The sequence below is a fragment of the Mongoliitalea sp. genome (assembly GCF_054166905.1).
In genome coordinates, this window is sequence record NZ_JBSZCK010000042.1 from 57,672 (window position 1) to 115,342 (window position 57,671).

At 39.7% G+C, this 57,671-nt stretch carries 52 protein-coding genes and 1 tRNA gene (2 of these 53 cut by a window edge); 22 read left to right on the top strand and 31 right to left on the bottom strand.

Annotation, left to right across the window (positions count from 1 at the left end; translation table 11 throughout):
• From ACXIUD_RS16990 to ACXIUD_RS17000, 3 genes are all read right to left on the bottom strand, one after another.
• A protein-coding gene (locus ACXIUD_RS16990; RefSeq protein ID WP_458053843.1) for a porin family protein crosses the window boundary here: on the bottom strand, positions 1 to 334 show its 5' portion. It extends 308 nt beyond the left edge of the window; only the first 334 of its 642 coding nucleotides appear in the window; it begins with the start codon at positions 332 to 334; the stop codon falls past the left edge of the window.
• 2 nt (positions 335 to 336) lie between these two features.
• On the bottom strand, positions 337 to 795 hold the full coding sequence (locus ACXIUD_RS16995) for a hypothetical protein (RefSeq protein ID WP_458053844.1): 459 nt from the start codon (positions 793 to 795) through the stop codon (positions 337 to 339).
• A gap of 143 nt (positions 796 to 938) precedes the next feature.
• A complete protein-coding gene (locus tag ACXIUD_RS17000; RefSeq protein ID WP_458053845.1) occupies positions 939 to 1,502 on the bottom strand; it encodes a helix-turn-helix domain-containing protein in 564 nt (187 codons plus the stop codon).
• Positions 1,503 to 2,072: 570 nt separating this feature from the next.
• Here ACXIUD_RS17000 and ACXIUD_RS17005 point away from each other — a divergent pair.
• The 6 genes from ACXIUD_RS17005 to ACXIUD_RS17030 all read left to right on the top strand — a co-directional run bounded on the left by ACXIUD_RS17005 (position 2,073) and on the right by ACXIUD_RS17030 (position 8,754).
• Positions 2,073 to 5,264, top strand: a complete 3,192-nt coding sequence (locus ACXIUD_RS17005; RefSeq protein ID WP_458053846.1) for a CheR family methyltransferase — start codon at positions 2,073 to 2,075, stop codon at positions 5,262 to 5,264.
• 194 nt (positions 5,265 to 5,458) lie between these two features.
• Positions 5,459 to 6,127 (top strand): hypothetical protein, encoded by a 669-nt coding sequence (locus ACXIUD_RS17010; RefSeq protein ID WP_458053847.1) that lies wholly within the window; start codon positions 5,459 to 5,461, stop codon positions 6,125 to 6,127.
• 40 nt (positions 6,128 to 6,167) lie between these two features.
• Positions 6,168 to 6,578, top strand: coding sequence for a hypothetical protein (locus tag ACXIUD_RS17015; protein WP_458053848.1), 411 nt, complete (start codon positions 6,168 to 6,170; stop codon positions 6,576 to 6,578).
• 2 nt (positions 6,579 to 6,580) lie between these two features.
• Positions 6,581 to 7,294: a hypothetical protein gene (locus ACXIUD_RS17020; RefSeq protein WP_458053849.1), complete on the top strand. Its 714-nt coding sequence runs from the start codon at positions 6,581 to 6,583 to the stop codon at positions 7,292 to 7,294.
• A gap of 29 nt (positions 7,295 to 7,323) precedes the next feature.
• Positions 7,324 to 8,088, top strand: coding sequence for a sensor histidine kinase (locus ACXIUD_RS17025; RefSeq protein ID WP_458053850.1), 765 nt, complete (start codon positions 7,324 to 7,326; stop codon positions 8,086 to 8,088).
• A 36-nt stretch (positions 8,089 to 8,124) separates the two neighbouring features.
• Positions 8,125 to 8,754: a response regulator gene (locus ACXIUD_RS17030; protein ID WP_458053851.1), complete on the top strand. Its 630-nt coding sequence runs from the start codon at positions 8,125 to 8,127 to the stop codon at positions 8,752 to 8,754.
• Here the strand turns inward: ACXIUD_RS17030 and dgt are convergent.
• Together dgt and ytxJ are read right to left on the bottom strand one after the other, a co-directional pair.
• Entirely contained in the window at positions 8,751 to 10,136 is a 1,386-nt protein-coding gene (gene dgt, locus ACXIUD_RS17035) for a dGTP triphosphohydrolase (RefSeq protein WP_458053852.1), read from the bottom strand. The genes ACXIUD_RS17030 and dgt overlap by 4 nt on opposite strands.
• A gap of 7 nt (positions 10,137 to 10,143) precedes the next feature.
• Positions 10,144 to 10,479 (bottom strand): bacillithiol system redox-active protein YtxJ, encoded by a 336-nt coding sequence (gene ytxJ, locus ACXIUD_RS17040; RefSeq protein WP_458053904.1) that lies wholly within the window; start codon positions 10,477 to 10,479, stop codon positions 10,144 to 10,146.
• A 74-nt stretch (positions 10,480 to 10,553) separates the two neighbouring features.
• On the opposite strand from ytxJ, the gene ACXIUD_RS17045 reads away from it, so the two are divergent.
• Complete coding sequence (locus tag ACXIUD_RS17045) at positions 10,554 to 12,002, top strand: DUF4403 family protein (RefSeq protein WP_458053853.1); 1,449 nt, start codon at positions 10,554 to 10,556, stop codon at positions 12,000 to 12,002.
• A 323-nt stretch (positions 12,003 to 12,325) separates the two neighbouring features.
• Here ACXIUD_RS17045 and ACXIUD_RS17050 read toward each other — a convergent pair whose 3' ends face one another.
• The 14 genes from ACXIUD_RS17050 to ACXIUD_RS17115 all read right to left on the bottom strand — a co-directional run bounded on the left by ACXIUD_RS17050 (position 12,326) and on the right by ACXIUD_RS17115 (position 28,629).
• The gene (locus tag ACXIUD_RS17050) at positions 12,326 to 12,934 is read right to left on the bottom strand and encodes a hypothetical protein (RefSeq protein WP_458053854.1); all 609 of its coding nucleotides are present in this window, start codon (positions 12,932 to 12,934) and stop codon (positions 12,326 to 12,328) included.
• A 364-nt stretch (positions 12,935 to 13,298) separates the two neighbouring features.
• A complete protein-coding gene (locus tag ACXIUD_RS17055; protein WP_458053855.1) occupies positions 13,299 to 13,973 on the bottom strand; it encodes a 3'-5' exonuclease in 675 nt (224 codons plus the stop codon).
• Between the two features lie 2 nt (positions 13,974 to 13,975).
• A complete protein-coding gene (locus ACXIUD_RS17060; protein WP_458053856.1) occupies positions 13,976 to 15,922 on the bottom strand; it encodes a DUF294 nucleotidyltransferase-like domain-containing protein in 1,947 nt (648 codons plus the stop codon).
• A 514-nt stretch (positions 15,923 to 16,436) separates the two neighbouring features.
• Complete coding sequence (gene acs / locus ACXIUD_RS17065; RefSeq protein WP_458053857.1) at positions 16,437 to 18,329, bottom strand: acetate--CoA ligase; 1,893 nt, start codon at positions 18,327 to 18,329, stop codon at positions 16,437 to 16,439.
• 31 nt (positions 18,330 to 18,360) lie between these two features.
• A complete protein-coding gene (locus tag ACXIUD_RS17070) occupies positions 18,361 to 18,717 on the bottom strand; it encodes a response regulator transcription factor (RefSeq protein ID WP_189579351.1) in 357 nt (118 codons plus the stop codon).
• On the bottom strand, positions 18,710 to 21,451 hold the full coding sequence (locus ACXIUD_RS17075; protein ID WP_458053858.1) for an ATP-binding protein: 2,742 nt from the start codon (positions 21,449 to 21,451) through the stop codon (positions 18,710 to 18,712). Before ACXIUD_RS17075 ends, ACXIUD_RS17070 begins: the two co-directional genes overlap by 8 nt.
• The gene (locus tag ACXIUD_RS17080) at positions 21,444 to 21,656 is read right to left on the bottom strand and encodes a hypothetical protein (RefSeq protein ID WP_458053859.1); all 213 of its coding nucleotides are present in this window, start codon (positions 21,654 to 21,656) and stop codon (positions 21,444 to 21,446) included. Before ACXIUD_RS17080 ends, ACXIUD_RS17075 begins: the two co-directional genes overlap by 8 nt.
• A 227-nt stretch (positions 21,657 to 21,883) precedes the next feature.
• Positions 21,884 to 23,569 carry a sodium:solute symporter family protein gene (locus tag ACXIUD_RS17085; RefSeq protein WP_458053860.1) on the bottom strand — a complete coding sequence of 562 codons (1,686 nt, stop codon included), beginning with the start codon at positions 23,567 to 23,569 and terminating at the stop codon, positions 21,884 to 21,886.
• A 20-nt stretch (positions 23,570 to 23,589) separates the two neighbouring features.
• On the bottom strand, positions 23,590 to 23,853 hold the full coding sequence (locus tag ACXIUD_RS17090) for a DUF4212 domain-containing protein (RefSeq protein ID WP_458053861.1): 264 nt from the start codon (positions 23,851 to 23,853) through the stop codon (positions 23,590 to 23,592).
• Between the two features lie 11 nt (positions 23,854 to 23,864).
• A complete protein-coding gene (locus ACXIUD_RS17095; protein ID WP_458053862.1) occupies positions 23,865 to 25,307 on the bottom strand; it encodes a porin in 1,443 nt (480 codons plus the stop codon).
• A gap of 143 nt (positions 25,308 to 25,450) precedes the next feature.
• Positions 25,451 to 25,873: an IS1/IS1595 family N-terminal zinc-binding domain-containing protein gene (locus tag ACXIUD_RS17100; RefSeq protein WP_189579357.1), complete on the bottom strand. Its 423-nt coding sequence runs from the start codon at positions 25,871 to 25,873 to the stop codon at positions 25,451 to 25,453.
• Positions 25,874 to 26,005: 132 nt separating this feature from the next.
• On the bottom strand, positions 26,006 to 26,806 hold the full coding sequence (locus tag ACXIUD_RS17105) for a ZIP family metal transporter (RefSeq protein ID WP_458053863.1): 801 nt from the start codon (positions 26,804 to 26,806) through the stop codon (positions 26,006 to 26,008).
• The gene (locus ACXIUD_RS17110) at positions 26,796 to 27,569 is read right to left on the bottom strand and encodes a class I SAM-dependent methyltransferase (protein ID WP_458053864.1); all 774 of its coding nucleotides are present in this window, start codon (positions 27,567 to 27,569) and stop codon (positions 26,796 to 26,798) included. Before ACXIUD_RS17110 ends, ACXIUD_RS17105 begins: the two co-directional genes overlap by 11 nt.
• Positions 27,562 to 28,629, bottom strand: a complete 1,068-nt coding sequence (locus ACXIUD_RS17115; protein WP_458053865.1) for an FAD:protein FMN transferase — start codon at positions 28,627 to 28,629, stop codon at positions 27,562 to 27,564. Before ACXIUD_RS17115 ends, ACXIUD_RS17110 begins: the two co-directional genes overlap by 8 nt.
• 152 nt (positions 28,630 to 28,781) lie before the next feature.
• On the opposite strand from ACXIUD_RS17115, the gene ruvB reads away from it, so the two are divergent.
• Positions 28,782 to 29,816 carry a Holliday junction branch migration DNA helicase RuvB gene (gene ruvB / locus ACXIUD_RS17120; protein ID WP_458053866.1) on the top strand — a complete coding sequence of 345 codons (1,035 nt, stop codon included), beginning with the start codon at positions 28,782 to 28,784 and terminating at the stop codon, positions 29,814 to 29,816.
• 386 nt (positions 29,817 to 30,202) lie between these two features.
• Here ruvB and ACXIUD_RS17125 read toward each other — a convergent pair whose 3' ends face one another.
• Together ACXIUD_RS17125 and ACXIUD_RS17130 are read right to left on the bottom strand one after the other, a co-directional pair.
• Positions 30,203 to 32,131 (bottom strand): OmpA family protein, encoded by a 1,929-nt coding sequence (locus tag ACXIUD_RS17125; RefSeq protein WP_458053867.1) that lies wholly within the window; start codon positions 32,129 to 32,131, stop codon positions 30,203 to 30,205.
• Positions 32,132 to 32,180: 49 nt separating this feature from the next.
• Positions 32,181 to 32,672 (bottom strand): hypothetical protein, encoded by a 492-nt coding sequence (locus ACXIUD_RS17130; RefSeq protein ID WP_458053868.1) that lies wholly within the window; start codon positions 32,670 to 32,672, stop codon positions 32,181 to 32,183.
• Positions 32,673 to 33,034: 362 nt separating this feature from the next.
• Between ACXIUD_RS17130 and ACXIUD_RS17135 the strand changes: the two genes are divergently transcribed.
• Positions 33,035 to 34,147, top strand: coding sequence for a diaminopropionate ammonia-lyase (locus ACXIUD_RS17135; RefSeq protein WP_458053869.1), 1,113 nt, complete (start codon positions 33,035 to 33,037; stop codon positions 34,145 to 34,147).
• On the opposite strand, the gene ACXIUD_RS17140 is transcribed toward ACXIUD_RS17135, so the two are convergent.
• The 3 genes from ACXIUD_RS17140 to ACXIUD_RS17150 all read right to left on the bottom strand — a co-directional run bounded on the left by ACXIUD_RS17140 (position 34,144) and on the right by ACXIUD_RS17150 (position 37,899).
• Positions 34,144 to 35,496: an ATP-binding protein gene (locus ACXIUD_RS17140; RefSeq protein ID WP_458053870.1), complete on the bottom strand. Its 1,353-nt coding sequence runs from the start codon at positions 35,494 to 35,496 to the stop codon at positions 34,144 to 34,146. The genes ACXIUD_RS17135 and ACXIUD_RS17140 overlap by 4 nt on opposite strands.
• Positions 35,497 to 35,698: 202 nt before the next feature.
• A complete protein-coding gene (locus tag ACXIUD_RS17145; RefSeq protein WP_458053871.1) occupies positions 35,699 to 36,490 on the bottom strand; it encodes a (Fe-S)-binding protein in 792 nt (263 codons plus the stop codon).
• A gap of 74 nt (positions 36,491 to 36,564) precedes the next feature.
• On the bottom strand, positions 36,565 to 37,899 hold the full coding sequence (locus ACXIUD_RS17150) for a 4Fe-4S dicluster domain-containing protein (protein WP_458053872.1): 1,335 nt from the start codon (positions 37,897 to 37,899) through the stop codon (positions 36,565 to 36,567).
• A 103-nt stretch (positions 37,900 to 38,002) separates the two neighbouring features.
• On the opposite strand from ACXIUD_RS17150, the gene ACXIUD_RS17155 reads away from it, so the two are divergent.
• From ACXIUD_RS17155 to ACXIUD_RS17185, 7 genes are all read left to right on the top strand, one after another.
• Positions 38,003 to 38,075: transfer RNA gene (locus tag ACXIUD_RS17155), tRNA-Phe, on the top strand.
• A 212-nt stretch (positions 38,076 to 38,287) separates the two neighbouring features.
• Positions 38,288 to 38,707 (top strand): RNA polymerase sigma factor, encoded by a 420-nt coding sequence (locus ACXIUD_RS17160; RefSeq protein WP_458053873.1) that lies wholly within the window; start codon positions 38,288 to 38,290, stop codon positions 38,705 to 38,707.
• 59 nt (positions 38,708 to 38,766) lie between these two features.
• Entirely contained in the window at positions 38,767 to 39,261 is a 495-nt protein-coding gene (locus tag ACXIUD_RS17165; RefSeq protein ID WP_458053874.1) for a hypothetical protein, read from the top strand.
• Positions 39,197 to 39,715 carry a DUF4252 domain-containing protein gene (locus tag ACXIUD_RS17170; protein ID WP_458053875.1) on the top strand — a complete coding sequence of 173 codons (519 nt, stop codon included), beginning with the start codon at positions 39,197 to 39,199 and terminating at the stop codon, positions 39,713 to 39,715. Before ACXIUD_RS17165 ends, ACXIUD_RS17170 begins: the two co-directional genes overlap by 65 nt.
• An 87-nt stretch (positions 39,716 to 39,802) precedes the next feature.
• Entirely contained in the window at positions 39,803 to 40,279 is a 477-nt protein-coding gene (locus tag ACXIUD_RS17175) for a DUF4252 domain-containing protein (protein WP_458053876.1), read from the top strand.
• A 486-nt stretch (positions 40,280 to 40,765) separates the two neighbouring features.
• The gene (locus tag ACXIUD_RS17180; RefSeq protein ID WP_458053877.1) at positions 40,766 to 41,353 is read left to right on the top strand and encodes a hypothetical protein; all 588 of its coding nucleotides are present in this window, start codon (positions 40,766 to 40,768) and stop codon (positions 41,351 to 41,353) included.
• 223 nt (positions 41,354 to 41,576) lie between these two features.
• Positions 41,577 to 41,936 (top strand): hypothetical protein, encoded by a 360-nt coding sequence (locus ACXIUD_RS17185; protein WP_458053878.1) that lies wholly within the window; start codon positions 41,577 to 41,579, stop codon positions 41,934 to 41,936.
• A gap of 138 nt (positions 41,937 to 42,074) precedes the next feature.
• Here ACXIUD_RS17185 and ACXIUD_RS17190 read toward each other — a convergent pair whose 3' ends face one another.
• The 7 genes from ACXIUD_RS17190 to accD all read right to left on the bottom strand — a co-directional run bounded on the left by ACXIUD_RS17190 (position 42,075) and on the right by accD (position 48,943).
• Entirely contained in the window at positions 42,075 to 43,457 is a 1,383-nt protein-coding gene (locus ACXIUD_RS17190) for a pseudouridine synthase (protein ID WP_458053879.1), read from the bottom strand.
• A 97-nt stretch (positions 43,458 to 43,554) separates the two neighbouring features.
• Positions 43,555 to 44,367 carry an N-acetylmuramic acid 6-phosphate etherase gene (gene murQ, locus ACXIUD_RS17195; RefSeq protein WP_458053880.1) on the bottom strand — a complete coding sequence of 271 codons (813 nt, stop codon included), beginning with the start codon at positions 44,365 to 44,367 and terminating at the stop codon, positions 43,555 to 43,557.
• Complete coding sequence (locus ACXIUD_RS17200; protein ID WP_458053881.1) at positions 44,364 to 45,206, bottom strand: N-acetylglucosamine kinase; 843 nt, start codon at positions 45,204 to 45,206, stop codon at positions 44,364 to 44,366. The genes murQ and ACXIUD_RS17200 overlap by 4 nt, the downstream gene beginning before the upstream one ends.
• Positions 45,203 to 45,430 carry a cytochrome b5 domain-containing protein gene (locus tag ACXIUD_RS17205; protein WP_458053882.1) on the bottom strand — a complete coding sequence of 76 codons (228 nt, stop codon included), beginning with the start codon at positions 45,428 to 45,430 and terminating at the stop codon, positions 45,203 to 45,205. The genes ACXIUD_RS17200 and ACXIUD_RS17205 overlap by 4 nt, the downstream gene beginning before the upstream one ends.
• Positions 45,430 to 46,581, bottom strand: coding sequence for a formimidoylglutamase (locus tag ACXIUD_RS17210; RefSeq protein WP_458053883.1), 1,152 nt, complete (start codon positions 46,579 to 46,581; stop codon positions 45,430 to 45,432). Before ACXIUD_RS17210 ends, ACXIUD_RS17205 begins: the two co-directional genes overlap by 1 nt.
• An 83-nt stretch (positions 46,582 to 46,664) precedes the next feature.
• A complete protein-coding gene (gene nqrF / locus ACXIUD_RS17215) occupies positions 46,665 to 47,960 on the bottom strand; it encodes an NADH:ubiquinone reductase (Na(+)-transporting) subunit F (RefSeq protein ID WP_458053884.1) in 1,296 nt (431 codons plus the stop codon).
• 140 nt (positions 47,961 to 48,100) lie between these two features.
• Positions 48,101 to 48,943, bottom strand: coding sequence for an acetyl-CoA carboxylase, carboxyltransferase subunit beta (accD, locus tag ACXIUD_RS17220; RefSeq protein WP_458053885.1), 843 nt, complete (start codon positions 48,941 to 48,943; stop codon positions 48,101 to 48,103).
• A gap of 236 nt (positions 48,944 to 49,179) precedes the next feature.
• On the opposite strand from accD, the gene ACXIUD_RS17225 reads away from it, so the two are divergent.
• From ACXIUD_RS17225 to ACXIUD_RS17250, 6 genes are all read left to right on the top strand, one after another.
• Positions 49,180 to 50,817 carry a carbon starvation CstA family protein gene (locus ACXIUD_RS17225; protein ID WP_458053886.1) on the top strand — a complete coding sequence of 546 codons (1,638 nt, stop codon included), beginning with the start codon at positions 49,180 to 49,182 and terminating at the stop codon, positions 50,815 to 50,817.
• Positions 50,818 to 50,912: 95 nt separating this feature from the next.
• Positions 50,913 to 54,146: a type I restriction-modification system endonuclease gene (gene hsdR, locus ACXIUD_RS17230; protein WP_458053887.1), complete on the top strand. Its 3,234-nt coding sequence runs from the start codon at positions 50,913 to 50,915 to the stop codon at positions 54,144 to 54,146.
• 9 nt (positions 54,147 to 54,155) lie between these two features.
• A complete protein-coding gene (locus ACXIUD_RS17235) occupies positions 54,156 to 55,619 on the top strand; it encodes an N-6 DNA methylase (RefSeq protein WP_458053888.1) in 1,464 nt (487 codons plus the stop codon).
• On the top strand, positions 55,616 to 56,983 hold the full coding sequence (locus tag ACXIUD_RS17240) for a restriction endonuclease subunit S (protein WP_458053889.1): 1,368 nt from the start codon (positions 55,616 to 55,618) through the stop codon (positions 56,981 to 56,983). The genes ACXIUD_RS17235 and ACXIUD_RS17240 overlap by 4 nt, the downstream gene beginning before the upstream one ends.
• 104 nt (positions 56,984 to 57,087) lie before the next feature.
• Complete coding sequence (locus ACXIUD_RS17245; protein WP_458053890.1) at positions 57,088 to 57,441, top strand: hypothetical protein; 354 nt, start codon at positions 57,088 to 57,090, stop codon at positions 57,439 to 57,441.
• On the top strand, positions 57,438 to 57,671 hold the 5' portion of the coding sequence (locus tag ACXIUD_RS17250) for a helix-turn-helix domain-containing protein (RefSeq protein WP_458053891.1). 204 nt of this gene lie beyond the right edge of the window; the window shows 234 of its 438 coding nt (coding positions 1-234); it begins with the start codon at positions 57,438 to 57,440; its stop codon lies off the right edge, out of view. The genes ACXIUD_RS17245 and ACXIUD_RS17250 overlap by 4 nt, the downstream gene beginning before the upstream one ends.

Genomic DNA, 57,671 nt, shown 5'->3' on the forward strand with positions numbered 1-57,671 from the left:
GTGGAATATCAATAAATGTAGAAGTTCTAGAGAAAGAATATTCTGTACCTAATAGTGTTCCGTTTCCTTTCAACCCTTTTTGAGAGATGAGGAACTCAGGTTGAAATCCAAAAATTTTATTTATCGGAATTCCTACAAAAACACCTCCAGCAAAACCAATTTTAGGATCAGCTCTAAAATCCTGCCCTTGCTCATCCCATACATTAGAACGATTTAACCCTACCTTTAACCCTGCCGTAACTCGTTCTCTCGAGTCAGTATTGTAAGATTGTCCTGATGACTCCATCAATAAGCAAGTCATGAAAATACTGAATAATAGAAGTGACTTTTTCATGATTACTGATAAGTTTTAGATGTTTTTAACAAATCATTTATTGTGTTCTCTAAATCATCAAAACTGCGACTAACTTCTGCTTTGAAATTCTCCCATTCATTTCGTTTGGAATAGTCAAAAGCATCAACACTCTTTTTTAATTCTTTATTTTGAGTTTCAACAAGTCTAATTTTCTTGGCAAAATCACTTAAACTAGATTTTCTCTCCTCCAGTATTTTTTGCCTTAAAAGTGAAATGGATTGAGTATTTTTTTCTACCCTGAGTTGAGTGTTTTCTTGGAAACTATCAAAATCAAGAACAAAATTTCTTTCCTCATCAAAAAGTGCAACTCTAGTCTTCATTTCTTCTTCCTTCTGCTGCTCTTTTTGCCGTTCACTACTTTGGACAGAAGTTGAGCAACTTACTATCAAAAAAAATAGAACAGCTAAGGAAGGTAACCTTTGAATTAGTGTATCATTCATGGCTTTCTTTATTTAATCAGCAAAGGTCTTGCTGACTATACAAAGGTGGCCAATATTATTTATTTGCCTGTTATACAATTATTTCCTAAAGTGTCATAGTTATCTTGCATTAGGAGTATTCTTCATTTACAGGCTATTCCTACTTAAATTTTTTCTAACTCTACGCGTTTTTTATGTTGCTTCAATTGTTTAAAGTAGCTTGGAGTTAGGCCAGTTAATTTTTTAAATTGACTGGATAGATGTGCAACGCTACTGTAATGCATCAAATACGTAATTTCCTTAATGCTTAATTCATTATAAAGTAATAACTCCTTTATTCTTTCCACTTTATGATGGATTACAAATTGCTCTATCGTAATTCCTTTTACTTCTGAAAAAAGACTGGATAAATACTTATAATCCATTCCTAGTTTTTCAGAAATCAAATTTGAAATATTTGATTTAGGAATCTCTTCAGAATAATGGACGATCTCAATAATCAAATTTTTAATTTTTTCAATTAACTGAGACTTTTTATCATCCATTAATTGTAATCCTGATCTGAGTAATGAAGCCGCAAATTTCTCTTTATCTACATCACTTATCTTTTCTAAAAATTCCACAACACCAAGATCAATTTCTACTTTATGAATACCAATATTTTTAAGCTCTTCTCTTACAAGCATTTTGCATCTCAAACTGACCATGTATTTAATATAAAGTTTCATATTCAGGTTTTTATTTTTTAACTACTCATATTTTTCACTTATTCTGGAGGTTGATTTTCTCATTTCAATTTGCACACATTTCAATAAGTGGTTTAAAACACATTGTGAACTGGTATTTGATAATTAAAAAATAGTCAATCGAGTTGCTTTTTTATTGAACACCCAAATCATGAAAAAATTAATCATAAAAAAAAATCATTGTGGCTCTATTGAATTATTTTAAGTCTTGCGCTCAATTTTTTAGTAACAAAAGAAAAAGCGATGAAATTCAGTTTTTCGATACAGTTTTGGAAGTTTGTGTCTTCGGAGCGCCTCTATGCAATTTTTGAAGATTCAACAAGACTCGACTTTTTTAATTCTCTAAAAATAAATGAGTTGAATGAAAAAATAAAAAGCGTACTTGCAAAAATTAACACTACATTTAGTAAAAAAACTTTCTAATTATGCTTTCTGACATTTCAGTATTTCAATGGGAATAGAGTTCTGATCAAGATGATTCATTCATGATTTTAGTACTTTTTCACTTGTTTCTTGAATCGTTATTAGTTCACAATTTTACTCTCCAAAGCTATGAAATTTGATGCCAGCTTACCAAACAATGATTTATTCATAATTGCAATTGGAGCATCTGCTGGTGGAATGGAGGCCATCCATTCTCTTTTTGACAATACTTCCGGTGATGGTGCAGCTTACATAATTATCCAACATCTTTCTCCCAATCATGAGAGCTTTATGGCAGAGACATTAACAAAGCATAGTAAGTTACAAATTTTCATAGCCGAAAATGATATGGCTGTACGTCCGAATTGTATCTACCTTATGCCAAAGGGGAAGAATATGACAATTAAGAATAGAAGATTGTTCCTTACCAATAGTTATTCAAAGCAGCCCAATACCGCAATCGACATATTTTTTGATTCGTTGGCAAATGATTGCGGAAACAAAAGTATAGCAGTTATACTTTCAGGTACCGGATCAGATGGCACCAAAGGAATCGTATCCATTAAGCGGAATGGAGGGCTTGTAATCGTACAAGATCCAGAAAGCGCAAAATTTGAGGGGATGCCTAAAAGTGCCATTGAGTCTGGGAATGTAGATATCATCCGTCCATCGGGCCTAATTCCAGAAGCTATCCTTTCCTACTTAAAACAGGCCGCCATAGAGGCAAACTTCAATCAAATTTCACAAAATAGTGAAGATGACTTGTACGAAATACTTAACCTCATTCAAGAAAATACCCCTTTCGATTTTTTTGAGTATAAGAAACCAACAATTTTAAGAAGAGTATTGGTAAGAATGGCAAAAAACAATATCACTACTTTAAAAGCTTACAAAGAGTATCTTGAGTCAAATTCTTCTGAAATTGATATTTTGGCGAAAGAGTTTTTAATCAGTGTTACTAAATTTTTTCGAGACAGTGAGGCTTTTGAAATTATCAAAGAACAGGTCCTAAAAAAAATAATTGAAGATAAACTACAAGTTGATACCCTGAAAGTATGGGTGGTAGGATGTGCCACTGGGGAGGAAGCCTATTCATTGGCAATTCTTATACTTGAATTGCTGACATCTCTTCAAAAAAATCTGGAAGTTAAAATTTTTGCCAGTGACATTGACAAGTTAGCACTTCAACATGCTTCAAAAGGAGTCTATTCGGAAAGCATTTCAAAGGATGTATCCATAGAAAGGCTTGAAAAATACTTTATAAAACAAGACAAAAAATTTAAGGTACGGGATAACGTCAGGAAAATGATAATTTTTGCTGAACATGACATCGTTAAGCAGCCTCCTTATGGGAAAATAGATTTAATAAGTTGTAGAAATTTATTGATTTACCTTAACCCAATATTACAAAGGAAAATTTTAGCGTCCCTCCACTTCTGCCTTAACAAAGGTGGTTATTTGTTCTTAGGACCGAGTGAGAGTCTGGGAGATATAAAAAAATCTTTTTTGGAATATGATAAGAAGTGGAAGATATTCAAAAGTTTAGAGGTAATTCAAAACATGAGAAATACAACTTACAGCACTCCCGGATTGGAACGACAAGTTACTAACTTAAATTTAAGTACCACACATCAAAAACCTTTCAAAGCAACCAATCTAACAGAACTCATCCACCAAACATTGCTAGTTGAGTTTGGATATGAAGCAGCAATTTGGATTGATACTAACTTTGAAATCCTGCACTCAACAGGTGATGTTGAAAAATATTTGCTTCCGAAAATCTTCAATTTCAATCTTCTTGAAATGCTTCCTCAAGAACTCTCCATGGCGACTTTCACAACAATAAAAAAAGCTATCAAAAGCAAAATTAAAACTAAGATAAATAAAGTAATCTCTAAAATTGAGGGTATCAATCAATCAGTAAACATCCTTGTCAAACCTTTTTTATCATCAGACCAATCTTCAATACATGTTGTATTAATTTTTTTCAGTACACAAAAAGAGCTGCCAGAGGAACAAATTGAGAGCTTTGATATAGAAGAGCATACAGCTCGCTATTTTGAAGATATGAAAAACGAATTAGCAGAAACTAAACAAAAGCTTCACAATGCATATGATGCGCTGGATCTTTCTAATGACAATATTTCTTCCTATAATGAAGAATTAATTTCCGGCAATGAAGAATTACAAAGTACAAATGAGGAACTGCAATCAGTAAATGAGGAACTGCAAACAGTCAACAATGAATATCAATTAAAAATAAGAGAACTTGCAGATTTGAATGATGATCTAAATAATTATTTCAAATCCACCATCAATGCACAGCTTTACGTAGACAGAGGCTTTGTTTTGAGGAAATTCTCTCCCTCTGCCATTTTGCAAATCAACCTCAAAGAGAGCGATCTGGGTAGATTAATCAGTGATTTATCCACCAATATCAAGTTTTCTACGCTCATGGATGATATTGCAAAAGTAATTTCTGAAGAGAAAAGAATAGAAAAGGAAGTTCAGACCAATGATGGAAGATGGTATCAGATGATGGTGATACCCTATATCAGATTAAAAGATAACAAAAATGATGGCGTAATTATTACCTTCAATGATATCACAGAATTAAAATTAGTTGAAAATAAACTTTCGAGGATAAATGAAGATCATGATACCTTTATCTATTCGGTCTCTCACGATTTGAAGGGGCCTCTTAACAATCTTAAATCATTGATAACAATCTTAGAAGAATCGTATGAAATTCACAATGAATCAGAAAAGGAGATTTTGGATTTGATTACCTTATCTATTCACAACCTTGGAGCAATCATCAATGAGCTTTCAGATATTGTCAAAATTGAAAATGAAATAGATATCACAGAAAATATTGACGTAGCTGATATGCTAAAAGAAATAGAGTTATCAATGGAAAATAAATTGCTCTTATCTAAGGCTATCATCGAACTAGACCTAAAAATTGCAGAAATTCCATTTTCAAGAAAAAATTTGAGGAGTATTCTAACAAATCTATTGAGCAATGCGATTAAATATTGTTCCCCTGATAGGGCACCTAAAATCAGATTTAGCACTGAATTAAGTGATAATTTTATAGTCTTGTCTGTCCATGATAATGGTCTAGGGATTCCTGAAAATAAAAAAAGAGAAATTTTCGCCAGATTCAAAAGAGCTCATGATCATATTGAAGGTAGCGGAGTAGGATTATTTTTGGTTAAAAAAATTATTAATCTTTCCGGGGGGGATATCGAAGTAGAAAGCGAATTAGGAAAAGGTTCTACATTTAAAGTTTTTTTCAAAAGTATGGTAGAAGCTTGAAAAGTCATAAGTCTTAATTGGTCTTCGAGAACTTTCTTTTGTACAGGTGATACTATTTTTTTTAAAAAGGCCAGATTTCTTACATATATTCATCCTTTTTTTGTGTATTTTAGGTAAAATACCCTGATCAAGGGATTTACCTGCTTTTATTTTAGTCTTACCTTGCAAAGAAAACTAATCTCATGTTTGGAAGCATGTATTTAAATACCATCGCAATTGGTTTGCTGGGATCGGTCGTTTACTTTTTTTTGAAAAAAAGAAGTTTGAGTACGACCAATTGGGTTCTGTTAGCAACCCTGGGAATAGTACTCATACTGGAGACTATTGGCTTTAATACTAGCAGACAAAAAATCAATAATTCCTTCTATTACAACATTGGCTTTATTCATTTAGAGTCACTGTTGTTGATTGCTTATTTTTACTTTTTGGCAAAATCTTCATCCATAAAAAAAACTATCCTACAAGTGACGGGTGTATTGATTGTATGGGGCATCTTTGTTTCCATTTTCCTCCAAGATATTCAATCTACCTTTCAGTTTTTTGCTTTTTTCCCCTATATAGTTTTTATTCTTTTTTTGGCTGTTCGTCTGCTCAATCAGTTGGTTAAACAACAGGTTTTTGAAAACACAAAGCTGGTATTAATTCCTCATTTTTGGATTGGATTATTTATTACCCTTTTTTACAGTGTAGCAATTTTTATATTCGGAACTTTTCAGTTCCATCCTGAATTTGTAACAACCCATAGCAAAGTAATATTTGGTTTTAACAGATTGCTCGCTGGTACCATGTATTTAGTATTTGGATTTGCTTTTTTTATTCCTTTGATTTGTATAAAGTCGCAAGATTCAAATTCATTGACTTAAAGCCTCATTTATCTTTTATCAAGTACCTAATGTTATTGTTATGACTAGAGAACAATTAGAAGCCTTTCGTAAAGCTTATGCCAATTCTGTAAAAAAATGTATCAAAGGAATCGATAAAAATGGTCAGGAAATTGACCAACAATCGGATTGGGTGTTTTTTGACAGAGCACTCCTTCAGTCTCTTTTGGATATGACAGATCCACAAACAGGAGGGTTGAAAATGTATTTTGGCCAATACGATAAAAGCACATTGGACTTACTACCCGAGGGACAACCTAACAGAGAAGATTATCTCGGCAGAATGTCCATCGCAATTGCAGCGGCCAATAAAACGGAAAAGGGAATCATTGATGTAGAAAACCCCAAAACTATAGCTTCTAAAACGACAGCTGATTTAGAAGAATCTTTAAAGAATGGGGGTGAACTTTGCCCACCTTCATGTAACCCATAATCATGGAATTAATTTATTGGTATACAGCGATGATTTTGCTAGGGCTATTGAGTAGTATCCCTTGCTTTTTTTTAGACTTGAAGTCCTACAAAAAAGCGCATCAAATCATTTTTTTTATCATAATAACAATTACAATAGTCGAATTCTTTGGCAGATATCTGGGACAACAAGGAATTACCAATCACTGGATTTACAATATCGGATTTCTATATGGAGAGACAGCACTGATCCTGTTTTATTTATCCGTGATCATTGAACATAAGCTAAGCAAAAAAATCCTCCACTATACTGCCGTAACCTTTATAGGTTGGGGAATAATTACAAGTTTATTTATTTCACCAATTACACAGTTTCACAATTATAATTATACACTTGCCGGGATTCTAATCATATTAGGCTGCTTTACATTTTTTTATCATTTGGTAACCAAAGAAACCTATACTCACATGCAACTTTGGAAGGTTCCTGACTTTTGGGTGGTCTCCTTCATACTATTGTTCTACAGTGCTTCTTTACTGTTTTTTTCTTTTTTGTTTCACGTACTTACGTTAGAGAGTTCTATGGTCCAATTTCTTAACTTTTTCGTTAAAATTCTTAGTGGCACTATGTATCTAAGTATGGGGCTCTTGTATTACTTAGCTTTGCTGAAAAATGAAAATAGATTGGATGCTACCGTTGACCTCAAATACTCTAATTCACGGAAACTTAGTATGTAAATAACCCAATTGAAGGAAAGTGAATTATCATGGAAAATGAAGGGTCAGGATTATTTGTCATCATTCTCATGGGTATCTTTTTGATGCTTTTGATGGTTTCTTTTATAGTTTTAATGCTTTTATATCACCGTCAAAAACAGATAAAAAATCAAGAAAAACTGAAAGCCATTCAGACGGAGTATGAAAAAACCATGTTGAACGTGGAGAAAGAAATCCGCGAAGAAACCCTAAGTTTTGTAGGACGGGAACTGCATGACAACATCGGTCAATTACTATCCTTGGCAAAAATGAACCTTTCTAGCGCTAAGCCTGAAAAAGTAGCCAATGGAAAGTTTATGATCAATGATATCATCCGGGAAGTAAGGGGGCTTTCCAAGGTATTAAACTTAGAGTGGCTAGAAGGATATTCCTTAGAAACCTTCATCCAAAAGGAATTGGATAAACTTACACATGCGGAGTTTTGTACCACCTCTTTTGAATCACTAGTTCCAGAACTAATGTTGACCAAGGATGAGAAATTGATCCTTATCCGCATCATACAAGAATGTATCAATAATGCCATCAAGCATGCCCGGCCTAAACATATATCCGTAAATATCTATGAACAAAAACCACACACATGTATACATTTGCGGGATGATGGGGTAGGTTTTGATATGCAGACAAAAGGAGATGGTTCGGGTCTGATCAATTTGAAAAAACGGATGGAAACGATTGGAGGTACTTTAAGAATTACCAGTAGCATAGGAAATGGTACTTCTATTGAACTATTTTTGCCAAATTCGGGTATATAGGCTATATTCGAACTTAATCCCCTCAGTAATTTTCCAATGATCCGTATAGCGATAGCTGATGACCACAAACTTTTTGCGAAAGGCATAGAGTCCTTATTGGAGGAGGAAGAAGGATTTAGCATCAAAGGTATATTTTTAAATGGCAATGATCTGGTTGATTTTGTGACCAAAAAAAATGTTGATATAGTTATTACTGACATGAACATGCCCGGCTTAGATGGAGTAGGTGTAATCAAGGCAGTAAAAGATATCAGCACAAAAATCAAAGTCATTGTATTGTCTATGTACGACGATCAACATATCTATGATAAATGCATCAAGTCAGGGGCAAGCGCTTACATGCTGAAAGACTCCGATCCCAATGAACTCATTTATACCATTCGCGAGGTATTCGAGGGTTCTTATATCGCCGATTACAGAAAAGTGCTCAACGAAATTGAAAACAGCAAATTTCCTGATTATTTCAGTGAAAAAATCAAACTCTCCAAGCGTGAAATCCAGATCATCAAAAAAATCTGCGATGGGAGTACCAATCGGGAAATAGCTGATCAATTGGCACTCTCCCAACATACGGTAGAAACCCATCGAAAAAAAATCCATCAAAAATTAGGCGTTTCTTCCGTTGCGGAACTCGTTTCAAAAGCTAAAGAAATGCGCCTTGACTAAGCTCCAGGCAAGGCTATTCCCTTTACCCTTCTGTATAGTGCCAAGGCATGTTTATCCGTCATACCTGAGATGAAATCAATTAGGGTTCTCAATAGTGCATAAGTATTGGCATGATTATCCCAATCTCCTGTAGAAAGCTCTTTGGGAAGTAGGCGCAGAATACTGCGGTCTTTTCCGGAAAATAGCTCTGTCTGGTAGAACTTATGATTGATAGCAGTAGAAAACACCTCCAACAAGCCTTCTATCACCTGAAAACCTGCTGCTTCTTTTTCTAATACAGGTTTGGATCGGTAAATCTGACGGATAGAAATATCCACAATCTTAGCTAAAGCCGATGCAGATGGGATGATATCTGTCAACGCTTGATCAAAATCACCTTGAAGGATGGCTTCTTCGTGCGTGATAAAGGCCTGTACCACCTCCTCCACTAAAATACTGATAGCCATGGCCCGTAAGACTGCGAGTTGTTGGGCTTCTTTTTGATATTTGAGTAATTTATCTGGCTGATATTTATCTTTCAGAATTCCAGCGAGCAGAGAGATCCCTTCCTCCCAGGTGACTAATCCCAAGGTGCAACCATCTTCCAAATCGATGATGGAATAGCAAATGTCATCCGCTGCCTCCACCAAAAAGGCTAAAGGATGACGCAACCAACATTTGCGATTCAATTTGCTGATACCAAGCTTCTCCGCCAAGTAGGCATAATCTCCAACCTGATCCGCATAAAAGCCATATTTCTTTTGAGACCTCCTACCTTTACTTTTTTCAAAAACCTGAGAAGGTCTGGGATATTTTGTAAAGGCCGCTAGTGTGGCCAAGGAAAGTTTTAATCCATTTTCTTTGGATACCAACATTCTGAATCCTTGTGCATTTCCTTCAAAGTTGATTAAATCCTCCCATTCTGCATGTTTGACATGTGACTGCCAGACGATACCATAAGGATGAAACTTGAAAAAATCTGAAATAGCATCTTCCCCTGCATGTCCAAAAGGGGGATTGCCAATATCATGGGTCAGAGCGGCGGCGGCTACGATAGCACCCACATCAGAAGATGAGATCCCCTCCTCGTGTAAGTTGGGATACTTCTGTAATAAATACTCGCCTACTGATTTTCCTAAGGAACGACCTACGCTCGATACTTCCAAACTATGTGTAAGTCTCGTATGTACAAAATCATGCTCTGGCAAGGGGAATACCTGTGTTTTGTCCTGTAGGTTTCGAAAAGGGGCTGAAAAGATAATGCGGTCATAATCCCGCTCAAACTCGGTACGAAAACGCTCATTGGAAGGGATTGCCCGATTTTCAGGATCAAATCTTCCAGCTGCCAGTAGTTTTTCCCATTGCATCATGCCCAAAAATACTTCAGATTGCGGAGATTCCATAAAGAATCTAAATCCGCTTCATGATATCGTTGTAATTGATTCCCATGTGGGAGGTATCGTACACGGCCTCTCCCTCTTTAATAAGGATGATTTGGGGAGATTCGTGGTATACTTCAAATTCTTTAGCAATCGTGTTAGAAATTTCCCTATAGCTGATCAGGTCCAAAAAATAGGGAGAAACCTTTTCGGAATCCTCAGATTTCCAGTTTCTTTTGAGCCTATCCCAAGCGATGCTACTTATCGAGCATCTGCTGCTGTGTTTGAATATCAGTACAGGCTTTTCCTGACTTTCTTTTTTGATGTGAGCTAGCTGTTCGAGTGATTCCAATTTTTTCCAATCCATGACTTCAAGTATTACTCCAAACCAATCATTTTGCATGGAAAATAGTTCCTTTTGCATGGTTTTTGGGACAATCCATGTTATACCCATATCTTTACAAAGGTATTTTCGTATCCACACCTGATTACACTAATTTGAATCCTATGCATTTCCGACCGTATTGGTTTTTGGTCTTCTTGATAGCAGCAGCCTGTTCCTCCATCAAGCCTCACAAGGCTCCAAGCATGGAAGCTGTGGAACTGCCTTCCACGACTTCCTACATCAATGTTCCCATTATTTTTCCACTTTCTTACTTAGAAGACAATCTCAATAAAGATTGGAGCAGCCAATTGTTTTCAGATAAGGGACTACCAGTGGGTAATGGAATGAAAGCTGATTTGGATGTGAAAAGAACGGGAAAAATCCAACTAAGTGCCGGACCAAACAATACCTTGAAAGTAAAAGCCCCCATGAATCTCAAGGGAGATTTTCAAATTGAGCGTAAAATTTTTGGACAAAACCTCTCCACCAATTTCCCCTTCAATGAAAACCTGATTCCTGAAATCAGCTTTATCCCCGAAATCGGCAGAAACTGGGACATTCAGGTAAAAAACCTTCAGATTGAGAGTTGGGGGAAATCCCTGAAATACAATTTTCTAGGCTTTGAAATTGATTTGGATAAAGTCGTGAAATCACAACTTCAAAAAGTCTTGGACAATCAGCTCTCAGCCTCTGGGTTGACACGTTTTGATTTCAAAAGCATGGCTCAAGAAACATGGGATGCCTTTTCTGAACCCTATAGCGTAGATCAAGAAGGCATGCTCGTGCATTTTTATGGGGTACCTTCCAAAATCAGAGTAAAGGAAGAAATCACAATGGATCAAAAGCTCAACTTATATTTGGGAATCGAAGGCAATATGTACTCCGTCATCGGCCAAAAACCCAATCCTCCAAAGGTTCCTCTACCTAATATTTACTACAATGAAGACAAATCTAACATCTTAGATCTTACCCTTCCATTGGTCTTACCATTCAAAGAGTTGGATATCTACCTGAATCAAGCCATGAGTGGAAAGCAAATCCGAACAGACAAGAATACCGTGGTCATTCCCTCCAACCTTCGCACGCAACAATACGGGGAAAAAATCCTATTGACCATGGATTTCAAGGCTATCAGAAAAGGTAAGAATGAAATCAAAGGGCAGTTTTTATTTGCAGGAAAGCCAGTCTTTGATGAATCATCGGAGAGCTTGATCTTAGAAAGCCCACAGTTTGACGTCAAAACCCCTAACCTACCTGCGAGACTAGCCATCAATTCCAAAAAGCCTAGCATCTTACGCCAAGTGAAGAAAATGGCTGCTTATCCTTTATCCGATTTCCTTAGAGATACCCGTCGGGAAATGCAGCAACAGGGCTATTTTGACACCGACTTTGCTAGCTTCCGAGTCCGCAATCCCAATTTGGATATTGAAGGAATTTATGTGACAGCAGAGGATGTAAAGGTGTTTTTGAGGACAAAGGGAGAGATGGAAGTGAGGTTGAAATGATGGGGGATATTGGTTGATATTGGATGGGAGGGAAATAAGGTGGAAATAAAGTTGAAATATACTTCGTGAAAAAATAGAGGATATTAGTTGATGATAGCTGGCAGAGATTTACAATCTCGGTCTTTAGATAATAAGGATCTGCAATCCTCTTCATAGACAATTTGGTAAAAGGGAAAAAAGAAATAATTAGCTATACGGTTAATGCCATTTTTCGATAGAAAAAATCCGTAAAGATTCGTGCACTTGCCTGATGCAATCAGGTTTGTGGCAAAATCCGTGGCGACCGTGACGTGAACTCTTTGCAGTCGTGGAGTGAACTCTTTTTACTTCAATTGATTATCAAACAAGGCAAGTAATTGTTGAATGTCTTTTTCAATGGCTTTTTTGTGGAAACGCCCGCGGGGATGGGAGGCTGTGGTGATAAGTTCTGCAACTTGCCGGTCCATTTTGGAGTCATAAAGGGTGTATTTGAGCGTTATCCAATACTGCTTGTCCAATCCCAAATCGCCTTGCATAATATAGGTTTTGTCTTCCTGAGCATTATAGGCATACTGCATCACAGGAAACTCCCAGTCATAATGCCGTCGGTCCCATGTTTGTACCCGCAGGAGATAGCGAATACCTGCATCTGTGAATAGTCGCTGATGATTCCGCTGGGTCGAAAAATCGTGTATGCCTGCCATTGTCAGCCTGGGGCGATCATACCTGCTGCACAGTACCTCCTGAAAATCCCGCTCTTCCAAAATCCCCAGCACAATGGCGCTGATTGTAGTCAGTTCCTTCTCCGTCAACTCCCGAGCAAACTCCACATACACTCGCTCCGAAGTATCCACCACCTTAAACGGCATTACCTGATAGCTCTGTACCCGGTATTCGCGCGTACCGACACATGAGGTAAAGAGGATAAGGAAAAACAAAGGGATGCATCTCATACTAAGCCAAAATCAGGGATCAACATTTTAAACGGATTTTGGAAGGATTTTGATTTTTTTAAGAGTAGAAAAAGATTGTTATTCAATCTTTTCCAACTTTTGGCTTAACCTTCGAAAGAATCTGCTAGCAGACATAAAAGCTTTTACTGGTGGAAAAAACATCACCGAAAGTCTAATTAAAGCGCTAAATGACTGGCTATACCTCAAGAGGATTGAAAAACTGAATGAACAATTATCTCAAAATCCAGTCACATTTGAGGACGGATATTCCGCGGAAAAAGTTAGAAATCTAAACAATAGATTTGAATGACATTAAATTTTCAACCAACTTTTCCGTGTTTTCCGCGCCTTCCGTGAGAACCCCTCATCGAATCAACCCCCCATAACTCCTAATCCCTTTCTTCTCTGCCAATTTCAATAACTTCATTAATAACTGCGCAGTCAAATAGGCATCCCCTGTTGCCGTATGCCGATCATCTAAGGATATCTGGTAACGTTCACACAAACTATCCAAGGAATACTCTCCCGGCTTGCCCATGCTGCTATCGTAATGTGGCCCTTTTTCCAGCCTCACAGCCAAGCTATGTGTGTCCAAGACAGGATTCAAAAATTTCCGAAAACCAAAAGGCTTCAATGCCTTGGTCAACATCTCCAAGTCAAACCCAACATGATGTCCGACCAGAATACTCGTGCCGATGTAATCTAACAACTGCTCCCCAAATACCTGCAAATCCATGAGTTCCCCTGGCTGCAAAATCTCATGAACCTCAATTGCCTCCCTGCTACGAGCGGGTGTGCGTAAATACCATTCCAAGGTTTCTTGCATGTTCAACTGAAAGCTCTTCAACTTAACTGCCCCGAAAGAAAGAATGTAATCTGTTTTAGGTTCCAAGCCAGTAGTCTCCGTATCAAGGACCACAAATGGCAAAAGACTCAATCCCCTAGATGAAGGGATTTTTTGACCAAAACCCGCCTCGTAAGCTGTAACAAACTCCGCTTTTTTCTGTGGAGATGGAAACAAAAAGTCAAAGAACCCCATAGTTACCCTGCAAAAAAGTCTGTCTGAAACCGCACCTTAATCATCTTTTGTAATTCATCGATGGGAGAAAAAGTGTTTTTCAACAATTGACGCTGCAATTTTCCCAAAGCTTCTGGGCTGATATACCGACCCGAACTATTATTCTTCAATCCTTCAATCGCACGCATCCGCATCAAAATCTCGTATGCCTTGCCCGCCTCTTGCATCAATTCTTGATGATTAGGCTCCAATGCAATCAATTTCTCAAAGCGTTTGTAGGTGTTATTCACCCCAATGACCCGATGACTCAACACCAGCAATCGAGCGATATCCGTCAAGGGCATCATCGCGCGTAGTTTGATGTCAAATTTATCTTTCTGCTCTCCAGATTTTTCTACAATGAAGTTGCGGAAAAAGCCCAATGGAGGAGGGTTGAGTAGTGCATTTTTTGCTAAGAAATTAAGGAAAATTTTCTTATCTCCAATCTCATCATAAATATGTTGACTCATCTCTTCAGCCAAGGATTTAGCACCATAAATCGGTCGAAAATCAAAAAAGATTGTCGCATGCAATACGGCCTTTTGACTCGGAGTAAGAATCCAATCCGAGAAATACTTTTTCCATTGAGTCAATGGCTGACACCATTGGATATTGTTGGCCATCATTTCCGCAGGGCAGGTATGGAAACCACAGGTGAGCAAGCCCTCCACAACTTCCTCCCCTAAGCGAAGAAAATAAGCTTGGGTTCGCTCCAATCGCTCCTTTGGTACATCCTCAAACACAATGGCATTATCCAAGTCTGTTCGAAGTAACTGTTCTTCCCTACCTTCACTTCCTAGGGAAAGAAAACAAAATTTCACCTGCTCCATTCCAGGATATTCATCCGCAAGTTTGCGTTGTGCTAGTTGGATGATGCGCTGTATGATGATATCATTGATCTCGGTGATGATATTGGCCACAAAGTCCATGGAAACCTCATTTTCCAAGTAATAAAACAGTAGCTTTTCTGCTCGATCTCTCAATTTCCCCATTTCAGCAACATCCCAAGTATTCATCAAGGCATGTATCAAAACTGCCGGACTATTCCCCTGAGATAAGAGAATGTCATGATCTGAAAGAATCCCCGCAATGGGACTTTGGTCAGTTCCATCTTCCGTGAAAATCAAGTGGTGCAGGCGGAACTTGATCATCGTGAGATACAACTCCGAAAAGAGTGCATCCTTCTTTTTAGTCAACACAGGGGAAGTCATGAGCTCCGTAACAGGAGTTTCGAAACTTTTGCCTTGTGCAACCAGGCGATTGCGGAGATCCTTATCGGTGATAATTCCAAGCGGATGCTTCTGCTCATTCACAATCACAATGGAACCCACCCCAGCCTCTGCCATTTTACTAGCTGCCTGTTGGATGGTCCAATCTTGGCTACAGGTCAGCACATCCCTAGAATAATTCAAATCTGACTGACCTGTAAAAATCAATAATCCGTTATCTTTCGATAGTTCTGAAAATTCCGTTCGCGCTTTTTGGGATTGAGACAGATCCGTCCGCACCACCACTTGGCCAGATGCAAAGCCTGCAGCAAAGTAGAGTGCTACACGGCTGTTTTCATTTAATATTTTCTCAAAAACTGCTACAGGAATTGCATAAAGCAGTGAGTCCTCCAAGGTTTTGGCAGTCAATCGATAAGGTCTTTTGCCCAACAATGCCAAGACCCCAAAAACATCCCCCTCATCACAGACTTCCACAATCTTCTCCTCCTGATCTATATTATCAATCAGCGAAATAGAGCCTTCTTTCAGCACAAAGAAATAGGGTTGTGCAGGGTCACCTTTGGAAAACAACAGCTCATCCTTCCCAAAATACCGGATCACCACCCCCTGAGAAACCTCCGCCAAAGCCTCCTCCGCCAAAAACGAAAACGGAGGAAATCGCTTCAGAAATTCTTTGACTCGGTTGATGATGACGTTGCTCATTAGCAGTGAACAGTTAGTAGTGAGAAGTTAACAGTTGTCGACGGTTGACGGTCCACGGTCGACGGTTTCGTTAGTGGTTGAAATACGATGCTCTTTTTTATTACCAGAATCCCTACTTGGTACTTGGTTCTTCGTACTTGGTACCGTACTAGTGATTAGTGGTCCACGGTCGACAGTCCACTGTCAACGGTTTAGTGAACAATGCTTGTACTGAGCTAAGTCGAAGTAAACAGAAAACGATTCGCATAAGAAATGCAAAACGCAAGTTCTATACACACCCTGAGTCTTGTGTCTTGCATCTTGTGTCTTGTTTCTTCTACCAGAATCCCTACTTGGTACTTTGTTAAAGGTACAATTTCAGTAGGACAGAAAACTTTTCCAAAGTTTAAAACTTTGGAAAAGTTCCGCCAAGACTAAGGATGCTCAATAATAGCTATCTTGACTCTTGTTTCTAATATCTAGTCTCTCGCTTCTCGTCTCTCTTTTCATCCTTCCTCCTTCATCCTTTTCACCCCTACTTTTTCCCAGCAATAATCTGATTCACCACTTCTGGATCCAAGAGGGTGGAAGTATCTCCCATATTGCTAGTATCACCCTCGGCAACCTTTCTTAGGATTCTACGCATGATTTTACCGGAACGAGTTTTTGGTAGGCCTGGTACAATCTGCAATTTATCTGGCTTGGCGATAGGACCGATGATTTTGGCGACCATATCTTTGATTTCACTGATTAGGTTATCCTCTGTTCTATGAGAAGTATCGCAAATAACATAGGCGTAGATACCCTGACCTTTGATTTCGTGTGGGTAACCCACTACAGCAGATTCGATCACCAATGGATGTTCGTTGATGGCATTTTCCACCTCAGCAGTGCCCATTCGGTGACCGGATACGTTGATGACATCATCCACACGACCCAAAATTCTATAATAACCATCATGGTCACGCTTCACTCCATCACCTGTAAAATACATACCCTTATAGGTAGAGAAATACGTTTGCTTGCAGCGCTCATGATCTCCCCAAGTGGTACGAATCATAGATGGCCATGGGAACTTCACACAAAGATTCCCCTCTACTGAGTTACCAGTCAACTCATTCCCCTCAGGATCTAGGATTGCCAACTGAATACCAGGAAGTGGTAAAGTAGCAAAAGCTGGCTTGGTAGGTGTAATCCCTGCAATCGGAGAAACCAAAATTCCACCTGTTTCTGTCTGCCACCAAGTATCTACAATCGGACAGCGAGATTTTCCAACATGTGTGTAATACCATTTCCAGGCTTCCTCGTTGATTGGCTCTCCAACAGAACCCAATACTTTTAAGGAGTCCAATTTGTAAGGCTCCAAAGGTTCTGTGCCGTAGGCTTGCAAGGCACGGATTGCCGTAGGAGCCGTATAGAATTGATTGACCTGATGCTTATCGATCACATCCCAAAATCTTCCCGGGTTCGGATAAGTAGGTACTCCTTCAAACATCAAGGTAGTGGCTCCTGCCAATAATGGCCCATAAACGATGTAGGAGTGGCCTGTAATCCAGCCGATATCCGCTGTACACCAATACACATCCCCCGGGGAATACTGGAAAACATTTTCAAAGGAATATTTGGTATAAACCATGTAGCCACCTGTAGTATGTACAACTCCCTTTGGTTTACCGGTAGAACCAGAAGTATAAAGAATAAATAATGGATCTTCTGAATCCATGATTTCCGCTTTGTTGGTAGTGGACACTCCCTCAATGACATTATGCCACCAGAAATCTCGCCCCTCCTGCATTTGAACATCCTGCCCCGTGCGCTTATAAACAATGACAGATTCCACGGAGGATTTTTCCAAGGCTTCATCTACAAGCGCTTTTACCGCTATCTTCTTATTACCACGGAAATTACCATCCGTAGTCAATATGGCTTTTGCCTGGCAGTCATTGATTCGGTCAGCCAAAGCTGTAGCCGAAAATCCTGCAAACACTATTGAGTGAATTGCGCCAATACGGGCACAGGCTAACATCGCAACTGCTGCCTCAGGAATCATTGGCATATAAATGATCACCCGATCTCCTTTTTGGATACCTTTGGCTAGTAATACATTAGCAAATTGACAAACTTGCTCGTACAATTCCTGATAGCTGATCCTTCGGCTATCTTCTCCAGGCTCACTTGGTTCCCAAATGATGGCCGTGCGGTCCCCGTATGCAAATAGGTTTTTCTCGAAAATATTTTCTGTGATATTCAGCTTGGCGTTGACAAACCACTGTACATTGGGTTCTTCAAAGTTCCACTTCACAACCTTGTCCCATCTCTTCTTCCAATGGAAGGAGTCTGCAATCCTTGCCCAGAAGTTTTCAGGCTCGGTTACTGATTTTTGATACTCGTAAAAATATCCGCTCAGCGTGTGGATTCTATCGCTCATAATAGTATTGTATTTTGGTTATTGAAATTGTTTAATTCAGAAGTGTTTTGACTTTTGTTACCAAATCTTTGGTAGAAAAGGGTTTGGTGAGATACATGTCCGCACCAAGATTTAAGCCTTTTTGCACATCTTGTTGCTTACTTTTTGCTGTCAGGAAAATCACCTTCATATTGGGATACTCCGATTTAACATGCTTGCAAACCTCATATCCATCCACCTTTGGCATCATGATGTCCAGGATAATCAGGGCAGGAACTTTATCTTCTATAATTCCCAATGCCTCTTCCCCATCTCGGGCAATGAATACCTTATAACCTTCCTTTTTGAAAAGAAACTCTAAGGAAAGTAAGATATTCGGCTCATCGTCTACAATCAGTATATTACTCATACATTTTTAGGATATCAGGTTCAACATTTTTTTCTTGGAGCAATGGTAATGAGAAACTGAAGCAGGTAAGATCCTCTTTTCTTTCTACACCAATCACTCCTCCATGGTATTCTATTATTTTTTTGGAAATAGCTAATCCAAGACCGCTTCCAATCGGTTTCTTAGAAGTTTGATTTTTTGCTTGGAAAAACTTATCGAATATGTACGGAATCTCTTCTTCAGGTACTCCCTTGCCATCATCAAACACCTCTACCAATAAGTTGCCTTCTTCGACTTTTGCTTTGATCATAGTTAAACTCTTAGCAAACTTACTAGCATTGGAAAGTAAGTTTAAGACTACTTGTTTAATGCGATCTTCATCTACTGTCAATTCTATGGCTTCAAACTGCAAATCCATGCGGAACTCAATATTTTTCTCTTTAAAAACTTGCAGCATACTTTCGCAGGCTTGAAGCAGAAGAATCTTGATATCTGTTGGCTCCAAATTCAACTTTTGTCTACCCGAATCAAAACGTTCTAGATCCAACACCTGATCAATCAGCCTCGTCATTCTGCCAGTCTCCTGAATGATGATATCCAAAAACTTTTTCTTGTCTTCCTCCGGAAGATCTTCATCCAACAAGATTTCTGAAAAAGCCCTGATAGATGTCAAGGGAGTTTTCATCTCATGTGTGACCGTGGAAATAAATTCATCCTTCAGCATGTCATTTAATCGTAGGGTTTCATTTAGCTTTTGCAGTTTGTTGGATGCTTTGGTAAGCTCTTTACTTTTCTGCTTTAGCTGCAAATTCAAAAACTTCAACTCTTGGGTTTCTCTTAAGATACCCAACACCTCTTCCATGCTGATTTCTTCTTCCTTCACCACGGAGGCCACCATTATTCGCGCCGAAGCTGTGCCGATTACCCCAGAAAGTAATCGTTCCGAATAATTGACCAATTCTGAGTTTACGGCTCCTTTAAGCTCAAGGGAGCTTCCGGTTAATTCTTCAAATTCTTGCAAGGCTTCATCTGTTTTGGCCTGACCCAAAAAATTCACTAGCAATGCTTTCAAATCAGGCAAGAAAGCCTGTCCTTTCCAAATAATTGAGCTATCCAAGGTGGTACTGTACTTGAAAATATCCACAAACACCACTGCCTGATTATGTTCTTTGGAGGACTGCGTAAATACTAGGGACAAAAAGACATATGCAAAACTATTGACCGTCAAACTAAAGAAAAGTCCATGTGAAATAGGCGACATCCCTTCCATTCCCAAAAGGGAGTAAGGCTTGAGCGCACTGATTCCCCATAAACCCTCTGTCAAAAATGAAGCAGGAAGATAAGCAGCGGTAACCATCGTAGGTGTTACCAAGGTGAAAAACCAAACTACAAATCCTGCAATAATCCCAACAGTTGCACCAATTTTAGATCCCTTTTTCCAAAACAAACCACCAATAATTGACGGTGTAAATTGGGCAATCGCAACAAAGGAAATCAACCCAATGGACACGATAGAGAACCTACCAGAAACCTCTTTATAATACCAATAGGCTGCCAATATGATTAGGAATATCGTGACTCTCCGTATCCAAATAACTGTCTCGCCAAGGTGATGTTGGTATTTAGTTTTAAGTTTTTCGTTGGATAAAATAATGGGAAGAACCAGATTATTGCTCACCATCGTGCTAAGAGCAATGGTAGACACGATAATCATACCCGTAGCAGCGGAGAATCCTCCCAAATAAACTCCTAAGGCTAGCCAGTCTTGATTATAGGTAATGGGCAAAGCCAATACAAAGGTATCTGCATCCACCGCTTCCCCTTCAAAATGCACCAAACCTCCCAAGGCAATGGGCAATACAAAAATATTGATAATCAGTAAGTATAATGGGAATAGCCACATCGCTTTATCCAAATGTTTTTCATCGTGATTTTCTACGACTGACACCTGAAACTGTCTGGGTAAAAACAAAACTGCCATCATAGACAAAATACTCATCCAAAACCAATCGGTTGAGGCAACTTCATCACTAAACACAAACAAATGATCCAAGCCCCTTAAAGAAGCTTGATTGAAAATATCTTCAAATCCGTCATACAAAAAGTAGGTGACAAATACCCCCACGACCAAAAATGCTAATAACTTAAAAATGGATTCAAAAGCAATTGCGGTCACCAAACCATCGTGACGAGCAGTGGCTTCCACATCCCGTGTTCCAAATAAAATAGTAAACAGTGCTAATCCTAAGGCTAGGTAAAAAGCCGTATCAGCATAAAAGGGAAGCATGTTGGCACTCATTCGGAAATCTCCGGTTTCCAAAATAGCAAATGATGATGCGATTGCCTTGATTTGAATAGAAATGTACGGCAAAATACCCAAAAGACAGAAAATAGTCACAATACCACCCAAACTAACGCTTTTCCCATAACGGGAAGATATAAAATCCGCAATTGAGGATATCCGCTGTACTTTGCTGATACGGATCATTTTTCGCATCACCAGCCACCACAAAGGCGCTATCAAGCTAGGGCCAATATAAATGGTTAAAAATTCCAGACCGTTAGTTGCCGCATAGCCTACCGAACCGTAATAGGTCCATGCTGTACAATAGACCGCTAAGGACAAAGCATAAACATAAGGATTGGAGGCATAGCTTTTCCCTTTTTCGGAAGATCGCTCCGAAAACCAGGCGATGGCAAATAATAATGCCAAATACCCAAAGGTAAACGCTATGATTATTCCATTGCTAAGCACTTTTCTCTTCTTTTTTGGACTTGCGTATCGCTATGTAGGTCAACACAATCAAAAACAACCAAATCCCAAAAACCATCGCATACAAAAGCGGCACCCCACCAATGGTGGATTGAATATTATAGAGCTTCATCACAGGATAATTCAATAGAAAAATCCCTAAGACAAACACACTCCACAGTAATTGTACTTTCGTAGATGATTTCATGACTTTTTCTCAAATCGTTAAGATACAATTTTTTGATATCGGATTAAAGAAAAGATGCCTTGACTATTCATCCGATTATTCATGATTTTTATAAATTCTTTGTGCCTTGGCATCCTTGGGGCGGTTTTACCACAAAGGTGCGAAGGCACAAAGTTTTTAATTGAAACTAAATCAGTCTTTAAAACTCAATCCTAAGAGAGCTAAAGTCTGCAAACCTTCATGAGTTTTTAGTGCTCTTGAGCAGCACCTGCACCTCTTGGTATTCTGATTTCCTGAATCATATCCTGTACTTTTTGAGGTGGAGCTGGCGTAGCTTTAGACACAACGTAGGTGACCACAAAATTCACTACCATACCCAAGGAGCCAATTCCTTCAGGAGAAATACCAAACCACCAATTCTCGACTGAATTCAACTCTGGGCTGATAAATTTGAAGTAGCTGATATAGGCAATGGTAAACACCAGTCCTGAAATCATTCCTGCAATCGCACCTTCTTTATTCATTCTACTGGAGAAAATCCCCATAATGATCACTGGGAAGAAGGAAGCTGCCGCCAATCCAAAGGCAAAAGCTACAACTTCGGCCACAAATCCTGGAGGATTCACACCGAAATAACCTGCCATCAAAACGGCTCCCGCTGCTGAGAATCTAGCAATTAACAATTCTCTCTTCTCTGTCATATCAGGCTTAAATGTTCTGAACAAGTCCCTGGAAACTGATGTAGAGATTACCAACAATAAACCAGCTGCTGTAGATAGTGCTGCTGCCATACCACCGGCGGCCACTAGTCCAATCACCCAGTTAGGTAGATTTGCAATTTCAGAGCTAGCCAATACCATGATATCTTTATCAATCTTCAACTCATTCGTTGCTGGATCAGCAGAATACTGTACAAACCCGTCTCCGTTTTTATCATCTATCGATATCAAATTAGTTTTTTGCCAGTTTCCTACCCAAGCTGGTAAATCATTTACCGGCTTATCCGCAACTGTTTCGATCGCATTGTATATCCCGAAAGCAGCTACTGCAGGTGCAGTTGTATAAAGAATGGCGATAAATACTAAGGCATATCCAGCTGATAGGCGCGCATCTTTTACTCTTGGAACTGTGAAGAAACGTACAATTACATGTGGAAGACCGGCTGTACCTACCATTAATGCCAGGGTAATTGCGAAAATATCAATCATCCCTTTTCTACCGGAAGTGTAGGCTGCAAAACCAAGGTCTGTCAATACTCCATCCAATTTATCCAATAACGGTGTTCCGTCAGCTACTACACCACCCAAGCCTAATTGAGGAATTGGAGTACCTGTCAATTGCATGGAAATAAAGATTGCAGGAACCATATAAGCGAAGATCAATACACAATATTGTGCTACCTGTGTATAGGTAATCCCTTTCATTCCACCTAATACCGCATAAAAGAATACGATACACATACCTATGATTACACCTGTATTGATATCTACTTCCAAGTAACGGGAAAACACGATACCAACCCCTCTCATTTGTCCAGCTACATAGGTAAAGGAGATGAAAAGGGCACAAATCACGGCCACTACACGAGCTTTATTGGAGTAATAGCGGTCACCAACAAAATCGGGAACGGTAAATTTCCCAAATTTCCGAAGATAGGGAGCGAGTAGGAGTGCCAATAACACATAGCCTCCTGTCCATCCCATCAAATAAACTGATCCATCATAGCCGGAAAAAGCAATAATACCTGCCATCGAGATAAATGATGCCGCTGACATCCAGTCAGCAGCCGTAGCCATACCGTTGGCTAAAGGAGAAACCCCTCCACCTGCGGTGTAAAATTCTTTAGTAGAACCTGCCCTCGTGTAGATGGCAATTCCTATGTAGAGGGCAAATGATGCGCCTACTAGTATATATGTCCAAGTTAAAATTTCCATTTGTTTGGTTGATTTTTGGGTTATTCTTCGTTTACGTCAAATTCTTTATCCAATTGATTCATTCTATACACATAGACAAAAATCAATACCACGAAAGCGTAGATGGAGCCCTGTTGAGCAAACCAAAAGCCTAATTTAAAACCTCCCAACCTGATGGTGTTGAGCTGATCAACCAAGAGAATTCCGAATCCAAAAGAAACGGTGAACCAAATGACCAATAGGATAAGAAGTGTCCGAAGATTCTTCTTCCAGTAGTCCTGCATTTTTTGTTTGTTGTCTGACATAGTAATGAGTATTATAGAAAGATGTGGGTTTGTAAGATAAATTCACCGGCCCCACCTGCTCTTCTGTAGTTTTCAAAGAGTGGGCGGTGCCCGTATTGTAAAGTGATTTTTGCATGATGACCATTGAGTAGGTAGTTGATACCCAAGTCATATTGCCAAGAACTTTCTTCGAAGAATTCAAAGTTCTTATGTGTCACAGCACCAAAAGGCTGTAAGCGCCCTTTCCCGTTCAACAAGCTTCTAGGAAGCAATAATCCTGTTTGAGAGTAGAAAATCTGACCAGTGCCAATCGTCGGTTGTGCGTTGCCCGGACCATTTTGGGTAGTACCAGCACCAAAACCAACATTCATGACTCCAACATTCCGCATGTAATTAGGACCAAAATCGTAGTTATAAAATACATTGTAGTTGGTTAAGCCTGTACCTTTAGCTTTGTTGAGAGGAATATCAAGAAAGGTGTCAAAACCAAGGAGCAACATGTCATGGGTATCTACGGCTCCATTTGCATTTCTGGAATTAGTAGCTCCCTTATGGTGATGCCATCCCGCGCCAACGTTAAACACTGATTTTGTACCTAGATAAGATCCTACAAAAAAAGGAAGCTTGTTATTTTCTGTTTCCAAAAACTGATAGGCAAGATATCCTTGGGTAGCCCAATTATCATTGACCACATTAGCAGCAATAGGTCGTTGGGTACTTTCATCGAATCTACCTCCCGCTCCTACAGAGAATGGTTTATTCAATGCTGCACGGTAATCCCATTTGCCAACTTGTCCTTTGGCGTAAAAGCCAAACTGACGGGCAAATTGATCCGTCAATTCAATTAATGGCCAGTTGAAAATGGGGCCATCTACCGCCAAAAAATTCAAGGTACTGTGACTGGTCATTCGTGAGATACCATTCCAATAATGAAGCCCCATACCCACATAGAGTTCATCCAACATCTTAAACTCTGTCCAGATATCATGGAAGAATAATTGAGGTTTTTTGGCAGACATTCCAGCTGCTGAACCAACCCCTGTTTCAGGATTGACGGTTACAGGAATATTTCCTGGGTTTCCAGTAGCACCACCGCCTGGTACACCTCCATTGGTAAAGGTTTGATTGTTGATCCCCCAATGGGTCAAAACCATAAATCTTGGGGAGATCTGCGCATAAGCCAAAAAACGTGCTCGCCTGATGCCTATGTCTGCCGTAGTTCTTCTAGGAGCTCCATCGACTCCCAGAGTTCCCGGGTTATTCTCGGTAACGCGAGCCCACATTTGATTCCATACAATGAACCGAATATACTTCGATCCATCATCCGTTAAATTGAGCGTCAGTGGTTTATAAGAGTGATCTGTGATATCATCTTTAGCCGCACGAAAGTTGGCAAGAGAGTCTTGCGCTACTGCCGGTTGAAGAAAGATGAGTCCCATGAATACACCCAGCAACCATTTGATAGAGCTGTGCATAGTATTTTGGGTTTTGTTGATGTTGACTGATTGCAGTCGGGCCCGACCAACAAGTGGAATCTAAATTGAACATATACAACCCAAAATGAAAAATGATGGTAGATATTTGTAAAATTACTATAGCGAACAAAACATTATTTGGATCATCGATTTTTAAAGCGCTCCCATTTGATAATCATAAACTTATCTCCTAACTCGGTGATCAACATACCTGTATCTGTCAAATTCTCCTTCTGAGCCATATATTTGACCAATTCAGTGTGATTGAGTACTCGGTAGGTGGGGCGATAATCATAGCTTTCAGGTGCTTTTATTTTGTATTGTTTCACCCAATTCATCACAGAAACATGGCTTACACCCAATATTCTTTCGATTTCACGATAAGAAATACCCTCGATATATAGCTGCAATGCTTTGACCACATAGTACTTATCTATGGCTTTCCCAAGCTTGTTGACTGTAAAATGGTAACCACATTTTTTGCATTTGAAGCGCTGTCTTCCACCAACAACACCACTTTTGACAACTTTTTCCTGCTCACATTTGGGACAAGTAGGCTTTTCCATAGGATTATTTTGGGTTTGATATACTAAATTAGCGAAACTATAACTTATTAGCAATATATAGATTTTCGCTGGAATTCAAAAAGTGAAATCAAAATTATCTATGGATATGACTGCTCAATTCGGAATTTAAATTTACAAAAACAATTCGAGAATTACTGCCAATGTGAAGGCCAAAATACTAACCAAAACCTTATTTAAATAGAATTTATGGTCTGGACTACTCTCAAAGAAAATAGTGGTGGAGATATGCAAAAAGCCTCCCGCAACTATTCCATAAAAGATATTCAAACCATTTCTTCCTAAGATATCTGCCTCATATAAAAAGTTACTCAGCAACATTCCCGCAGGAGATGCCAAAGCAAAAATGGTCAGCAATACAAATACCCATCGCTTTTTCATACTCGTAGTCAACACAGCCACCAAAGCAAATGCTTCCGGTCCCTTGTGCAATAAAATTCCCAACAACAAATTGTTATGCCCATGATGATGGTGATGGTGTCCGTGATTATGATCATGAGCATCATGACTATGGTCATGCAAATGCTCTACGAGTACTCCTTCATGAGATAATAAGGTGCCTTCCAAAAATGCATGAACAAATAATCCTATCATCAAGGTCCAAACACCCATCTGCACTCCATGCTGATGGGCATGACTTGGATGGTGAATATGTCCATGCTCCACACCTGTGGAAAATAGTGCTAATACTTGTTGCAATAAAAACCCAATCAAAATATAAAAACCCATCCAGCTTGGATTGGGAGCATCCACAAATAGGTCTGGCAAAATATGCAATACCGTTATTGCAAAGAGATACGATCCTGCAAACACCAAGACTAATTTGAAGTATCGCTCCTCCCAACTCGGAATAAAATAAGCCAATCCTCCAGCCACCATGGCTGTTAAGAACAATAGGAGAAAGTTAGTCAACATGTATGATTGGTTTTTGAATGACAAAAATGATTCGCTCACTGAGATGCTTCACATAGGGCCTTAGGGAATAATCTCCAAATACATCTTTCAGCACAAAACCTGCCTTTTCAAAGAAATACTCAAACATCTCCCGAGTAATTAACTGTACAGATTCTTGAAAATGGAATGCTTTTCCCTGATCTTCAAAGCGGATATCCTTGATGATATGTCCCTGTTTCACAGTTCTTGTAATATGAAAATTGATACCATCCACTATTTTTTGTTCTTGCGGCACAAAATTATCCAAAATGAAATCTGCATTGAGGTAATCTATTAAGAATAGTCCTCCTGGTTTAAGATTTTTATACACACAATCAATCACTTGCTGATTTTGTTGATTATCGCCGAAAAAACCAAAGCTTGTAAACATATTGAAAATGTAATCGTAGCTTTCTTCTTCTAGAAAAGTCCTCATATCAGCTTCCACGAAGCAAAGGCCAGGTACTTCAAATTTCTTGGCCTCTGAAATACTTAATGGCGAGAAATCTACACCTGTTACCTCTAGTCCTTTTTGATAAAGAGAGATGCTATGCCTTCCCCTACCGCATGCCAAATCCATAGCTTTGGTACCCTTTTTAAATTGAAAGTAGTCATCCAATCTATTAATAAAGTACTGAGCTTCTGTAGTGTCCCTGTTTTTATATAAAATCTGAAAGTAGGGAGAAGAAAACCAATCCTTCATCAATCCACCCGAAGTGGCTACCAACGAAACACAATTACTCATGAATAAATGACAAATATGGCTTAAGCCCCTCGCTTGCAAATGAATTTAACTCTCCTGATTCGTCATTGAAAATCAAAAAGATTTCAAAACTCTTCAAGGATTCTTGTAAGGCAATCGCTTTTTCTGTACCCATGACCATCAATGCAGTCGCAATAGCATCAGCAATCATGCAATCTTCTGCCAGTACCGTTGCACTTAACAATCCGTGACGTACTGGTCTTCCTGTTTTAGGATCAATAGTATGGGAAATTTTTAGCCCATCGACTTCATAATAGTTTCGGTAATTTCCTGAAGTAGCCATCCCTTTATTTTCTAAAGCCACAACCGAATACAACTCACTAGCACTTCCCATTTCTTCAGGCTTATTGATTCCCACTTTCCACAACTCTCCCTTATCATTCAACCCTCGGGCAACCAATTCTCCACCAATTTCCACCAAGAAATTTTCAATTCCTTTAGATTCCAAATACTCCGCTACGACGTCTACACCATAGCCCTTGGCGATAGCAGAAAAGTCCAAATACATGCCGGAAACTAGTTTGCGTACTTGTTGTTGGTCAAAAGTGATTTTATCGAAACCAATGCGCGGAAGTATAGCAGCGATATTCACTGAATCCTTCAATTGTGGCCCCCCTGGACCAAACCCCCATAAATTAACCACAGGACCTACCGTTGGATCAAATGCACCATTGGTCATTTCAAAGACCTCCTTACTAGACTCTAACACAGGTAAAAAAAACGGAAGATCAAAAACCAAAGAATCCGATTGATTGAATCGACTAATCTCGGAATCCGAAATATAGGTAGACAAGGATTGGTTAAAAACGATCAATAAAGAATCTACTGCTGACTTGAGGTTTCTACCCTCCGGATCTAAGTATACAATTCGATAAGTGGTTCCCATGGTCTGTCCATCTATGACCATCCTTCCCACAGCATCGGTAGCTGCAGCTCCGAGATCTTCAGAACCTTCTTTATTTTGCCTGTATAAGTAGACGATAACGACTAAAAGCAAGAGAATAATCGAATAAATGATATTCTTTTGGGCGTTGTTATTCATAATGAGGTGATTTTTCCGAAAGTTAAAGCTTATTTTCCAATTTAATTTCCTCGCTGCCTTACAAATGCAACAAAACTGCTTTTCTATGTACCAAATGAAAGACACCTACACTCACGTTAATTTTGTATCTTTGTTTGACTCAAGAGTGAGATATGAGAGAAGATTACCTAAGCGGAGATAAAAGCAACCTGAGTTCTCAGGAAAAAGAATACGAAAAAGCCTTGAGGCCATTGAGCTTTGATGACTTTACGGGGCAGTTTAAGATTGTAGAAAACTTAAAAATATTTGTCACAGCAGCAAAAAAACGCAATGAACCTCTTGACCATGTGCTTTTACATGGACCTCCAGGCTTAGGTAAAACCACTTTAAGTAATATCATAGCCAATGAATTGGATGCAGGCATTAAGATCACCTCTGGTCCTGTACTGGATAAACCATCAGACCTGGCTGGTTTGTTGACAAATTTGGAGTCTGGAGATGTACTTTTCATCGATGAAATACACAGACTCAACCCTATTGTCGAGGAATACCTCTATTCGGCCATGGAGGATTACCGGATTGACATCATGTTGGATTCTGGTCCAAATGCCAGATCAGTTCAGATTTCCCTCAATCCATTTACACTCATTGGCGCTACCACCCGTTCAGGCCTCTTGACCTCCCCTTTACGTGCCCGCTTTGGCATCAATTCACGATTGGAATATTATGATGCTAAATTATTGACCGATATAGTGGGCCGTTCGGCAGGGATTTTAGGAACACCGATCGATGATGTGGCTGCTTATGAAATCGCCCGAAGGAGTAGAGGTACACCCCGTATTGCCAATATGCTTTTACGACGAACCCGTGACTTTGCCGAAGTCAAAGGCAATGGCAAGATCAGCATAGATATCGCCAAAATGGCCTTAGATGCATTGGACGTGGATGAAAATGGCTTGGACGAAATGGACAACCGTATCCTTCAGACCATCATTGAAAAATTCAAGGGAGGTCCTGTGGGTCTAAGTACCATAGCCACCGCCTGCGGGGAAGAAGCCGAAACCATTGAGGAAGTGTACGAACCCTTCCTCATCCAAGAAGGCTACCTCAAGCGTACAGCCCGAGGAAGGATGGCCACCGAACAAGCCTACAAGCACCTTAAAATCAAGCCTGATTTTGGTGGGCAAACTGGGACCTTGTTTGGGTAAGAGAGGTAGGATGAAGGGGGAGAGAAATTAGGAATTTTGAATGAGGAATTTGAAATGAAAGACTTACGTTGTAGTAGACGTTGCGTTTAAACGTTGCGCCCGTAACGAGAAAAAATGTCAAATGATGAACGTCGAACTCCGAATGATGAAGGAATGTAAAAAAGGAGGAAACCCAATCCCTCGAGCCATGCGAGGAAATTTTAAAATCAACTCATAAAAATCAAACTAACTATTCCTTAGATAAGGGCGAATCAGGTATCATACTAGTTTAAAATGCCTACATCCATCAGGTATGGTTACGTGGAATCCTCCTACGTGCCTTTGTGGCCATAAAAAAAGGGCATTTACTCTCGTAAACACCCCTTTGTCTGATTTATTTCGATAAGCTATTGCTTGATTTCGATCACCTTGAATTCTGTACGTCGGTTGACCTGATGCTCTTCTTCTGTGCGTGCATTCGGGATAATCAGCTGCTGCTTGCCATATCCTTTGGCTACCAACCTATCTGCATCGATACCTTTAGATACTAAGTAAGCAACTGCAGACTCCGCTCTTCGTTGAGATAGGCTATTGTTATACGCATCGCTGGCACGATCATCGGTATGCGAACTCAATTCGATTCGAATGGCTGGATTATCCTTCAGGATCTGCACCAATTTATCTAATTCAAGCGCGGCATCAGGTCTGATTTCAGCCCTATCCAAATCGTAATAAATATTTTCCAACACAATCGAACGCTCTAAAATCAACGGATCCAACACAATCGTAGTATCCAAAGTAATATTGGTGACTTCTTGAATCAAGTCTTCAAGACGTGGGGTCTTCCCTCTGGTATCATAAGTAATACTCTTAGAGAAATAACCCGACTTACTGGCAATGATAGTAAAATTAGCATCTGGTGCCAAAGTAAATCTCAGACGACCGTTTTGATTGGAGAAATCTCCACCTAGGTTTTTATTGGCAGCATCATATAACACAACTCGCGTTTGTGGTAAAGTTGCCGTAGTTCCATCATCCTTGTTTTCAAGTGTGGTTACATTCAGCAAGACATTGATGATTTTCGGTTTAGGAGTCTTATCCTCAAAGACATAAATATCATCATCTCCAAGACCTCCCTCTCTATCAGAACTCAAGAAGCCCTCGGTAGGATATTTCGTAAAAAAGATTCCAAAGTCATCTTTTACCGTATTGATATTTGAACCCAAATTCTTCACTTCCCATCCTTTATCTGTTCGTTCGGCTACAAATAAATCCAATTTCCCAAAGCCCGGATGTCCATCCGAAGCAAAAAACAATTTTCCATCGGGAGCTAGGTAAGGAAACATTTCATTTCCGGGAGTATTGATTTGAGGGCCTAGGTTTTTTGCATTTCCAAAATCACCATTAGCTAGACGAGTAGCCACATATAGGTCTAAACCTCCTTGTCCATCGGGTCTATTGGATGCAAAATAGAGTTCTGAACCATCGGGACTGATCATGGGTGAAGTATTGTGCCAAAACTCATCTTCATTCACTGGCATCCAAATCGGCTGTGTAAAGCCTCCTCCCCTGAAATATGAGGCAAAAAGCTGAACCTCGGGAAGGTCTTTATTGGATGTGGAATTTCCCCTTGCATACACAATAGTATTGCCATCAGGGGTCATGGTTAGAGCTGCCTGATTGAGTCCTTCTTCATTTCTAAACTCTGGTAGCGGCTGCACATTTTGCACATCTACTCGAGTGCCCTCTATACGAGTCCTGAATAATTTGTGATAAGGTGTACCTGTACCTTTATACACTGCTGCACTTTGTCTTCCAGAAGTGAAATACAAAAATCCACTATTGACAAAAGGTGCATAATCTGCTTGAGGAGTATTGAGCAAGCGGTAATTTTCGAGTTCTAGGTAAGGGAAATAATCTTCAATAGCTTCGATTTCATCCAAATTTTTAAGGTCCAAAGCCAGTAATTTCTGATGATTATCATCCAAAGTCAAATCACGGGCTTTTTCAAAAGCTTCACGTGCTCCTTCATAATTCCCTACACTTTTTCTCGCTCTGCCTAACTTATACAAATTATCAAAAGATTCTTCCTGTTCAACAAGCTTTTCATAGTAAGGAATGGCCTGTTCTATGCGATTGGAAAGACGATAACTTTCTGCCACATATAAATTGGCTGCGGCATTGTCAGGGTCTTTTTCTAATACTTTGGTATAGGTATTTAAGGCTACTTGATATTCACCTGCAGAATACTGATTCAATCCTTTTTGCATGACAGAGGTGCAGGATGAAACTACCAAAAACAGTAGCAGACTGTAAAACAGGTTTATTGCCTTCATTGATCACTTGAGATTTTTCGCAGGACTAAATATAAAACATAATTTATAATTAATTCGAGAAGTATTTGTTTAGCCAACTATCTTTTGCTCTAATCAACCATTGATTACCCAAATCTTCCTTTGTTTTAACGAGTGGATTCAAGATAAGGGTTTCAGATGTTAACTTTCCTTCTTGAATATGGCTCTTTATTTGAAACGCTGAAGTTACCGCAAGATTATCTGAGCTAACCTGATAAGAAACTTTTCCCTGATCCAATAGATTTACTCCAAATCTATCTTCTATTTCTTTTAAGGTACGAACCGAGCTGTCTATCGAACAGCCACTTGCTCCCAATCTGCTTTCATCCACGCTCATGACAATCACCTGATCAAAAAAGATTTCAAAAGAAGTAGGCATCATCGCACCATGGGTATTCCATTGCGCACAAAATGCCTCCAATCGGCTTGTAATCCATGCCGTCTCCTCAGCTGTAAACTTTCTATCTGCCTGATATACCCATACCCGCGCATGTTCAGGCATTTGTTCAAATTCCAAATACATAGTGGTAGTTCAATGATTTGCTAAAATAAGCTGATTTTGGGGAAAATAGTTCTTGGTTTAAAAAGTCCACAGTCAACGGTCAACTGACAACGGTTTCGTTTAGAGTAAAGAAAACGCTATACTTTTAGAATTTAGCTCAACCTTTGCGTCCGTTGCGTTCATTCGTGGCGCCGTTGCGTGAACTCCATATTGGAAAAAGTGAAGGTGAAGAGAAACTTTGGGTCAGCAAACAAACTGTGCAAATCTGTGAGCACCTTGATTTTTTATTTGTATTGAAAATCAAAAAAAGTTTTTTTCTAACGTATTCAATCTAAGCCCTTGTATCTTGCTTCTTGTAATTTATAAACTATCGGCAGTCATTTATGATCCCATACTTTATCAATAAGCCAAGTAACTTTCTTACAGAATCTTTTACCACACAGATTTTTCAAGAAAATAATGCGCTTACTTATCACCAAAGTTTGTCGTCTTATACCCTCACTCCATTACTTGAGTTACCTGAATTAGCAAAACGATTTGGTGTCAAAAATATCTTCATAAAAGACGAGGGGCATCGATTTGGTTTAAAAGCTTTTAAAGCCTTGGGAGCTTCTTTTGCTATCCACAAAATCCTTGAAAAAAGCCCCAACATTCATACATTTTGCACTGCCACTGACGGAAATCATGGGAGAGCGGTGGCGTGGGCTGCTACTATTGCTGGAAAAAAATCCGTAATACTCGTCCCTAGAGATACGACACAGATGCGGATTCAAGCCATCGAACAAGAAGGGGCTACTGTCATTCAAATTCAGGGGACTTACGATGATGCTTGTATAGCAGCTGAAAAACTGTGTCAAGAAAATGGATGTACCTTGGTCCAAGATACAGCTTGGGAAGGATACGAGGAAATACCCGCGTATATCATGGCGGGCTATTTGACTCATTTCAAAGAACTGGAAGATAGCATTCATCAACTTCCTGAGCCTGCAATAGACTTTGTATTTTTACAAGCAGGAGTGGGTAGCTGGGCAGCTTCTGGGATTTATTATTATCTCAGTCGGTATGGGAAAAACAGACCAAAAATAGTCTTAGTAGAACCAGCAGAAGCCAATGGAGTTTTGACATCTTTCCATGCAGGTGAAAGAGTTCAACCCGATTGTTCTTTCGAAACTATCATGGCCGGACTCAATTGTGGGTTACCATCCTTAAGTGCATGGGAAATTATCCAAGCAGGGGCAGATGCATGCCTATGCATTCCCGATGAGTATACCAAAAAAGCCATGAGACTACTGTACCATCAGTCTGAATCTGACCCTAGCGTCATTGCGGGAGAATCTGGGGCGGCTGGTTTAGCAGGGTTTCTAGCGTTGATGGAAGATCCAGCTTATGAGGTATTGAAAAATCACTTGCACATTACAGAGGAAAGCAAGGTATTATTCTTCAATACAGAGGCGGATACGGATGTGGATAGTTTTAATAAAATCGTAGGTCGTTAGTAATTTTTAATAAACCAATCAACATATTGTTGAATCTGAGTCCCTAAGTAGTAGGGTAAATTGAGTAGTTTGTAGGGTTTGCCTGCGGGAGTTTTTGTTTCTTCCACTTCCAATTTTCCTGCATACACCCGAATTGCATAACCATGGTCTGCTGCATCTAAGAATTGATGCAATGATCTCAGAGAGCCTGTTGCACCTGATTTGATTTCGATAGGAATTAATTTGCCTTCATAAGGATACACCAAATCCACCTCTGCACTGGATTGATTTTTTTCACGTATCCAAAAGTTAGGTTTTTGGTCCGTCAAATCCTGTATGGAAATTATTTCTTGTGTAACCAAGTGCGGGATCAATGCACCCTTGAATGCAGCACTTAATTCTTCCATTTTTAATAATTGGCCTTGAATTCCCAAAGAATAATTGACCAAACCCGTATCTAACAATTGAAGTCTTGGAGACTTTTTCAAATCTGATTGGATAGGGGGAGCTAAATCGGTGGTAGGATAAATCAATCGGATAATTTTTGCATCATCCAACATTCGAAAACATTCCCCAACCTCTCGAGACTTATAATTGGAATTTCCAAAACCCTGAAATTTAACTCGTTTATCAAGAGATAGGGGAGCTGTATTCATGATATGCTTGATCACCCTAACTTCTGAATCATTAGAAGCATATTTTTCAACATCGTTTTTGTAGGTCCCCCAGATACTTTCATAGACTGCAATCAAATCAGATAAGCTTTTCTTCTCAATATCCATTTTCACCACTTCGGGCATTCCTCCAATAATGGCATATCGATGAAAAAGCTCCATTAATAACTTATGGGCTATAGGCCTCAAAGGAATCATTTTCAATTGTTCCAATGCTACATTTTGGTCCATTGCTTCCAAATACTCCAAAAAATTTAATGGATGTAGGTATAAAAATTGAACCCGCCCAACAGGAAAACTTGACACTTTTTTGATAGCAAAGTCCAATAAAGATCCTGCCGCAATCACATGTAAATCCGGAAACTCTTCATAAAAATACCGTAGCAAATGAATGGCTTTGGGCGATTCTTGGATTTCATCTAGAAAAAGTAACGTTTGAGATAATGAGTCAATGGATAAATTCTGAGCTAAGAAAATAGATTCTACAATATCTCGTACTTGATCTAAATCCTCAAAATAAGATTTATCAGATGGTTTTTCAAGGTTCAGAGAGATAAAATGAGTGTATTGAACCGCAAAACTTTTGACCAATGTGGTTTTGCCAACCTGCCTAGCTCCTCTGAGTACCAAAGGTTTTCTATTGGAAGAATACTTCCATTCTTTCAATTTACTGAAAATCTGTCTATTAAAACCCATTTCTACATCTAATTGTCACAAAGTAAAGGCATTTTTTTGGATTTCTTGTCGCAAAGTAAGGGTAATTTTAGTAAAAATTTGTAACAGAATAAGGGTAATTTTGTAAAACCCATGTAACAGAATAAGGGCAAATAACTTAATCAGGGATAAAAAAACCCGGCAGGTTTTGAAAACCTGCCGGGTTTAAACCTCCTGTAAAAGCTTATATCCCCATATCCTTGGCAATCATCTCTGCCAAGTCATAGACTTTTACATCGTGTTCACGCTCCTTATTTTTTACTCCATCAGTCATCATGGTCAAACAGAATGGACAGCCAACGGCAATCGCAGAGGCTCCCGTGGATAGGGCCTCCTCGGTACGCTCAATATTGATGTCTTTTTTTCCGTTCTCCGGTTCCTTAAACATCTGTGCACCACCGGCACCACAACACAAGCCTTTGGTACGGCAACGCTTCATTTCTACCAATTCTACATCTAAGGCTTTGATAACTTCCCGAGGTGCTTCATAGACATCGTTCGCCCTGCCAAGGTAGCAGGAATCGTGGAAGGTGATTTTTTTGCCTTTGAATTCTCCCCCACCTTGCAAGACAACTCTGCCTTGGTTGATGAGCTCTTGCAAAAACTGGGAGTGATGAATCACGTCATAGTTGCCGCCTAATGCAGGGTATTCGTTTTTGATGGTGTTGAAGCAGTGAGGGCAGGCCGTCACCACCTTTTTTACCTCATAGCCATTCAATACTTGGATATTTGCCACAGCTTGCATTTGGAAAAGGAATTCATTTCCTGCACGTCTGGCAGGGTCACCTGTACAGGCTTCCTCAGGACCAAGTACGGCAAAACTCACACCCACTTTATTCAATATTTTGACAAAAGCCTGTGTGACGGCCTTGTATCGATCATCAAAAGAACCGGCACAACCTACCCAAAACAAGATTTCAGGACTTTCACCGGAAGCGGCCATCTCGGCCATGGTTGGAACTTTATATGTAGACATGGGATATTTTAGATTTTAGATGTAAGAATTCAGATTGAAACTATCTTGTTTCTTGTCTCTTGATTCTTGTTTCTTTACTTAATTTCTTCATTCTTCAAGGATTCTGCCCAGTTGAATCGATCGGTTGGGGCAAATTTCCATGGGGAGAAAGAGGTTTCCATATTTTGGAACATAGCATTCCACTGGGCAGGCGTACCTGATTCTTCCATTGCCACATATCTTCTCATCTGTAGAATGATGGACAATGGGTCAATATTTACAGGGCATGCTTCCACGCAGGCATTGCAGGAAGTACAAGCATTAATCTCCTCTTTAGTGATATAATCGCCCAACAAAGACTTGCCATCCTCCAAACCAGGACCACCAGCATCTATGCTTTTGCCCACTTCATCCGCTCGGTCTCTGACATCCATCATGATCTTACGAGGAGAAAGTTTTTTTCCAGTAAGATTGGCAGGGCACTCTGATGTACAACGACCACACTCGGTACAGCTGTAGGCATTCATCACATTCACCCAACTCAAATCATTGATATCTTTTGCACCAAATCTACCTATTTCTGCAGGAGGCTCCGCACTTGCTTCGGTTGCAATTCCCAACATCATATTCACTTCGTTGGTGACCTCGTCCATGTTTTGCATTTCGCCTTTTGGTTTCAAGTTGGAATACCACGTATTAGGGAAAGCAAGGAATATGTGTAAATGCTTGGAATAGGTTACATAAATGGCAAAACCCAAAATACCTACAATGTGGAACCACCAAGCAAAACGTTCGATTGCAATCAAGGCCCCATCGCTCATATTGGCAAATAGTGGCTGAATGAGGCTACTAAAGACTAAGCCATTTAATAAGGTATACTTTTCGACACCACGTTCGGCTAACAATTGATCAGTAGCATTCATGGTCAGGATGGCAAACATCAAGATGATTTCAATTACCAAAATCAAGTTGGCATCCATGGCAGGCCAGCCTTTCATTTCTGGTTTGGTAAAGCGCTCCACTTTCATCACGTTTCGACGGATAAGGAAAGCTACGCAGGAAACCAAGACGGCGATTGCCAAAAATTCAAATACATTCATCGCCACCCCATAAGCAGCACCCAAGAAAGGTGCGAATATTCTATGAGAGCCAGTCAGACCATCGATGATGAACTCAAGCACTTCAAGGTTAATCACCACAAAGGCTACATAAATCAACAGATGGAGGAAAGCAGGTACAAATCGTTTGAACATTTTTTGTTGTCCAAAGGCGACTAGCAACATGGTTTTCCATCGCTTGTCCGATTGATCATTTCGGGTTTCTTTTTTACCCAAGAAGATGTTTCGGCGCAGAAATGATACACGTTTGTACAAAATGTACCCTGCAGCACCCAAAATCAGGACAAAAAGGAGTTGAGATAAAATACTCATATTGTTTGTTTTAGCGTTTTTTGATTGGGTTTATTATAAATTTTTTATTCAAATGATTTGCAAGAAAACTTCTTATTCCTACCTTTGCATCACTTTATCAGACGGTGATGTAGCTCAGCTGGTAGAGCATCGGACTGAAAATCCGTGAGTCGGTGGTTCGAGTCCACTCATCACCACGAGTCCCGAAGCAATTCGGGACTTTTTTTGTTTCTAGACCTTTTGATTTTATTCCTTTGCTAATCATCATTTCTCTTCCAATAACGTGACGCAAAATACAAAATAGTCTGCTTGCATACTATTTTTTCGATTTAATTTAAATTCATTCTAAGTTGGAAATTTTTTCGCATTTTTCTGTAACATTTCCAGTCCCCATGCATCATCTTCCCGAATGAAGTCATTTTTTGAAACACATATCTGGCCTTTAAAGAGCAAACTCTATCGGATGGCATATCTCTGGGTCAAGGACCGGGAGGTAGCAAATGATATGTTGCAGCAAGTCTTCGAAAAAGCTTGGGTAAGAAAAAATGACTTAGAACATATGGATAATCCCACAGGATGGATGGTTAAGGCCTTAAGGAATGAAAGCTTGCAACACTTTCGCTCTACAAGGAAAATTGATCCTCTGGGTGATTTGGACCTAGAGGATTCTACAAAAATCAATGAAGAGGAAAGTACCGATAGAATACAGCTGGTATGGAGGTTTTTGGAAAAACTTCCTGAAAAGCAACGCGAGGTTTTCCTTCTTAGGGAAGTGGAAGGATTAACGTATGAGGAAATAGCCAACTACCTGGAAATCAATTTAGACTAAGTAAAGGTCAATTTATTTAGAGCACGGCAGCAATTGAAAGTCCACTTAACTGGAAAGAAATGAACAAACGGATAGATAATTTATTGGAAAAATATTGGGAGGGGAAAACAAGCTTAGAAGAAGAAAAAGAGCTACGATTTCTTTTGAGTCAGGTAGATGGATCTGAGTCAGCCAAGGAGTTTTTCTCAGGAATCTATGAGTTTTCTCAAATAAATGAAAACGACTTCGAGCAGCCAAAAGAAGTCGTGCCGCTTTGGAAAAGACCTTGGATCGGTTATGCTGCAAGTATAGCTTTGATTGTGGGTGTTGCTTTTGGAATATTTCAACATCAGCAACAAAAAGCAGAACGAGAGGCCTACGAACAGGTCGTGGCAGCTCTATCTCTTATTCAAGAAAATATGCAAAAAGGAAGTGAAGTATGGAAATCCTACAGGAACTACGCCACCTCCAGGCTCCTATTAATTTGTTTGACATTGAATAAAAATACCTATGAAAAAATATTTCTTCACTATTTTCTGCCTTTTCCTACTGGGATCTGCGCAGGCACAGGATGATGCCATCGTCAAGTTCTTTTCCAAATACATGGAAGATGATCGCTTTTCTAGAGTCTACATCAGCCCCAAAATGATGCAAATGGCAGGTGGATTTCTCAAATCTGACAAAGTCTCCGATAACGAAGCAAAAGACCTTGGGGAACTGATATCCAAAATCCGAGGAATCCGAATTTTATCTGCCGATAAAGTAAATGGGAAAACATTTTACCAGGAAGCCATGAGCACCTTGACGAAAAATAAGTATGAGGATCTTATGGATGTTCAAGAAAAAGATTCCAGCGTAAAATTCATGGTTCGGGAGGAAAATGGCCGAATCCGAGAATTATTGATGATCACTGGCTCCAAAGAAAGTTTCACATTGATGAGCATGCTAGGAAATTTCACCTATCAAGACTTGAATATGTTAGCAGAGAAGACAAGCATTCCTGGGATGGAAAAGTATAAGGGGAAATAGGGTGGAAATACAAGGGAAATGCGAAAGACAACAAAAAGTTAGAGTTTCAACTGAAAGAAATTTTAAATGACTAAACCCAATTCTATTATGAAAAAAGTATTCATTATCTCCGCTCTGCTTGTAACACTTGTAGGTAGCAGTTTTGCTCAGAGCAAATCTGTAGAAACCTTATACCAAAAACATAAATCAAATCCAGATTTTTTCCACTTGGATCTTGGAGGAAGTTTTATGAATTTGGCCAAAGGCCTAAATATCCAGCTAAATGATGATGGCGCTGATATCTTATCAAATTCGATAGATCGGATAAAGATGTTTAAATTACCTACATCCGCAGCAAGCAGTGAGTTTAAGGCACTCGCCAAATCCTTGGAAAAAGAAAATTTTGAGCTTCTGATAGAAGCGGGACAAAAATCCAATGCCGTCCAAATTTACTCAAAAGGATCAAAACAAATCAAAGATGTAGTGGTATTGGTAAGTGGAGAAAACGGGGATTACATGGTCTTCGAATTACTGGGCGACTTCAATTCAAAATCCCTTGCTGCTCTTGGGAAAACCTTTGAATAAAACGAGCTTTCAACCTGAAGCGAAAGCGGGAAAAGACTGCCTAAGCTAGAGTTTCTCATGCCTGAACGACCTTTGCTCAGCTTTTGTGTTAAGTAAATGTTCGCTCAGGCATGTTTATTTTGATGAGCCAATATGTATGTATCGATGGATTTTTGATATATGAAAAACAAATCAACTATCAGCTTTAGAAAAAAAATATTCTTTGGTTTTTGTTGTTAAAGAAAGCAAAAGTTTCCTTCGGAAACCGATTGCGGAAAAAGAGAATGCGTATTTTTTATTTTTCAATAATCATCTTATTTTTTTGCCATATCGTTAACGTTTAAACATTTTTATTGAAATATTTGCATCTGAATGAAACTTGTCTCAACTTTGTATCGTTGTCGTAAAGTGAAAGTCGACGAATCATCCCAAATAACCCGCCCCAATCCTGGGAAGAGGGGTATGCTTTCAAAAAGAATTTCTTAAACCTATTAAACTATCATTCAAATGAAAAAAATGTATTCATTGGTGTTTGCCATGCTGATTAGTATGGTGAGTATCGCAGCTTCGGGTCCAGTTGACCGTGAAAGAGGGACTATTTCTTTGAGAGAAATAGAAAAAGGTAAATTGCAGTTATTGTACGGTGAAAATGCTACTAGTACATTGGTAGTAAGAATCTATGACGAAAACCGTGTCATGCTTCAAAGAGATGTCATCAATGCCAAGCAGGCATTTGCTAAGTATTATGATTTCTCCAAATTGGCTTCCGGAATCTATAAAGTGGAGGTATTTGAGGGTACAGAACTAGTTAACTCTACTTTAGTAGATACTACTCCAAGAGTTTCCAAGCCTGTAATTTTCTCAAAAGTAGAACGTACAGATTACAATCAGTTCAAGCTTTTGGTAAACCCATTGCTTCCTTCCAATATGTCGGTATATGTATTTGAAAACGACAAATTGATCCATGAGGAGCGTCTGACGGATACCCAAGGATTCCAAAAGCTTTACAAGATTCAGCGTTTGAATCCAAGAGCAAAGATTGAATTCTTGGTAAAATCAGATGATGGATTCTCTGAATTGATTGCCGTGAAGTAATCTTGTGACGAAAGTTTACTATGTTAATGAAAGCCTCGATTGATTTCGAGGCTTTTTTTTGCATAAACAAATCTGATGGCTGCCATTTAAATGTTTGTTAATCAGCATGAAACCATAAAGCAATACAGCCGTAATTAATAGTCGATAACCAACTATTAGGGTATCCACTCTTAAGATTGCATACTCGAAAATAAATTTCCAAACCAACTAAACTTACACTACTATGAAAACTATTGCTCTCTTTATTTGTGCTTTATTGATCAGTACACCCATGATAGCAGCGGATGATGACAACTTAAATGTACGTGTGCTTCCAACTATCACAGCAAAAAGTACCCAGCCTGTGGTATTCTCTCAATTGGAAAAAGTAGACTTCAATCAATTTAGATTGAAAGTAAATACTTTATTACCCAAAGACATGACTGTGCATGTGTATAAAAACAACAAATTGGTCCATGAGTACACAGTGGAGGAAAGCACCGGATTTTTAAAGCGATACAAAATAAAGGGGGTGAATTCGAGAAGTAAAATTGAGGTAATCCTAAAATCAGAAGATGGGTTTTCACAAAGATTGCGGCTTTAATCTTTATTCTAGATCCACGTTAAAAGATGAATCCCGCATTCAATATTTATATCTACATCTATTGGGGTGATGGCTCCCATCAAATAATCAAAACCAACTAAAAAAGGCTGTCTCTTTTGGGTAGAGACAGCCTTTTCATTATATGAAGAATTTCAAGCGAACAACTTCCTTCTCAGAAAGAAATCTATACCTTCCTCTCGGTAAATCCTTTTTGTCCAAACCGGCATACATTACACGATCGAGTGCAACTACCTCATAGCCCAAGTGAGCAAATATTCTGCGGACAATTCTGTTTTTCCCTACGTGAATTTCCAAACCCAAAATAGTTCGGTCCTTGGATAGCACTTGCATATCATCTACCTGTACTTCTCCATCTTCCAACATCAACCCTTCCAAAATAGCTTCTTCATCTCCTTTGGTAATAGGTTTATCCAAAGTAACCTGATAGATTTTTTTGATCTGATTGGAGGGGTGAGATAGTTTAGCGGCTAATTCTCCATCATTGGTGAAGAGTAGTAGACCTGTAGTGTTTCTATCAAGTCTACCTACCGGAAACATTCGCTCCTCACAAGCATTCGCTACCAAGTGCATCACTGTCTTCCGCTCCATTGGATCATCTGTGGTCGTGATGAAGTCCTTAGGCTTGTTTAATAGCAAATATACAGGCTTTTCGGGATTGATCGTTTTACCTTTGTAAGTAACTCGATCTGTCAAGGCTACCTTGTAACCCATTTCAGTCACCACCTGCCCATTCACCTTAATCTCTCCTTTGGTAATCAACTCATCCGCTTCCCTTCTGCTGCAAATACCAGAGTTAGAGATATACTTATTCAAGCGGATTGCATCCGTATTCTTCTGCTTGTTATGATTCTTTTCTAATCGCTCAAAGTTATATTCTGGTCTCTCTACAGGAGCAGTTTTTTCAAATGGATTTTTGAATTTCTTTTTTCTTGGACGCTCTGAAGAACCACTTTCTTTTGGTACCCAATCAAAAACTGGTTTCTCATCCTTTCCTCTTCCTCTATAAACTGCTTTGCCTTCCGGCTTGGTACCTACCTGATTTTTGGAAAAAGCTGGTTTATCAAAAGAGGGCTTTCGTTCATTGGATTTAGGATATCCTTTTCCTTCGTTTTTTCCAAATGATCTTTTATCCTCAGAATTATCAGAAGGTCTTGAATCAGTTTTTTTCTGATAGCTTTTGCTTCCTTCATTTCTCTGGTCCGAAGATTTACCATACGGTTTTTTATCTCCCGACTTTCCATAAGGTTTCTCCTCTTTGGAAAACTTCCCAAATTTTGAATCTTCTTTCTTAGGTGTGTTGGTGTAAGTACCTCTTAGTCCTTCGTTTTTCTTATTAAAAAATGGTTTTTCGTCTCCTCTTTCAGGTCTTTTGGATCCTGAATCTTCTTTTTGAAAACGTGAATCAGTAGTCTTCTTTTTAGGATAGCTACCGCTTTCTGTTTTAGGGCTTCTTCTACCCTGACCATCACCTGATGGTCTTCTATTATTATCTCTTTTCATATAGATGCAGCATCTCTGCTGGATTAATTTAACCCTTTCACTTTCAGGGCTCAGCACTTCCGTCAAAGGGAATACAAAGGTAGATAAAATGTTTGGATTAATTCGATTTGTTATAAAATGCTTGAACAGCGGCCCTTACCGAGCCATGCGTCAGCAAAGCTTCTTTAGCTATCATCTCATCCAGACCTGTTGCCTCCATGATCATTTTGGTCCCCCTTTTTACCAATTTCTCATTGGAAAGTTGCATATCTACCATTTTATTTCCTTTGACTCTACCAAGTTTGATCATAACAGTCGTGGAAATCATGTTGAGGACAAGCTTTTGAGCAGTACCTGCCTTCATCCGCGTACTTCCTGTCACAAACTCAGGGCCTACTACTACCTCTATAGGAATATCTACTGCAGCAGCCAAAGGGGTTTGGTAGTTACAGGAAATACATGCGGTCAATAATCCAGCATTTTTAGCTTCTTGCACCCCTCCAATAACGTAAGGGGTAGTACCAGAGGCTGCTATTCCGACAATCGTATCATGAGGATTAAAACCAAAAGCTTGAATGTCAAGCCATGCTTGTTTGGGATCATCTTCTGCATTTTCCACTGCTTTGCGAATGGCAGAGTCTCCACCGGCAATTATTCCTACTACCCAGTCATGAGGCACCCCATAGGTAGGGGGACATTCAGAAGCATCCAAAATCCCTAATCTTCCACTTGTCCCTGCTCCAATATAAAACAACCTGCCGCCCTTTTCCATTCTTGGGACAATTGAGGCTACCAACTGTTCGATGGCTGGTATAGCCTTACCAATCGCAGAAGGAACTTTATGATCTTCACGATTGATATTTTGTAGCAGTTCGGAAATCTCCATTTGCTCTAAATTATCATAGTAGGAAGCACTTTCAGTTGTATTCATAATAGTTGTTGATGATATAAGGCAAGACCCGAGATGGGACCTTCCAAAATTAAATTCACATGTATATCGTGATCATATGCAGCACTTCGCAAGATGTCACTGTTATAAAACGCTATGGATCCTACAAAATTAACAGGCTTCTTTTTGTAGTCATCGTACTTCATGATATGTTTTTTGAAAAACTCCACGAAAGACTGGTAATAGAGCATGTAACAATAAGGCTCATGCTTATGATCGGTAATAAATCTACAAAAACTAGCCATATATCTTCCAGGAAATGGTCTTTGATACACATGTTCAATGATTTGCGGATTATCTAGTTGAAACTTTTCCAATACCAAATCCCTAATTTTCTTTGGCATTTCTTCATGAATAAAATCTGCTAAAAACCGCTTACCTATATAAGCTCCACCACCCTCATCACCCAAAATATATCCGGGTGCAGGTCTTTTGGCTATTATCAATTCACCGTCATAATCACAAGAGTTAGACCCCGTTCCTAGGATACAGGCAATTCCTGCCCTACTACCACAAGTAGCACGAGCAGCGGCCATCAAATCATGGTCCACGACGATTTCTGTTCTTTTAAAAATACTTCTCAAAGCAGCCTCCACTTGCTGCCTGTTTTTATGGGAAGTACATCCAGCACCGTAATAGTAAATGCTTTCGACTTCTTCACTTAAGTTCATCAAAAAATCAACCTGTAGCTCTTGGGCCATTTCTTCAGAAGTTTGATAGTTGGGATTGAAACCAATTCCTCTAAATTGGGAAATTTCCTTGTCCTTAGTTATCAGCCTCCAATCAGTTTTGCTGGCACCACTATCTGCAATCAATATCATATCAACTGTCCAATTGGTTCAAATTTGAGAAAAACATTTGCCGTATGTGGTGCATCTTCCAATTCTTCCGTCAAATCCTGTCCTGCCCAGTGCTCATAGTGCTTTCCATTTTTCCATAAACGTGAGACACTCACATCATAAATTACTCCTTTGTATGCCACCCAGATTTCAGGTTTATCTTGACCATTTCTAAGAGCTAATTGTTGTTTGGTATACCCTTTCATCAAAATAGTTTCAGTTGGGCATTGATCCAGCGCTCAGGAATCTCTCCCTTTTGAGCTGTTTGATAATCCAAATAGCTACAAGGTATGATGTGATTTCTGTCGTACTTATTTTCTGTGTGAAAGGGAACCTCCATCCACCATTTTTCACTACGCTTACTTTTATAGAAGACAATAAAAGCAGGATTATCATCCAAAGATACGGTATATTTTATATAGTCTGAACTGGCAAAGCTAAGTGAATCTCTACGCTCGTAAAAACCATCTATGAAATACCAAATCATCGTTGCAATTACTGAAGCTGTTTTATTGCGGGTATCATCATAATAAGGCTGATAACCGTAAATCCCTATGGAAGAAAGTTTTTCATTCATCCCAGCAAACCGACACAACTGACATGCCTCTTCTCCTGAAAGTCCAAAAGGTTGTGCATCATATGCCCCAGGAGCATCGGATGACTGAATGGAAGAAACATCTATACTCAACATATCAGTATTTCTGATGATAGGCTCTACTTCTTTAAAATTACCTTTTAACAAGCCCAATCTCAAATGCTCGAAATTTAACTTTTCCAATGCATTGGTTAACTCCTTATCCACCAAGAAACTCTGATAGGCTAACTGACTATAATTGAATAAATAATTCGGCTGGTGTAATATTATGGATTGGGAGTGGCAATCCGCAGCAGGCCCCTCATCCTCCATATCGATTTTTGCATCAACCGTAACCACACTGATCAATTTATCCATGGCTTCGTAGGACAAATATTGCCCTACATCCAAATCATGAGACCCTCCAAAAAATATGGGCAAAATTTGTTGGTTCATCAAGAATTCACCTACTTCCTTCATCAGCTGAATGGTATCTTTGTAAGAATCCCCACACTTAAGATTACCCAAATCAGCAATCTTATATAATCCTTCTCCTTTCTTTAACGCATATAATTTTTCACGAATATCAACGACTCCACGCTCAATACTATCACCTTTGGATACACCTCTCTTTTCGGTAAGACCAATGAGTGCCAATTGAATTCCTCGAAGGTCGGGAAAGGTTTCTTGATGAACTTGAATAGATTTTACAAAAGCATTGGTAGCGTAAGTATTATTGAAAAAGGAATCGGAAATGGGATTAAAATATTCGGATAGATTCATGGATATCTCTTGACGTAATCCCAAAATAAGTAAAAAATGTACTGAAATAAAAAAGGTCCTGCAGAAACAGGACCTTTTGTTGATTAACCACCGAAGTCGTCAAATCGTATATTTTCTTGCGGTATTCCCAAGTCATCCAACATTTTTAGAACTGCTGCATTCATCAATGGAGGACCGCAAAGGTAAAATTCGATTTCATCTGGATCAGAGTGATGCTTTAGGTAATTATCCCACAAGATTTGATGGATAAATCCTACATAACCATCTCCATCATCATTCAAATCTTTTTTCACGTTCCAGTTATCTTCTGGCAAAGGCTCAGACAAACCTATGTAGAATTTGAAGTTAGGGAAATCCTTTTCAATATTTCTGAAATCTGGAAGATAGAATAGCTCTTTCTTAGAACGACCTCCGTACCAATAAGAAACCTTCCTGTCAGATTTTTCCGTATGGAACAAGTGGAAAATATGAGATCTCAAAGGAGCCATACCAGCACCACCACCAATATAAATCATCTCTCGCTGAGTAGGATTGATGTGGAATTCTCCGTAAGGACCTGAAATGGTTACTTTATCACCTGGTTTTTGTGCAAACACATAAGAAGAACAAATACCTGGATTGACATCCATCCACTTATTGTTAGCTCTATCCCATGGTGGAGTAGCAATACGGATAGTTAACATTACAATGTTACCTTCAGCAGGGTGGTTAGCCATAGAGTACGCTCGGAAAATCTCCTCGTCGTTTTTCATCACTAAATCCCACATTTGATACTTATCCCACTCTTCCTTATACACATCTTGCTTGTGACCCAAGTCAGGATGTGGAGTGATATCGATATCTTTAAAATTAACAGTGGTAGGTGGAACATCTACCTGAATATAGCCTCCTGGTTCGAAGTGTAATGTTTCTCCTTCAGGTAATTTTACGACAAATTCTTTGATAAATGTAGAAACGTTGTAGTTGGACACAACTTCACACTGCCATTTTTTGATGCCGAAGATTTCATCAGGAATACGGATTTTCATATCCTGCTTCACTTTGACTTGGCAAGTAAGTCTAACTTTTTCTTGCTTTTCAGCTCTACTTAGGTGACCTTCTTCCGTTGGAAGTACTTCTCCTCCTCCATCTTCAATCACACATTTACACATGGCACATGTACCACCCCCTCCACAAGCAGAAGGAAGAAAAACCTTGTTATTGCTCAATGTGTTAAGCAAAGTCGAACCAGCTGCTGTAATGATTTCCTTTTCACCATTGATAAGGATTTTAACATCGCCGGAGGCAACAAGCTTAGATTGGGCAAACAACAAAAGGAAAACGAGTAGCAAGATAATAATCGTAAATGCTACAATCGAAGTAATAATTACTGAACCCATTTAATGTTAATTTAACTTTTTTATTTTCAGTACAACCCCAATTTTGGGAACACAAATATATTTACTAAATCCATTAAAACGACCTTTTCAAGGTTAAATTTGTGTTTTTATGGATTTTAAAGTCTTAACGGATATCCTGATTAATTGTTGAGTAAATTGAGCAAAGTTGTCAATCTGTTTTTCAACTGCCTTCTATCGATGATGAAATCCAAGAATCCATGCTCTAGAACAAACTCTGAACTTTGAAATCCTTTTGGTAAATCTTTACCTATAGTCTCACGGATCACACGTGGTCCTGCAAAACCGATTAATGCTTCTGGTTCAGCAATATTAAAATCCCCCAACATAGCATAAGATGCTGTCACACCTCCCGTAGTAGGATCAGTTAATAAAGAGATGTAAGGAATGCCTGCTTTATCCAAAAGCGCCAATTTTGCGGATGTTTTAGCCATCTGCATTAAGCTAAATCCAGCCTCCATCATACGGGCACCCCCTGATTTGGAGATCATCAAAAAAGGGATTTTATTTTTTAAGGAATAGTCAATCGCTCTAGCAATCTTTTCTCCTACTACTGAACCCATTGAACCTCCAATAAAGCCAAAATCCATACAGGCTACCACTAGATCCAAGCCGTTCATTTTGCCATAGGCAGTCCGTACAGCATCGTTGAGTTCGGATTTTTGTATACTTGCCTCCACTCGTGCTCTGTAGGGTTTAGTATCTACGAACTTCAAAGGGTCGCCTGACTTCATATTCTTGTCCAACTCCGTGAACTTATTGTTATCAAAAAGTATCTCAAAGTATTCTTTGGATCCGATTTTTACATGAAAATCATCATCTGGACACACATAAGAATTGTTTTTGAGTTCACGTGTATGGATGATGTTGCCTTGAGGAGTTTTAAACCAAAGTCCATCAGGAGCATCTTTTTTATCTTCCGTAGAAGTCTTGATGCCTTTATCTGTTCTTTTAAACCAAGCCATAATTTCTTTTTTTGGGCTGAAATTTCCACTTCAGGGACTACAAATTTAAAGGTATATTCCATTAAATAAAATTCACCCTAAAATATGGATACAAATCGTCCAACGCAGAACCTTCAAAAAAGATGGATTTCTTGGAAAATTAAAGTTTCATTGGAAAATAAAAGAAAGTGTATCCAAAGTGGATTTTTGAAATATAATTTCTGAATTTTAGCTGTCAATCAACCCCACCCTTTACTATGGCGCTCAGCACCTTGTTAGTCGTATCAGGAATTATACTTTTGATTGCATACTTCACTTATGGCAAGTATGTGTACAAAAAATTTAAACTCACTGATGAAAGGCCATCTCCTGCCCACACCTATGAAGATGGGATAGATTATGTTCCAAGCAAACCAGTTGTAGTATTAGGGCATCATTTTGCGTCCATAGCAGGAGCAGGTCCAATCGTAGGCCCTATCATTGCGGTTACGTTTGGATGGGTACCGGCGGTTATTTGGATTTTGGTAGGTGGAATTTTCTTTGGGGCCGTCCATGATTTGGGTAGTTTGGCCGCATCCCTACGCAATCAAGGAAAATCGATTGGGGTGATTATTCAGAACAATATTGGTAAAAAAGGCAAGCAGTTATTTATTCTGTTCAGTTTCTCCACACTCATATTAATTATAGGAGTATTCGCAGATATTATCGCCAAGACTTTTGTCAATAATCCTGGAGTAGCTTCCGCCTCAATTCTATTTATTTTATTAGCTGTCAGTTTTGGATTAGTCAATAAACTCGTTGGCGATAGCAAAAAAGCATTTATCCTAATCTCCGTAATAGGAGTGTTACTGATGTATTATTTTGTGTATTTGGGCATGCAGTTGCCATTTGAGTTGGGGTACCAAACATGGGTTTATATCTTACTAGCTTACGCATTTGTCGCATCCGTAGCTCCCGTATCCATGTTGCTTCAACCGAGAGATTATTTGAATAGCTTTTTGTTGTATGGATTGATTCTAGCCGCTGTCGTGGGTGTATTCATCGCCAATCCTGAGATTACTATGAGTACAGAGGTATACATCACAGCAGATAATTTGGGTTACTTGTTCCCGGTATTGTTTGTGACTATTGCATGTGGGGCTATTTCAGGTTTTCATTCCTTGGTTGCCTCAGGCACTACATCCAAGCAATTAGACAAAGAAAGTGATGCTAAGGTTGTTGGCTTTGGAGGCATGTTGATCGAATCATTTCTTGCTATCATATCTGTGGGAGCCGTAATCGTCTTAAGCAGATCTGAATACCTAGAGCGATTGGGTCAAGAAGGCCCTGTACCTCTTTTTGCCAGTGGATTGGGAGCCATGATCGCCTCCATGGGTATTTCGGAGAGTTTTGCTGTTGGCTTTGTAGCCCTGACCGTTTCTGCCTTTGCATTGACTACTTTAGATACTTGTACCCGATTGGCACGCTTTACCTTGCAGGAGTATTTTGATGATATCAAAAGTCCAACAGCCTTGAAAATCTCCCAAAACAGATATCTCTCAACCTCAATTGTGGTTGTGCTTTCTGTGATGCTATTGGCTTCGGGTAGCTTTACCACCTTATGGCCGATTTTTGGCTCTGCTAATCAATTGCTTGCGGCATTGGCCTTGTTAACCATCGCCGTATGGCTCATCCGCCAAAAAGTGAATGCCACCTTTGTGACCATTCCCATGTTTTTTATGTTTACGGTCACACTGACATCTTTGGGATTGTTTGCTTGGAAGAATTTCCAAGCAGAAGTATATGTATTGGCAATTATTGCCAGCCTCTTATTTATACTATCGCTAGCCTTGATTACCTTGGCATCGAGGAGTTTGAAGAAGGAGTTGGAGCCAAAAGAAAACGTGGTGTCCTAGATATTTAGCGCTTGTAAAACTAGAAAAGTAAAGTAGATTGAATATCTTAGGTTTCTTAATCTCATCTTTTTAAAACTGGGAGCTATTAAATATTCATGCAAACATCCAATTTTTCATACCTAGCATCTGAATTTCCAATTCTTTATAATATCGGGCAATCGGCTGAATTCAACCTCTATCAGGATCCAGTAACTAGCTTGTGGAAGTTGCGACAATTCGGTGAAAGGGTTAGCGAATTGCTTTTTGAATTGCATCACCTGGACTTTCCTTACGACAATTCCTTTCACGGCAGATTGAAGACTTTGGAGTATGAAAATGTACTGCCCTCCCAAGTAAAAGACCTCCTGCATACCATTAAGCATAAAGGGAATAAAGCTGTTCATGATAACAAAGGATCCTTAGAAGATGCCAAAGGTTTGCTTTTTTCCACTTTCAAAATCGCGAAGTGGTTTTACCAAACCTATTCCGATGAAAATGATGACCTGAGTACCGTGAAGTTTCACTTGCCGGAAAATAAGGATGCGAGACATGCATTGCATGTACTGGAACAGGAATATGCGGACTTGCAAGTGAAGTTTGAGAAACTGCTCAATGAAAGAAGCATATCAGAACTTCCAAAAGAAAAACAGCAGGAAATCCAGACCCGCTCACAGAAAGCTGCCCGAAAGATAGAAATGTCAGAGGCGGAAACACGCTTGCTGATAGACGAGCAACTCCGAGCTGCGGGTTGGGAAGTAGATACGCAACAGCTCAATTTCAAAAAGAACAAATCCCTGCCTCAACGAGGCAAGAATCTAGCCATTGCCGAATGGCCCTGTGGCAGCAAATGGGCCGATTACGCATTATTCATAGGCTTTGACCTGTATGGAATTGTTGAGGCCAAGAAATATGCAGCCGATATTTCCACTGACTTGAGCCAATCCAAAATCTATGCGGAATTGGTAGAGACCAAACACGAGGCAGCGCTCTTGGGAGAATGGCAGGGTTACAAGGTACCTTTTTTATTTTCTACCAATGGAAGACCTTACCTGGAACAGATCAAAACCAAAAGCGGGGTTTGGTTCTTGGATGTGAGAAATACCCACGGGCGATCCAAAGCCCTGCAAGGCTGGTACAGTCCAGAGGGTTTGGTCAAGTTGTTAGAAAAAGACCTGCAAGCCTCCGAAGAAAAATTGAAAAGCGAGACGGTGGACTTTTTGGAAAGTGCAACGGGCTTATGGTTGAGAAAATATCAGGTTCAGGCCATTCAGGAACTGGAAAAAGTCTTGTTAAACGAACCACATCGCTCCAGGTCTTTGATTACCATGGCTACGGGAACAGGTAAAACCCGAACCATCATCGGTCTCTGTTACCGCCTGATTCAGTCTAATCGCTTTCAAAGAATCCTGTTTCTAGTAGATCGGACATTGCTTGCGGAGCAGGCTATGAATGCCTTCAAAGACAACAAAATCATTGGCCTCAATACTTTTGCTGAAATCTATGGAATCAAAGAATTGGGCGAGAAGATGCCTGAACTCGATACCCGTCTCCATTTTGCGACCGTGCAGGGAATGGTCAAGCGAGTATTTTACAGCGAAGAAAACCAAGTGCCACCTGTAGACCAATACGATTGCATCATCATCGATGAAGCGCATAGAGGATACTTGATGGATCGGGAAATGGACGAGGAAGAATTGGATTTCAAGGATCAGCGGGATTATGTAAGCAAATACCGCATGGTTTTGGATTACTTTGACGCCTTTGCCATCGGGCTGACCGCCACGCCGGCATTGCATACCACGGAGATTTTTGGCCCTGCGGTCTATACCTACTCCTATCGGGAGGCGGTGATCGATGGCTATTTGATAGACCACGAACCGCCATACATCATCAAAACTGAACTGGGTGAAGAAGGGATTACTTGGGAAAAAGGCGCCAAACCTAAAGCTTTGGATCGAGAGAATAACCAAATCGTGGAATTGGAAACCCTGGAAGACGAACTGAAAATCGACATTGCTGGATTCAATAGAAAAGTTATCACGGAGGGTTTTAACCGAACCGTTATCCAATATTTGGTACAGGAATTAGACCCCGATGGAGAGGAGAAAACCTTGGTTTTTGCCGCGACCGATGAACATGCCGATATGGTGGTACAATACCTGAAAGAAGAATTTGCGGCTATTGGTGTGGAGGTGGGCGATGATGCTATAAAAAAGATTACAGGACGTACACATGATCCTAAAGAACAATTGAAGCGCTTCAAAAATGAAAAGTATCCCAATATTGCTGTAACAGTTGACCTGCTGACCACAGGGATCGATGTGCCGGCTATCTGCAACTTGGTCTTTATCCGAAGAATCAAATCCAGAATCCTCTACGAACAAATGCTTGGCCGTGCCACCCGCCGCTGTGATGAAATCGGCAAGGAAGTATTTAAGATTTATGATGCGGTGAAGATTTACGAAACTTTGGAGGACTTTACCCAAATGAAACCCGTGGTAGCCAATCCCAAAGTCAGCTTTCAACAATTGGTGGAAGAATTGAAAGACATCACGCAGGGTGAACGGGCGAAGAGGCAAGTGGATCAATTGGTTGCCAAGATACAACGGAAGAAGAAATACATCGAAGGGGAATACGAGGAAAAGTTTGCCTACAATACCAAAGGAGCGGAACCTGATGCATTTATCGAGGCCCTGAGAAATCTGGAAACACCCGCTGCTGTTGAAAAAATCATGGAGGTCTCCAGTCTGTGGAAGTTTCTCGATGAACTGAAAGCCGATGTGAGTTTACCCTTGGTATCTGAACATGAGGATAAATTCTTGGGAATCGAGCGGGGCTATGGTAAAGCCAAAAAGCCCGAAGATTACCTGGACAACTTCGCGCTCTTTATCCAAGAAAATCAAAATAAAATTGAAGCTTTGAAGATCGTCTGTAGTCGTCCTACCGAATTGGATCGCAAGGCTTTGAAGGAACTGATGCTGGCATTGGATCAGGAAGGCTACAATGCCCCTACCCTCAATGCAGCATGGAAAGCTGCCAAAAATGAAGATATTGCAGCGGATATCATTTCCTACATTCGCACACTTTCTCTGGGGAGTTCGCTGATCAGCCATGAAGATCGGGTCAAAAAATCCGTAGACAGCATCCGAGGGATGAAAACTTGGAACAAAACCCAGCTCAAATGGATAGACCGTTTTGAAAAGCAACTGCTTAAGGAAACAGTTCTTCGAAAAGAAGACTTGGACGAAGATCCCTTTGATGAAGCCGGAGGGTTCGAACGACTCAATAGGATTTTTGAGGAGCAACTGGAGGAAGTGATCGCCCAAATCAACCAAAATTTATACGCTTAAGCAAGTATTATGAGTGCTGAACAAATAGCCAAGAAACTGTGGGATTTATGTAACGTACTTCGTGATGACGGAGTGACCTATCACCAGTATTTGAATGAACTGACGTACATTCTCTTCCTGAGATTGTCTGAGGTGAAAAAGTTCGATCAGGACATTCCCGAAAAGTACCGATGGACCAACCTGAAATCCATCAAGGATAACAAGGAGCTTTTTGATACCTACAGGGACTTGCTTGCTAATTTGGGCACACTATCCACCAATGCCGCCATTACAGAAATCTATACCAATGCCTCCACCACCCTTCGTAAGCCTGTCAACCTGCGTACGCTGATCACCAATATCGATCAGATCGACTGGTTTGAGGATGAGGAGCAAGATAAGATCGCCAGTATCTATGAGGAATTGTTGGAAAAAAATGCGGGAGAGAAAAAGAGCGGTGCAGGGCAGTATTTTACCCCAAGACCTTTGATCAATGTGATGGTGGAATTGCTCGCTCCCAAAATCGGAGAGCGATGGAATGACCCGGCAGCAGGAACTTTTGGTTTTATGATCGCGGCGGATGAATACCTTAAGCGCAAGTATGACGATTACTACGCTCTCAGTCAAACAGAGCGGAATTTCCAGATTCACGAGGCCTTTTCAGGCTGCGAACTCGTACAGGATGCCCATAGACTGGCTTTGATGAATGCCAAGCTGCATGGCTTGGAAAGCCCAATCGCTATGGGAGATACCTTGACCGAATTGGGGAAAAGTTTTAAAAACTACGATGGGGTTCTTGCCAATCCCCCCTTCGGTACCAAGCAGGGCGGAGAGCGCCCCACTCGAGATGACTTTACCATCAACACGTCCAACAAGCAGCTCAACTTCCTGATGCATATCTACCGCTCCCTGAGAAGGGATACGGGTACGGCAAGGGCAGCAGTGGTACTGCCTGATAACGTACTCTTTGAAGATAACGATGGTCAGAAAATCCGCCGTGACTTGATGGAAAAATGCGACCTGCATACCGTGCTACGCTTGCCAACAGGAATTTTCTATGCAGCAGGTGTGAAGACCAATGTGCTGTTCTTTACCCGAGGCAAAAAAGAAACCGACAATACCCAGCGGGTATGGATTTACGATATGCGTACCAATGCCCCGAGTTATGGGAAGCGCACCCCTTTTACCAGAGATGCCTTTGCGGATTTTGTAAAAGCTTATACTGGAGGAATGGGACTGGAAGCCGTGAAAGACAGCTACGATGGCAGCATAGACGATGCCAAGCGTCAAGCCATTCAAGACCCCAGATGGCAGGTCTTTACCCGGGAGCAGATCGCTGCCAAAAACGATTCCTTGGACATTGGCCTGATTGAAGATGAAAACATCAGCAAAAATTCAGACTTGGGCCAGCCCTTGGACATTGCGAAGCAGGCAGCCGCGGAATTGGATGCCATTAAAAAAGAGTTGGACCAGATAATTGGGTTGTTAGGATGATGGAGGAAAAGTTACCGAAAGGATGGAGTTCCAATTCACTTAAAGACCTTTTAAGCTTTGTGATTGGAGGAGATTGGGGCAAAGATCCAAATGATATCTCTGATGAGGATTATATCCCAGTAGCAGTAATAAGGGGAAGTGAAATTAAAAACTGGAGAAAAGACAAAGGCAGTACTGCCTCAATTAGGGTTATCAAACAGAATAGTTTGAAAAAAAGAAACCTGATTGAGGGAGATATATTAATTGAAATTAGTGGAGGAGGGCCTGATCAGCCAGTAGGTAGAGTTATTCTAATTGATGAGGATACACTCTCCCAGAATAGCGACCTTCCAAAAATTGGAACGAATTTCCTTAGACTACTTCGGGCTAATCAAAAATTGATAAACGCTTCTTTTTTAAATTATTATCTATCTTTCTTTTACATAACTGGAAAAATAGTAGAATACCAAGGAGGAAGTAATAATTTAAGAAACTTGAAATACAAGGAATTTGAAAAAATTCAAATTCCATACCCGTCCCTTCCCGAACAGCAGCGGATCGTAGCCAAATTGGATACCTTGTTTGGGCATTTGGATTGGGTACGGGAGAAGTTGGACTGGATACCAGCCTTGCTGAAAAACTTCCGTCAGCAGGTCCTGACCCAAGCGGTGACGGGGGAGTTGACGAAGGAGAAAATGAAAATTGTTCCTTTGGGCGAATATCTTGAAGATATAAAATATGGGACTTCAAAGAAATCAGAATATAAAGTTGAAGGTGTGCCAATTTTAAGAATTCCAAATATTGATGTAGACAAAGGAGTAATTTCAATTTCAAATATGAAATATTCCAAATTAGACGAGAAAGAATATGAAAAATTGAAGCTAAGAGAAGGAGATATTCTAATTATTAGATCAAATGGTAGTGTATCACTTGTTGGACAATCTGCAATTATCCAAGAAAAAGAAATAGATTTTGCTTATGCAGGATATTTAGTAAGATTAAGATCTGTAGATGATTTACTTCCAAAATTTCTTAACTACATATTGAAAAGCAATTTTTTAAGGAGTCAAATAGTAGAAACTTCTAGGTCAACCAGTGGGGTCAATAACATAAATACCACCGAAATCAAATCATTGAGAATTCCCTTAACTAGTGTTGAAAATCAAAGAGCAATAATTGATAGAATAGAGATGCTATTCAACCTTGCCGACAAAATCGAATCCAAATATGCCTCTTTGAAAGCCAAGATTGATCAGTTGCCACAGGCGATTTTGGCGAAGGCATTTCGGGGGGAGTTGGTGGAGCAGGAAGTAAAGAGGTATGAGGTGGTGGAGAGAGAAGGGTTGATGGCGGCGGAGGGTAAAGAAAGGTATGGAATCGAGTAAATTATTTAAACGGTTTGTAAAAAATTAACCTATTGCTTAATTTTGACGTGAAAAGAAAAGCAGAACTAATAAAGATTTCGGAAAATGGCAAAAAGGCCTTTTACTTGGATAAAGATAATTCCAAGGAAATAATGGCTTTTTTGCAAGCCGATACTGCTAATCTTAAGAAGTTCAATACTGCTTTAGAGTTGATTTTAAACCACCGAGCCCCAAGGGATATTTACGATAAAGAAAATTTTGAAAATGGATGCGAACATGTCACGGCCATAAAATTGTTTAAAGGAAAGAAAAATCCCCGAATTTACTGTCAGCAGTTTACTGATGGTGAAACGGAACGATTTGTAATCATCGGTGTTGAGCTTCTAGAAAAGAAGAAGTCTCAAAAACTTACAGCAGCAGAAAAAAGTATCATTAGAAGAGTTGCGAAATACGAATACGATTTAACCCAAACAACATGACGAACTCAATCAAACAAGAATGGGATGCACTTTTTAACAGTATATCACAAGAAGATCTCATCGCCTCCAAGGCCAATGTATTGGCTATGCAGTTTTTAGGATTGGTTGACCAAAAAATGGAGGAGCAAAATATCAGTAAGAAAGTACTTGCTCAAAAAATCGGAACTTCGGCTTCTTTTATCACTCAAATGTTTAGAGGAGATAGAAAACCCAACTGGAATATTTTGGCC

What these genes read in the sequence shown, in the direction of transcription:
- ACXIUD_RS17210 (WP_458053883.1), bottom strand. Translation starts at nt 46,581, where the DNA reads ATGAATCTATCCGAATATTTTAATCCCATTTCCGATTCCTTTTTCAAT.
- ACXIUD_RS17135 (WP_458053869.1), top strand. Translation starts at nt 33,035, where the DNA reads ATGATCCCATACTTTATCAATAAGCCAAGTAACTTTCTTACAGAATCT.
- ACXIUD_RS17100 (WP_189579357.1), bottom strand. Translation starts at nt 25,873, where the DNA reads ATGGAAAAGCCTACTTGTCCCAAATGTGAGCAGGAAAAAGTTGTCAAA.
- ACXIUD_RS17165 (WP_458053874.1), top strand. Translation starts at nt 38,767, where the DNA reads ATGAACAAACGGATAGATAATTTATTGGAAAAATATTGGGAGGGGAAA.
- ACXIUD_RS17190 (WP_458053879.1), bottom strand. Translation starts at nt 43,457, where the DNA reads ATGAAAAGAGATAATAATAGAAGACCATCAGGTGATGGTCAGGGTAGA.
- ACXIUD_RS17085 (WP_458053860.1), bottom strand. Translation starts at nt 23,569, where the DNA reads ATGGAAATTTTAACTTGGACATATATACTAGTAGGCGCATCATTTGCC.
- ACXIUD_RS17205 (WP_458053882.1), bottom strand. Translation starts at nt 45,430, where the DNA reads ATGAAAGGGTATACCAAACAACAATTAGCTCTTAGAAATGGTCAAGAT.
- ACXIUD_RS17130 (WP_458053868.1), bottom strand. Translation starts at nt 32,672, where the DNA reads ATGTATTTGGAATTTGAACAAATGCCTGAACATGCGCGGGTATGGGTA.
- ACXIUD_RS17175 (WP_458053876.1), top strand. Translation starts at nt 39,803, where the DNA reads ATGAAAAAAGTATTCATTATCTCCGCTCTGCTTGTAACACTTGTAGGT.
- ACXIUD_RS17105 (WP_458053863.1), bottom strand. Translation starts at nt 26,806, where the DNA reads ATGTTGACTAACTTTCTCCTATTGTTCTTAACAGCCATGGTGGCTGGA.
- ACXIUD_RS17140 (WP_458053870.1), bottom strand. Translation starts at nt 35,496, where the DNA reads ATGGGTTTTAATAGACAGATTTTCAGTAAATTGAAAGAATGGAAGTAT.
- ACXIUD_RS17070 (WP_189579351.1), bottom strand. Translation starts at nt 18,717, where the DNA reads ATGAGTAATATACTGATTGTAGACGATGAGCCGAATATCTTACTTTCC.
- ruvB (WP_458053866.1), top strand. Translation starts at nt 28,782, where the DNA reads ATGAGAGAAGATTACCTAAGCGGAGATAAAAGCAACCTGAGTTCTCAG.
- ACXIUD_RS17020 (WP_458053849.1), top strand. Translation starts at nt 6,581, where the DNA reads ATGGAATTAATTTATTGGTATACAGCGATGATTTTGCTAGGGCTATTG.
- ACXIUD_RS16995 (WP_458053844.1), bottom strand. Translation starts at nt 795, where the DNA reads ATGAATGATACACTAATTCAAAGGTTACCTTCCTTAGCTGTTCTATTT.
- ytxJ (WP_458053904.1), bottom strand. Translation starts at nt 10,479, where the DNA reads ATGGATTGGAAAAAATTGGAATCACTCGAACAGCTAGCTCACATCAAA.
- ACXIUD_RS17185 (WP_458053878.1), top strand. Translation starts at nt 41,577, where the DNA reads ATGAAAACTATTGCTCTCTTTATTTGTGCTTTATTGATCAGTACACCC.
- ACXIUD_RS17235 (WP_458053888.1), top strand. Translation starts at nt 54,156, where the DNA reads ATGAGTGCTGAACAAATAGCCAAGAAACTGTGGGATTTATGTAACGTA.
- ACXIUD_RS17060 (WP_458053856.1), bottom strand. Translation starts at nt 15,922, where the DNA reads ATGAGCAACGTCATCATCAACCGAGTCAAAGAATTTCTGAAGCGATTT.
- ACXIUD_RS17050 (WP_458053854.1), bottom strand. Translation starts at nt 12,934, where the DNA reads ATGAGATGCATCCCTTTGTTTTTCCTTATCCTCTTTACCTCATGTGTC.
- hsdR (WP_458053887.1), top strand. Translation starts at nt 50,913, where the DNA reads ATGCAAACATCCAATTTTTCATACCTAGCATCTGAATTTCCAATTCTT.
- ACXIUD_RS17170 (WP_458053875.1), top strand. Translation starts at nt 39,197, where the DNA reads ATGAAAAAATATTTCTTCACTATTTTCTGCCTTTTCCTACTGGGATCT.
- murQ (WP_458053880.1), bottom strand. Translation starts at nt 44,367, where the DNA reads ATGAATACAACTGAAAGTGCTTCCTACTATGATAATTTAGAGCAAATG.
- ACXIUD_RS17145 (WP_458053871.1), bottom strand. Translation starts at nt 36,490, where the DNA reads ATGTCTACATATAAAGTTCCAACCATGGCCGAGATGGCCGCTTCCGGT.
- dgt (WP_458053852.1), bottom strand. Translation starts at nt 10,136, where the DNA reads ATGGAATCTCCGCAATCTGAAGTATTTTTGGGCATGATGCAATGGGAA.
- ACXIUD_RS17150 (WP_458053872.1), bottom strand. Translation starts at nt 37,899, where the DNA reads ATGAGTATTTTATCTCAACTCCTTTTTGTCCTGATTTTGGGTGCTGCA.
- ACXIUD_RS17125 (WP_458053867.1), bottom strand. Translation starts at nt 32,131, where the DNA reads ATGAAGGCAATAAACCTGTTTTACAGTCTGCTACTGTTTTTGGTAGTT.
- ACXIUD_RS17015 (WP_458053848.1), top strand. Translation starts at nt 6,168, where the DNA reads ATGACTAGAGAACAATTAGAAGCCTTTCGTAAAGCTTATGCCAATTCT.
- nqrF (WP_458053884.1), bottom strand. Translation starts at nt 47,960, where the DNA reads ATGGGTTCAGTAATTATTACTTCGATTGTAGCATTTACGATTATTATC.
- ACXIUD_RS17200 (WP_458053881.1), bottom strand. Translation starts at nt 45,206, where the DNA reads ATGATATTGATTGCAGATAGTGGTGCCAGCAAAACTGATTGGAGGCTG.
- ACXIUD_RS17080 (WP_458053859.1), bottom strand. Translation starts at nt 21,656, where the DNA reads ATGAAATCATCTACGAAAGTACAATTACTGTGGAGTGTGTTTGTCTTA.
- ACXIUD_RS17095 (WP_458053862.1), bottom strand. Translation starts at nt 25,307, where the DNA reads ATGCACAGCTCTATCAAATGGTTGCTGGGTGTATTCATGGGACTCATC.
- ACXIUD_RS17030 (WP_458053851.1), top strand. Translation starts at nt 8,125, where the DNA reads ATGATCCGTATAGCGATAGCTGATGACCACAAACTTTTTGCGAAAGGC.
- ACXIUD_RS17055 (WP_458053855.1), bottom strand. Translation starts at nt 13,973, where the DNA reads ATGGGGTTCTTTGACTTTTTGTTTCCATCTCCACAGAAAAAAGCGGAG.
- ACXIUD_RS17160 (WP_458053873.1), top strand. Translation starts at nt 38,288, where the DNA reads ATGAAGTCATTTTTTGAAACACATATCTGGCCTTTAAAGAGCAAACTC.
- ACXIUD_RS17115 (WP_458053865.1), bottom strand. Translation starts at nt 28,629, where the DNA reads ATGAATAACAACGCCCAAAAGAATATCATTTATTCGATTATTCTCTTG.
- ACXIUD_RS17005 (WP_458053846.1), top strand. Translation starts at nt 2,073, where the DNA reads ATGAAATTTGATGCCAGCTTACCAAACAATGATTTATTCATAATTGCA.
- ACXIUD_RS17110 (WP_458053864.1), bottom strand. Translation starts at nt 27,569, where the DNA reads ATGAGTAATTGTGTTTCGTTGGTAGCCACTTCGGGTGGATTGATGAAG.
- ACXIUD_RS17010 (WP_458053847.1), top strand. Translation starts at nt 5,459, where the DNA reads ATGTATTTAAATACCATCGCAATTGGTTTGCTGGGATCGGTCGTTTAC.
- ACXIUD_RS17045 (WP_458053853.1), top strand. Translation starts at nt 10,554, where the DNA reads ATGTTATACCCATATCTTTACAAAGGTATTTTCGTATCCACACCTGAT.
- ACXIUD_RS17090 (WP_458053861.1), bottom strand. Translation starts at nt 23,853, where the DNA reads ATGTCAGACAACAAACAAAAAATGCAGGACTACTGGAAGAAGAATCTT.
- ACXIUD_RS17240 (WP_458053889.1), top strand. Translation starts at nt 55,616, where the DNA reads ATGATGGAGGAAAAGTTACCGAAAGGATGGAGTTCCAATTCACTTAAA.
- ACXIUD_RS17180 (WP_458053877.1), top strand. Translation starts at nt 40,766, where the DNA reads ATGAAAAAAATGTATTCATTGGTGTTTGCCATGCTGATTAGTATGGTG.
- acs (WP_458053857.1), bottom strand. Translation starts at nt 18,329, where the DNA reads ATGAGCGATAGAATCCACACGCTGAGCGGATATTTTTACGAGTATCAA.
- ACXIUD_RS17000 (WP_458053845.1), bottom strand. Translation starts at nt 1,502, where the DNA reads ATGAAACTTTATATTAAATACATGGTCAGTTTGAGATGCAAAATGCTT.
- ACXIUD_RS17025 (WP_458053850.1), top strand. Translation starts at nt 7,324, where the DNA reads ATGGAAAATGAAGGGTCAGGATTATTTGTCATCATTCTCATGGGTATC.
- ACXIUD_RS17225 (WP_458053886.1), top strand. Translation starts at nt 49,180, where the DNA reads ATGGCGCTCAGCACCTTGTTAGTCGTATCAGGAATTATACTTTTGATT.
- accD (WP_458053885.1), bottom strand. Translation starts at nt 48,943, where the DNA reads ATGGCTTGGTTTAAAAGAACAGATAAAGGCATCAAGACTTCTACGGAA.